Genomic DNA, 57671 nt, shown 5'->3' on the forward strand with positions numbered 1-57671 from the left:
CCGGCGGGCCCGCCCCTCGCGCCGGCCGGCGCGCCCGCCGCCGCACCGCCCCGAAACCGGATGCGGGAGACGCCCGCGGTTGAAAGGGTGACGGGATGGACGACCTGCCACAGCGCACCTCCCCCGACGGCACCCCCGGACCGATCACCACGCCGATCGGGCCGGAACTCCTGCGCGGTGCGCTGGAAGTGGAGCGCACCGACCACGGCCTCCTGCCCTACCGGCTGCCCGCCCGGGCCCGCCGCCAGGCCCCCGCCGACGTCACCGAGGTCGCCGCCCAGCCCGCCGGCGTCCGGCTGGCCTTCCGCACCCGGGCCACCACCGTCGCCCTGGACGTCCTCGCCACGACGACGGTCTACCGCGGAGCCCCCCGGCCCCCGGACGCCGTGTACGAGCTGCTGGTCGACGGCCGCCCGGCCGGCCGGGCCGTGGCCGACGGCGGCAACGTCCGCACCGTCGACGTCACCACCTGGGCCGAGGTCCTCACTCCAGGGCCGCCCGGCACCGTCCGGTTCACCGGACTGGCCGCCAGGGCGAAGGACGTCGAGATCTGGCTGCCGTACCGCGGCGTCCACGAACTCATCGCCCTGCGCACCGACGCCCCCGTGGAACCGGCCCCGGACACGGGCCGGCGCGTCTGGCTGCACCACGGCAGCTCGATCAGCCACGGCTCGAACGCCGACGGCCCGACCGGCACCTGGCCCGCGCTGGCCGCCGCCCGGGCCGGCGTGGAACTGGTCAACCTCGGCTTCAGCGGCAACGCCCTGCTCGACCCGTTCACCGCACGGGCCATGCGGGACACCCCCGCCGACCTGATCAGCCTCAAGATCGGCATCAACCTCGTCAACCACGACGTGATGCGGCTGCGCGCCTTCACCGCGGCGGTCCACGGCTTCCTCGACACCCTCCGCGAAGGACACCCCACCACCCCGGTCCTGGTCGTCTCCCCGCTCCACTGCCCGATCCACGAGGACACCCCGGGCCCGGCCGCCGCCGACCTCCGCGACGGCCGGCTGCGCTTCCGCGCCCTCGGTGACCCGGCGGAGGCCGCCCGCGGCCGGCTGACGCTGCGCGTCGTGCGCGACGAGCTCGCCCGCATCACCGCCGCACGCGCCGCCGACGACGCGAACCTGCACCACCTCGACGGGCGCGCCCTGTACGGGGAGGCCGACTTCGCGGAGTTCCCGCTGCCCGACGGCCTCCACCCGGACGCGGACGGCCACCGCCGCATCGGCGAGCGCTTCGCCGCACGCGCGTTCGGCTCCGCCTGGGCCCGGTGAGCCCGAACCGGGCGTTCCCTACCGCCTCTTGCGTGCTCGGCGCTATCGTGCCGGGGCGGAGGGGCGACTGCACGAGGGGGGCGGGGCGGCGATGCGTTTTCTCTTTGTCCACGGCACGGGGGTGCGGCGCGCACGGCACGACCGGCTCTTCGCCCTGGTCGGCGAGCGGCTGACGGCCAGATTCCCCGACGCAGCCGTCGACTCCTGCTACTGGGGCGACCGGTTCGGGGCGACCCTCGGCTCCGGCGGCCGGTCCGTGCCCGGCCTGAAGCCCGCGGCGGGAGCCGCCCCGCACCCGTCCGACGGGATCGACGCCGAGACGGCCGAGTGGGCCCTGCTGCTGGCCGACCCGCTGTGCGAGCTCCGGGTCCTCGCCGAGGCCGGCTGGCCCGCCGGGGCCGGGGGAGGGGGAGGGGCCGGGGCCGGGGCTTGGGACGACGCCGTGGAGGACGACCCCTTCGCGATGCCCGGTGTACAGGCCGCCGGGACCCGGGTGCTCGCAACCCTGGCCGGCTTACCCCCGGCGCCACCCCACACCGGGGACGAACTCGGCGCCCTGCTGCACGGCACCGGCCTCGCCGCGGACTTCCCCGCCGCCCTGGAGGCCGCCGCCCGCTCCGCCGAAGCGGCCCGCGCCGCCGAACGCGCCACCGGCGACCCCCAGGCGCGCGAGCTGGCCACCGCTCTCGCCCGGGCCGTGGCCGCCGGCGCCCTCGCCGCCGCCGGAGCCGAGGCCGAATGCACCGGAGCCGAACGCGACCGCCTCGTGGAACTGCTCACCACCCGCCTCGGCGGCGACGCCCGGGTGCCCGGCGCCCGCGCGGCCGCCTTCCTCGGCCGGCTCGCCCTGCGGGTCACCACCCAGCCCCTGCTCAACGCCCGGCGCGGCTCCCTCACGGCCGGCGCCACCCCCGCGCTCGGCGACATCCTGCGCTACCAGGCCCGCGGCCACGAACTGCGGGAGTTCCTGCACGCCCGGATCGCCGCCGACCCGGGGCCGACCGTGCTCATCGGCCACAGCCTCGGCGGGATCGCCCTCGTGGACCTCCTCGCCCTCGCCGCCGCCCGCGGCGAAGCCGTCCCCGGCGCGGAACTCCTCGTCACCGTCGGCTCCCAGGCCCCCTTCCTCTACGAGCTCGGCGCCCTGACCGCGCTCGAAGCGGGCGCGAAGCTCCCGTACGGCTTCCCCCGCTGGCTCAACGTCTACGACCGCCAGGACGTGCTGTCCTACCTCGCCGCCCCCGTCTTCCCCGGCGATCCGCGCGTCACCGACCACGAGATCGCCAGCCGCCAGCCCTTCCCCGCCTGCCACAGCGCCTACTGGAAACAGGACGCCCTCTACGAACGGATCGAACAGGCGGTGGCCGAAGCGGAGATCGGGTGATCCCCGCCGACTTCCTGCCACCGGCCCTCGGCCCGCAGCGCACCTTCGCGTTCGTCGCCGGCGTCGAACGCTACGACATCAGCCACCGCTGGAACCTGCGCGGCCCGGCCCGCGACGCCCTGCGCTTCGCCCAGTGGCTGACCGGGCCCGCCCAGGTGCCGGCCGGCAACCTCAGGCTCCTGCTGTCCCCGCTCGACGACCCCGACGCCCTCGACTGGCCGGACTCCCCGGCCATGGCGGCCCTGCGCACCGCGTACCGGCCGGCGACCGAGGAGAACGTCAAGGCGGCGCTGCTCGACGAACTCCCGCAGTGCGACGGCGACCTGCTGTGGATCTTCTGGGCCGGGCACGGCTACCTCGGGCCGCGCCAGGAGCTGATGCTGCCCTGCGCCGACGCCCGCCCCAGCCAGATCCGGCACCTCAACCTCGATTCGGCGCTGCGCTGGTGGCGCACCGACCTCGTCAAACACCGCAGCTTCCCGCTCCAGGCCGCACTGGTCGACTCCTGCCGGGTCGACGCGCCCCGCGACGCCCGGTGGAACTTCGGCAGCACCGACTACGGCGGCGGGAGCTCGGTGCCGGGACGCCGGCAGTTCCGGCTCTACGCCTCCCGCGAGGGCGAGGCTGCGCAGAACGACGCCGAGCGCGGCGCAGGCCGCTTCACCGAGGCCCTCCTTGCGGAACTGGGCACCCGCTCCGTAAGGGAGAGCGTCAGCGGGCTGCCGACCGCCGCCCGCAGCATCCACCGCACCTTCCAGGAGCTGCGCGAACGCGGCGGGGGCTGGCAGCTCCCGCAGTTCCTCGTCGACCGGGACTGGGACGCCTGCTCCTTCCTCGACGACGACCCCGCCACCCTCGCACCGCACCGGGCGGCGGCCCGGCTCGACCAGCCGGCCTGGGACGGGCTCGGCGAGCTCTTCGAAGGCCGCGAACTGCCGCGCTGCGCCTACGAGGCCTACGCCTGGGCGTTCAAGGCGGCCGGCTGCACCACCCCGGTCGGCGGCGGCCTGCCGGGCGACGGCCTCCTGGAGGTGGTCCAGGACCTGGACGAACGCCAGGGCGGGCCCGGCGGGATGCCGCTGGCCGTGCCCTTCGTACGCTTCCTCGCGGACCGGGCCGCCGCGGGCGACGCGGCCGGCGACGCGGCGTGGGCGGGCCGCCTGAAGGAGTGGGTGCACACCACCCGTGAGCGGCTCGCCCTGCCGGTGCTGCCCCCGCCCCCGCCCCCGGCGCGGACGACGGTCGTACACGTCGGGCTGGAGCCGCCGCCGGACGGCGGGCCCGGCCTCCGCGCCAGGATGTGGCTGAGCGGCGAACGCACCGAGCAGATCTGGGAGTCGGCGGGCGCCCCCCTGCGGCTCGACGCCGTGCGGGAGGAACTGCTGCGGCAGCTCGCCCTCGTCGGCGCGACGCCGGCCGGCGGCGGGGCCGCACCGCGGACCCGCGGCGGCGTCGACCGCATCGAGTTCCACGTGCCGTACGAGCTCCTCGACACCGACTTCGACCAGTGGCCGGTGCCCCGCGGCCCGGCCGGCCGGCACCGCGCCCTCGGCCTGCTCCACCAGGTCGTGGTGCGCTGCCCGCAGGAACGCGCGGACACGCGCGCCGAATGGCAGACCAGCTGGCGCTGGCTGTGCACCCGCGGCGGCCGGCACCCCGAGGCCGTCCGGGTGGTGCAGGAGGCCGAGGTGACGGACGCGCTGGGGATGGAGCTGGCCGAACGCCCGGCGCCCGCGTGCGTCCTGGCCCACACCACCGCCGCCCCGCACGCCGGACTGCTGGAAGCCGTACTCGAAGGCGGTGTCCCCGTCGCGGTGTGGCGGCGCGGGGGCGGAGCGCCCGCGGCCCCGCTCCTCGACCTGCTCGCACCGGCCGGGCCCGACGGACGCCCGGACCCCGGCGCACTGGACGTACTGGCCCTGCCCGCTCGCGTGCGGGAAGTGCGCCGGGCGGCCGCCGGCGCCGCCGCGGGCGCCGCACGCGCCGTCCAACAACCCTCAGGGGAAGACCAGTTGGTGCTCCTGTGGGACGATCCCGACGACATACCGGGCTTCCGGTCCCTGGCCTGACCCCGACCACTGACAGACGGCGACACGACGATGGAGGCAGAGGCAGTGGTGAAGGACTGGTGGCTGTACCACGGGACCGGCGGAGGCGCCGACCGGCGCGCCCGCCTGGAATCCGGATCCCCGCCGCCCTGGCGGGACTTCACCGGCACCCCCGACCCCGGCTACGAGCCCCCCGGGTGCGAGGGCCCGGCCTGGGAACGCACCCGGCGGCGCGGCGAGGGCTACGTCCCCGACGAGCAGGAGAAGGACGTCGTCAACACGGCCCTGCACCTGCGCAGGCCCCTGCTGATCACCGGGAAGCCCGGGGTGGGGAAGTCCACCCTCGCCTACAGCATCGCCTCGGACCTGGACCTGGGACCCGTACTGCACTGGCCCATCACCAGCCGGACGGTGCTCCGCGACGGGCTCTACCTGTACGACGCCATCGGCCGCCTCCAGGAGGCCGGCCTGGAGCAACTGCGCAGGCCGGCCGATCCGGCCGGCACCGCCTCCACACCCGCGCCCCCGCCCGCGCCCGGATCCGAGCCCGGGCCCCACGCACCGTCGATCTCCCGCTACCTGCGCCTCGGGCCGCTCGGCACCGCCCTCCTGCCGCAGGACCGGCCCCGCGTCCTGCTCGTCGACGAGATCGACAAGAGCGACATCGACCTCCCCGGCGACCTCCTGACAGTCTTCGAGGACGGCGGCTTCGTCATCCCCGAACTGGCCCGCCTCGCCCAGGAGGACCCCACCGTCGCCATCGGCACCGACGACGACCCGGACGCCGCCGTACGCATCACGCAGGGCCGCGTGCAGTGCCGGTACTTCCCCGTCGTCGTCCTCACCAGCAACGGCGAACGCGACTTCCCGCCCGCCTTCCTGCGCCGCTGCGTCCGCCTCCACCTGGAGCCGCCCGGCGAGGAGAAACTCGCCCTCATCGTGCGCCGCCGGCTCGGCGTCGACGTCGAGGCCGGCGGGGAGTACCAGGAACTCGTCCGGGACTTCATCGACCGCGCCGGGGACGGCGACCTCGCCACCGACCAGCTCCTCAACGCCATCCAGCTGCGCCTCGCCGGAGCCTGGTCCGCCCCCGGCGACCGCGACCGCTTCCTCAAGACCGTCATGCAGCACCTGACCGGGCCGACGGCGTGATCGAGGAACTCCTCGCCGCCCTCGCCGACGGCGCCGAGGACGCGGGCCCGCGGCCCGGCATCGGGGCGGAGGAGATCGCCGACATCCTGTGGCTGGCCGCCCGCGTGGACCCCGCCGGGCCCCGCGCGCCCGCCGTGCCGCCCCGCGACTTCGCGGGCGCGCCGCCCCCGGCCGCCGACCCGCCGGACACCGGCGCCGCGACGGTGTCCGGCGGCCCGCCCGACGGGCAGCCGGCCGTCAGGATCTTCCCCGCTTCCGTACCCGACCCGGCCGGGAAACCCGCCGACGGCGGCCCCGGCCGCCGGGGCTCCCCCGTGCGGCTGCCCCGCGCCGCCTCCCTCGACGACCCGCTCGCCCTGATGCGCGCCCTGCGCCCCGTCGGCCGGCGTTCCATCGGCGGCCCCGGCGAGGAACTGGACGAGCAGCTCACCGTCGAGCGCAGCATCGAGCGGATGGTGCCGACACCCGTCCTGCGGCCGGCCGAGAGCCGCTGGCTGGACCTGGCGCTGGTCGTCGACACACACCACTCGATGCTGCTCTGGGCGGACCTCGTGGACGAGCTGCGCCGCGTGCTGACCCGCAGCGGGGTCTTCCGCGACGTACGCACCTGGCGCCTGACGGGCACCGGCTCCGGTGCCACGCCGATGCTCACCCGCGGCCGCTCCGGCGCCCCGCGCAACCCGCTGGAACTGGCCGACCCCGCCGGCCGCAGGCTGATCCTCGTCCTGTCCGACACCGTGGCGGGCGGCTGGCGCGAGCCCGCCGTGCAGGGCGTGCTGCGGCACTGGTGCGCGCACAACGCGGTGGCCGTGCTGAACGTCCTGCCCGAACGGCTCTGGACGCGCGGCGCCGTCCTGCCCGTCCCCTTCGCCGTCCGCGCGGACCGGCCCGCGGCCGCCACCCGCTCCTGGCAGCGGGCGGCGACGGCCCGCCGCTCCCGCGCCGGCCGCCGGCGCGCACCCGATGTCGTCCCCGTGGTCGGCGTATCCCCGGGCAGCCTGGCCCGGCTGGTGCGGGTCGTCTCCGGGGACGGCCGCTGGCGGCGCCTGGCCTGCCTGCGGCTGGACGCGGAGCCGGGCAGGGCGCGCGTGCGCGAAGCCTCCCCGGGCGGCCCGCACAGCGCGCTCGACGTCGTGGAGCGCTTCCGTGCGAGCGCCTCCCCGACCGCCCAGCAGCTCGCCGCGCACCTGGCCGCCGTACCGCTGACCCTGCCGGTCATGAACCTGGTCCGGCGCTCCCTGCTGCGGGACTCCGAGCACGGCCACCTCGCGGAGGTCGCCCTCGGCGGGCTGTTCGCCCCCTGGGACCGCGAACGGGACGCGGAGGAGGCGGAGTTCGACTTCCTGCCCGGTGTCCGGGAGGTGCTGCTCGGCTCGCAGCTGCGCGGGGACGTGGCCGCCGTACGGGAGCTGGTCCGCCGCCGGGTGTGGGAGTACATGGCCCGCAGCCGCGGCACCGGGCCGGACTTCTCCGCGACCCGCGTCACCGACGGGCTGCAGGGCCGCCGAGGCGTCGCCGAGGGGGCCCTGCCCTTCGCGGCGCGGCCACCCCGGGATCCGGGCCTCGCGGACCGGGTCGTACGGGTCCGCTACCACGGACTGCCGGAGCCGCTGGAGGTCGGCACACTGCTGACGCCCCGACTCGTCCTCACGGTCGGTGACGTGGCACCGGGGGCGATCGGCTGGGTGCGGGCCGGTGAACGGGAGGTCTCCTGCCGTGCGGTGTGGTGGGACGACGCCCTGCCCCGGGTGTTCCTGCTCCTGGCCGACGAGGACCTGACCGGCCCGGAACCCCCGCTCGACCCCCTGCCATGGCTGACGGCGGACGTGCCACGGGGCCGCGTCACGATCGACGGCCGCACCGACCAGGGCGAGCCCATCGCCCTGACGGGCGAAGTGGTCCCGTACGAGGGCGCCCGCAACGGGGAGCTGGTCCGGCTCTCCGGAGAACCGGAGGCCTGGACCCACTACCGCGGCGGCCCCGTCTCCCACGGGGGCGCCCTGCTCGGCGTCGTCCACGGGGTCTGGCCCGACCGCCTGGTGTTCCTCTCGGGCCCCGCCCTGCTGGAACAGCCCGGCTTCCGCGAGGCGCTGGCGGACCACGGGCAGGTCCGCCGGGCGAGCACCTTCGTGTGCCTGGCGGTGCGGCCCCGTGACGACGGCGGCGGGCACCCGGCCGGGAGCCCGCCCCACGCGGAGGCGGTGGAACTCCTGACGGGGCTCCTCGCGGACATGGACCTCGGCCAACGACTGGCCGGCAGCGGACAGGGCGAGCCGCTCCTGCTGTTGCTGGAGGGACCGGGAGCCCTCGGCCAGGCCGGTCGGCTGCTGACCGGACTCCCCCGTGCCATGGCCCGGTTCGCCGGCCGGACGGGGGACGGCGGCCCCTTCCCGCTCGACGTCGCCGTGGCCGCGGGACCCATGGAACCGGTCCCCGCCGACGGCGACCTCAGCGGGCTGCCCACCTCGGAGGCCGCACGGATCGTCCGCCACCCCACGATGGCGGACCGCCGCCGGCCCCTCCCGGGCCCCCTCGCCGTCGCACTGTCGCACCGCGTGTACGAGGCGCTCACCGAGAACGTCGGCCCCACCGCGACGCGTGCGCTCGTACCGCTCGGCGGCGGGACCGAGGGCTGGTTGTGCACCGGTGATCCGGACGAACTGGGCGTGGCCCTGACGGAGGCCGACCGGTCGCAGGACGCCGGCGCCGCCTGGCCGGAGTGCGGCCGCCCGGCCGCGGGGGACGTCCGCGCCCCGTGCCCGGGAATCCGGCTGCCCGGCCACGACGTGTGCCTCGCCCATCTCGACCCCGACGAGGAGCATGCCTACCTGGAGACCCTCGGGCCGGGATCCCCCGTGGACTTCAGGGGCACCACCTTCGAGGACGGGCTGCTCCAACGGCTTCTGGCCGCGCTGCGGGAAGCGCGCGCGCAGCCCGTCACGCTGGGCCCCGCAGCCTTCGACCACGCCACCTTCGTGGACGACTGGAACGAGGGCGGGATCGAGTTCCTGGCCCGTGCCTCCTTCACCCGGGCCGTCTTCGCCGGGCGGGCCAGGCTCGGGAGGTCGACCTTCACCGGGCCGGTGTCCTTCGACGGGGCGGTCTTCCTCGGCGTCGGCGACTTCGACCACAGCAGGTTCCACCGCGCGAGCAGCTTCCGCCGTGCGCAGTTCCGCGGACTGGCGGGCTTCTCGGACAGCACCTTCCTCGACGAGGTCTCCTTCGCCCGGGCTGTGCTGGAGGCCTCGGCGGACCTGAACGGGATGCGTGCGGCCGCGGCGGCGGACTTCTCGCGCACGGTGTTCTGCGGCCTGACCGGGCTGAGCGGGGCCACCTTCGCCGGATCGGTCTCCTTCGCCTCCACCACGTGGGAACTGGGACTGGTGTCCACCGGCGCCGTGTTCGACGGTCCGGTGGACTTCGGCGGAGCCACGTTCCGGGGCCGGGTCCGTCTGGAGCAGCTGCGGCTGCGGGAGGGGACCGCGGCCGCCTTCGAGGACCGGCCCGGGCGCTGGGCCGTCCACCAGCGTCCGGACGCCACCTGGGACATCCATCTGCTGGGCAGCGGCGAGCGGTGAACCGGCGGCGTCCGGCCGGTCAGGAGCCGCTGTGGGAGGCCTCCAGGCGGCGTGGGGGGCGGGCGTCCAGGGAAGGGAGGCTCGCCTCGAGCTCGTCCAGGGCGCGCCGGGCCGTCGCGATGCGGTCCCGGACGTCGGTGTCGGGGCCCGCGGCCGGCGGCGGTCCCGGCTGCTTGCGTGCGCGGGCGGCCGCGTCCTCGATCTCGCGGGCCTCGTCGAGGGAGTTGAGGACCACCCCGATGAGCACGTTGACCAGGACGAAGGAGGCCAGCAGCGCGTAGGAGGCGTAGTAGAGGATGCTGAGCCGGGAGATCTGCAGCCCCGCGCGGACGGCGTCGGTCAGGCCGTCCAGGGTGGTCAGCAGGAACAGCGTGAGCATCGCGCGGCCCACCGAACCGTAGTGCCCCGGGTCCGCCTCGGCGAAGCAGACCCAGCCGACCATGGCGTACACGTACAGGACCAGTCCGCCGACGAACAGGAAGCTGGCGGTGCCGGGCAGGCTGCGGCCGACCGCGATCAGCAGGATGCGCAGGTGCGGGAGGAAACGTGCCGTGCGCAGCACCCGGGCCAGCCGCAGCAGCCGCAGCAAGGTGGTGTTCTCGCGGACGAACGGGACGAAGGCGGAGGCGACGACCGCGAGGTCGAAGAGGTTCCACGGGTCGCGGAAGAATGCTTTCGGCCGGTCCGCGAAGGCACCGATGCGCAGCAGCATCTCCAGGGTGAACAGCGCCAGGCAGCACTGCTCGCCGGCCCGCAGCAGCCGCTGGTACTCCGCGGCCGGCCCGCTGTACGTCTCGACGCCCATCAGCGCGGCGTTGAGCAGGATCGCGCAGAAGACGACCACCCCGAAGGCGCGGGCCTCGGTGGCCACCCGGCACCGGGCTGCCAGCTTCATCCGGCGGCGTCCGACCGGCCTGGGGTCTGTCATCGTGCTCCTCGTGCTCTCGCGTGCGTCACGGGCGAACGGCGGCCCACCTTCCCTAACGCCCGACAGCCGATCGGGTTTCACCACCGTGTGCGCCGCAACGCGCCGAGGCGTGCGCCCCCACCGTCCGAACGGCGGTGGGGACGGACGGCCTCACGACAGGTGCCCCCGTACCAGGTCGTTCACCGCGGCGGCGTGCCGACTCAGGTAGAAGTGGCCGCCGGCGAAGCGGTGCAGGGCGAAGGGGCCCTCGGTGTGGTCCGCCCAGCCCGCGGCCTCCTCGGCGGTAACCGCCGGGTCCGCGTCCCCCGTGAGGACCGTGACGGGGCAGGTCAGGGCGGGGCCCGGACGGTAGCGGTAGGTCTCGGCGGCCTTGTAGTCGCCGCGGATCGCCGGGAGCACCGACCGCAGCAGCTCGTCGTCGGCCAGGACCGCCGGGTCCGTGCCGCTGAGCGCCTTGATCTCGGCCAGCAGCTCCTCGTCGGGAGCGAGGTGGACCCACTGGTCCTCCCGGTGGTGCGAGGGGGCCCGGCGGCCCGAGGCGAACAGGGCCACGGGATCCGGCTGCCCCGCCTCCCGCAGCCGCAGCGCCACCTCGAAGGCCAGGGACGCGCCCAGGCTGTGCCCGAACAGCGCCACCGGCCGGTCGCACCAGGGCAGCAGTTCCCGGGTGACCAGGTCCGCGAGCTCCATCAGGTCCTCGACGCACCTCTCGCCGCGCCGGTCCTGGCGGCCCGGGTACTGCACGGGCACCACGTCGGCGTGCGGGGACAGGGCCCGGGACATCGGGAAGTACCAGCTGGCCGCGCCCCCCGCGTGCGGGAAGCAGAACAGCCTCACGGGAGCGTCGTCGGCGGGGTGGAAGCGCCGCAGCCAGTCGCCGGTCGCCGGCAGGGCCGGGGCGGCCGTGGTCGTAGGGGTCATCGTGGGTCGGTTTCCTTTCGGTGGGGGCCCGCCCGTTCAGGGAGCGGTCCAGGAGCCCGGCGGCCGCCAGCTGCGCCCCGGACGCCACAGGGCCCGGGGCGGGGGGCCGGCGGCCCGGCCGGCGTCGCCGTCCGGGGGCCGGGCGAGGGAGAGCAGGGCGAGGAGGACGGCCGCCAGCTCCGTGCTGTCGGGGGCGCCGCGCACGATCCTCACCTGTGGTTCGGTCCGCTCGCCCATCAGAACGGCGGGTTGCCGTGCTTGCGCTCGGGCAGCGCCACGTGCTTGGCCCGCAGCACATCCAGCGCGTCCACCAGCACCTGCCGGGTCGCGGCCGGGTCGATGACGTCGTCCACCAGGCCGCGCTCGGCGGCGTAGTAGGGGTGCATGAGCTCCTGGCGGTACTGCTTGACGCGCTGCGCCCGAGCCGCCTCGGGGTCGTCCGAGGCGGCGATCTCCCGGCGGAAGACGACGTTCGCCGCGCCCTCCGCGCCCATGACGGCGATCTCGTTGGTGGGCCACGCGAAGGACAGGTCCGCGCCGATCGAGCGGGAGTCCATCACGATGTAGGCGCCGCCGTACGCCTTGCGCAGGATCACCTGCACCCGGGGCACGGTGGCCGCGCAGTACGCGTACAGGAGTTTCGCGCCGTGCCGGATGACACCGCTGTGCTCCTGGCCGCTGCCCGGCAGGAAGCCCGGCACGTCCACCAGGGTCACCAGCGGGATGCTGAAGGCGTCGCAGGTCTGCACGAACCGGGCCGCCTTCTCCGAGGCGCTGATGTCCAGCACCCCCGCCAGCGAGGCGGGCTGGTTCGCGACGACGCCCACCACGTGGCCGTCCAGCCGGGCCAGACCGCAGATGATGTTCGTCGCCCAGTGGGCGTGGACCTCGAACAGGTCGCCGTCGTCGACGATCTCCTCGACCACGGCGCGCATGTCGTACGAGCGGACCGGGTCGGCGGGCACCAGCTCGGACAGCGCCGAGGTGCGCCGGTGGGCCGGGTCGGACGGGACCACCGCCGGCGGCAGCTCCCGGTTGTTGGCCGGCAGGAGCGACAGCAGGTGCCGCACCTCTTCGAGGCACTCCTCCTCCGTGTCGTACAGGAAGGCGCTCGCGCCGGACACCGAGGAGTGGACCTGTGCGCCGCCCAGGTCGTCGTGGCTGATCCGCTCGCCGGTCACCGCCTGCACCACGTCGGGGCCGGTGATGTACATCTGCGCGATGTCGCGCACCATGAAGACGTAGTCCGTCAGGGCGGGGGAGTACGCCGCCCCGCCGGCGCACGGCCCGAGCATCACGCTGATCTGCGGGATCACCCCGGAAGCCGCCACGTTTCGGCGGAAGATGCCGCCGTAGCCGGCGAGCGCGGTGACCCCCTCCTGGATCCGGGCGCCCGCGCCGTCGCTGAGCGAGACCAGCGGGGCGCCCGCCGCCAGCGCGAGGTCCATCACCTTGTGGATCTTCTGCGCGTGCGCCTCGCCGAGCGAACCGCCGAAGATCCGGAAGTCGTGCGCGTACACGAACACCCGGCGGCCCTCGACCTTCCCCCAGCCGGTCACCACACCGTCGGTGTGCGGCCTGCGGTCCTCCAGCCCGAAGCCCGTGGCACGGTGCCGGCGCAACTGCTCGATCTCGCGGAACGTCCCCGGATCGAAGAGCAGGTCCAACCGCTCGCGCACCGTCAGCTTGCCGCGGGCGTGCTGCGCCTCGGAGGCGCCGGGCGACGGACCCAGCTCGACGGACTCCTTGATCGCTCCTAGTTCGGCCACTCGGACACCGACATCGCCAACTGTCATGCTCCACCCGCTTCCTCGGCCGTCGGGGCGCGCCCGCGGCGGCCCTGGACAGTGCCTGCCATTGAAGGCAGCGGCGGCGCGCACGGAGAACAGCGACCACCCCCCTGACCGGGATAGGGGTCGCGCCCCGCCCGCCGCACGGGCCGGGCGGGCGCAAGCGGCCCTTAAGGGAGCACACGCATGATCCGGGGAATCGAGGTCCGCCACTCCACGGGCCCGCAGACCCGAGGGGACGCCGCGGATGTCAGAGCCACGCTTCGCCACCTTCACCGAACTCCTCCGGGCCAGGGCGGCCGAACTCGCCGACGAGGACGTCCACGTCTTCCTCCGGGAGACGGCCGGCGGGACGGAGGCCGAGCACCTCACCTACGGGAGGCTGGACCGCGAGGCGAGACGGATCGCCGCCGTCCTCCAGGAGTACGACGTCGCAGGCCGGCCCGTGCTGCTCGTCTACTCCTCCACCGTCGAGTTCCTCAAGGCGTTCGCCGGCTGCCTCTACGCCGGCGCCGTCGCCGTCCCCGTACCGATTCCGGGCGAAGCCGGCCGGGACCAGCGACTGGGCCGCACCACCGCCGTGCTGGGGGACACCGGCGCGACCCTCGTGCTCACCGAGACGGCCGCCGCCCCCGAGGTCGCGCTGTGGCTCGCCCGCAACTCCCGGCCCGACGCGGCATGCCTGGTCAGCGACATGCCCGGGGTGGGCGACGCCGACGCCTGGCAGCCCGTCACCGCCCGCCCGGACGACCTGGTGTTCCTCCAGTACACCTCGGGCTCCGTCTGCGAACCGCGCGGCGTGACCGTCTCGCACCGCAACCTCCTCGCCAACCAGGCCGCCCTGCAGAAGGTGCTGCACACCACCCGCGAGGACCGCTTCGGCAGCTGGCTGCCCTACTTCCACGACATGGGACTGGTCGCCCACCTGCTGCACCCCGTCTGGCTCGGCACCCACTGCGTCCAGGTCGCCCCGCTGTCCTTCGTCAAACACCCGCTGCGCTGGCTCCAGGCCGTCGACCGCTACGGCGTCACCGTGGGCGGCGGCCCCAACTTCAGCTACGACCTGTGCGCACGCCGGGTGAAGGACGAGCAGATCGCGGAACTGGACCTGTCCCGCTGGCGCCTGGCCCTCAACGGCGCCGAACCCGTACGCCCCGAAAGCCTCGACGAGTTCGCCCGGCGCTTCGCCCCCGCCGGTTTCCGTCCCGAGGCGCTCTACCCCTGCTACGGACTGGCCGAGGCCACCCTCGTGGTCTCCGGCGGCGTCCCCGGCACCCCGCACGTCCGCAAGGACTTCGACCGGACCGCCCTGGAACACGACCGGGTGCTCGGCGCGACGGCGGGCGGGCGCGCCCGGACCCTGGTCGGCTGCGGCACCCCGGTCGACGTGGAGGTCCGCGTCGTCGACCCGCTGACCCACCACGAACTCCCGCCCGGCACCGTCGGCGAGATCTGGCTGCGCGGCCACAGCGTGGCCCGCGGCTACTGGCGCCGCCCCACCGAGACCGCCCACACCTTCCGCGCCAGCCTCAACGACGAGGAGAGCAACTTCCTGCGCACGGGCGACCTGGGCATGCTGGAGGACGGCGAGCTGTTCGTCACCGGGCGGCTCAAGGAAGTCGTCATCGTCAACGGCCGCAACGTCTACCCCCAGGACGTCGAATGGGCCGCGCGCACGGTCAGCCCCGCACTGACCTTCGGCGCGGGCGCCGCGTTCTCCGTGGACGCCGGCGGCGAACAGCTCGTCCTCGTCCAGGAGGTCCGCGGCGCCGGCGGCGCCGAACTGCGCACGGTCGCCCAGCGGATCCAGGCCCTCATCGGCAAGGAGTTCGAGATCCCCGCCGGCAACGTCCTCCTCGTACGCCCCGGCACCGTACGCCGCACCAGCAGCGGCAAGGTCCAGCGCACCCTCATGCGGGGGCTGTTCCTCGACGGGGTGCTCCGCGGCGACTACGAGGTCCTGACCCCGGACGTACGGGCGCTGGCCCGGCCGCAGGACGTCCTGTTCGGCGAGGACCTGCTGCGCCCGGAAGGAGCCGACGGAGGAAGACGGTGGTGACCTCGCTCCTCGGCGCCCCGGCGGCGGCCGCGCAGCAGCGCGAGGACGCCGTCCGCGCCCGGGTGGCCGAGCTGGAGGCCCGGTTCGGCGACCCCACCGACCCGGACAACCCGGTCGGCTACACCGCCCTGCTGGAGGCCGACCGGGCCGCGGTGCCCTTCGCCGCCGGCGAGGCGCTGCTCGACGACTTCCGGATCGCCGAGGAGTACGTGCCGCGCGCCCTCGGCGGCCGGCTGGAGGGCATGGACACCCTGGTGCGGATCATGCGTCCGGTCTTCCGCCGGGACGTGGGACTGGCCATGGGCCACGGCATGACCACCTTCATGGCGGCCTCCGACGTCTGGGCCGCCGGCAGTTCCCGGCAGCGCCACTGGCTCGCCGGGCTGCTCCGCGCCGGCGGCAAGGCGGCCATCGCCCAGCACGAGACCGCCCACAGCAACGACTTCGTGCGCAGCCAGGTCACCGCCCGCCGCAGCGGCGACGGCTACCTGATCAGCGGCGGCAAGCCGATGGTCAACAACCTGGAACGGGCCGGGGCCCTGGTGCTGTTCTGCCGCACCGACCCCGCCCCGGGCAGCGGCAGCCACTCGGTGCTCCTGCTGGAGCCCGGACAGCTCACCGGCGCACGGGCGGCGGTGACGGCCCGCAGGACCCCGGTCGGCCTGCGCGGCTGCCGGTTCGCCGGCGTGGAGTTCGACGACTGCCCGGTGCCCGGATCGGCCCTGCTGGGTGACGAGGGCAGCGGGATCCGGACCGCCCTGCGGTCCTTCCAGATCAGCCGTACCGTGATCGCCGCGACCGCCGTCGCGGCCCTCGACACCAGCCTGCGCACCGCCGTCCGCTTCGACCGGGAGCGCTCCGGCGGATGGCAGGCGGGCGGAGCCGGACGCGACGGCGGCCGCACCGGAGCGGCCCTCACCAACGCCTTCGTCAACCTGCTGCTCTACGACGCCCTCGCCGTCGTCGCCACCCGCGCCCTGCACCTGCTGCCCGCCGAGACCAGCGTCTACTCGGCGGCGCTCAAGTACCTGCTGCCGCGCGTGCTGACCGAGACCATGTACGACCTGTCCATCGTGCTGGGCTCGGGCTTCTACACCCGCGAGGGCACGCTCGGCATCTTCCAGAAACACGTCAGGGACGTGCCCGTGCTCAGCCTCGGCCACGCCGGGACCGTCGCCTGCCAGGCCACCGTCATCCCGCAGATGCCGCGCCTGGCACGGTCCTCCTGGTTCGTCGAGGACGAGGCGCCCGCCGGCCTGTTCCGGCTGCACGGCGACCTGCCGCCGCTGCGGACCGAACAGCTCAGCCTCGCGTGCGGGCGGGACTCCCTCAGCGCGACCATGCTCGCCGTCGGCGCGGGCATCGACGGCGACGGCCCCGTCGAACGGGCCCTGCGCACACTCGCCCACCAGCTCGTCGGGGAGTTCCGCGACGTGCGCCGCAGGGTCCTGGCACTGGACGAGGCCGGGGCGGAGGCCACCGCCCGGCCCGCGCGGTTCGCCCTCATGGACCGCTACGCGCTGCTGCTCGCCGCGGCCGCCGTGCTCGGCCTGTGGGACCAGGCACGCTACGGCCCCGACCCGTTCCTCGCCGACCCGTCCTGGGCGGCCGCCGCACTGCACCGCATCGCCCGCCGGCTGGGGACGCGCGTCACCGACCTGCCGGCGGAGTGCGAGACCCGGATCCGGCACGAGGTCCAGCTCCGCTTCAGCACCCAGATCAGCTACGACCTCTACTCCACTCCCATCCCCGGCTGACCGGCAGCCCGGCCGGCCGGCGGATGCGCCGTACGCACTGAAGGAGCCCCACGATGACCGTTCACACCGGCCGGCCCGCCGCCGACGGCGTCCTGCCGCACGAGTGGCTGTACGCCCGGCTCTCGCTGTACCTGCGGCGCGCCCCCGAGACGATCGACCCCACCGTGCCCTTCGCCGAGTACGGGATGGACTCGGTGGCGGCGCTGAGCCTGTGCGGCGACCTCGAGGACGAATTCGGCCTGGAGGTGGAGCCGACGCTGCTCTGGGACCACCCGACCGTCGAGAGCCTCGTCCGCCACCTGTCGTCGGTGCTCCCCGCCGCCCCGGCCCACGCGCGGGACCGGCACTGATGGGGGACATCGCCATCGTCGGGATCGACTGCACGTTCCCCGGGGCGGCGGGCGTGCAGGCGTACTGGGACCTGCTCATGCGCGGCGGAGCCGGTATCACCCCGGTCCCCGCGCAGCGCTGGGACGCCCGGGACTTCCCCGCCGCCGGCGGCAGCGGCGGCTTCATCGACGACGCCGATGTCTTCGACAGCGACTTCTTCTCGGTCACCCCCCGCGAGGCCGCCGCCATGGACCCGCACCACCGGCTGCTGCTGCCGTGCGCCTGGCGGGCCCTGGAGGACGCGGGCCGCGCCCCCGGCGACCTCGCGGGCACCGAGACCGGGGTGTTCGTCGGCGTGATGGGCGGCGAGTGGGGCCGCCTCACGATGAGCGACCTCGCACGCGTCACCCCGCTGCTCGGGTCCGGCAGCAGCGCCGGCATGGCGGCCAACCGGATCTCCTACCACTTCAACTTCACCGGACCGAGCCTCGCCGTCGACACGGCCTGCTCGTCCTCACTGGTCGCCGTCCACCTCGCGGCCAGCGCCCTGCTGACCGGCGAGTGCGACACCGCCCTCGCCGGCGGGGTCAACATCGTGCTCTCGCCCTCGCTGGGCATGGTGTACGGACAGCTCGGCCTGGCCGCCGCCGACGGGCGCTGCAAACCCTTCAGCGCGGACGCCGACGGGATCGGCCGCAGCGACGGAGTGGGACTGGTCGTGCTGCGCCGGCTGGAGGACGCCCTCGCCGACGGCCGGCGGATCTACGCCGTGCTGCGCGGCAGCGCCGTCAACCAGGACGGCCGCAGCAACGGGGTGATCGCCCCCAACCGCTGGTCGCAGCAGCGGGTTTTGGACTCCGCCTACCGGCGGGCCGGGATCGCCCCGGACCGCGTCGCGTTCGTGGAGGCGCACGGCACCGGGACCGTCCTGGGCGACGCCATCGAGTGCGCGGCGCTCGGCGCGGTGCACGGCGTCCCACGCGAGACCCCGTGCGCGATCGGCTCGGTCAAGGGAAACCTCGGCCACACCGAAGGCGCCGCGGGCATCGCCGGCCTCATCAAGACGGCCCTCGCCCTGCACCACCGCATCGTCCCCGCCAGCCTCTTCGCCGACCGGGAGAACCCGCAGCTGCGGCTCGGCGAGCGCGGCCTGCGGCTGCTGAAGTCGCCGATGCGGCTGCCGCGCGGGGAGAGCCTCGCCGGCGTCAGCAGCTTCGGCATGGGCGGCACCAACGCCCACGCGGTCCTCGGCTCGGCGCCGCGGACCCCCCGCACCGCCGGCGCCGGCGGGACCCGTACGCGCGGCGCGCGCGACGCCGTCGGCGTCTTCACCGTCAGCGCCGACACCGCCGAGGCCCTGCGCCGCAACCTCACCGCACAGGCCGACGCGGTGGCCGGGCGGCCGCGCGGCGCAGCGGCCGCCCTGTGCCGCAGCAGCAACCTCGTCAAGACCGGCCTGCCGCACCGCTTCGCGGTCCCCGTCCGCGACACCGGCGAACTCGTCACCGCCCTGCGCCGCGCGGCGGCGCTCCAGGACACGGCGTCCGGCGCCGGCCGTCCGTGGGGCAGGCCCGTCACGGCCTTCCTCTTCACCGGACAGGGCAGCGAGTACCCCGGCATGACGGCCGGGCTGCACCGCGACTGCCCCCTCTACCGCCGGCACCTCGCCGAGGCCGACCAGGCGCTCGCCCCGCACCTCGGCGCGTCGGTGCGCGACCTCATCGTCGGCGGCGACGAGCGCGTGCACCGGCCGCGGTTCGCGCAGCCCGCCCTGTTCGCCGTCGGCTACGCCCTGGCCCGTACGCTCACCTCGCTCGGGGTCACCCCGGCCGGCGTCCTCGGCCACAGCCTCGGCGAGTACGCCGCCGCCGTCACCGCGGGCGCCCTCGGCCTGGAGGAGGCCGCCCGGCTCGTCGTCCGGCGCGGCGCCCTGACGGACGAACTCCCCTCCGGCGGCGGCATGATCGCCACAAGCGCCGGACCGGAGCAGCTCGCCGGCCTGCTGGCGGCCGAGCCCGGCACGGTGGCCGCGGCCCTCAACGGCCCCGGCGACACCGTGCTCTCCGGCCCCCTGGACGCACTGGAGCGGATCACCGAGCAGCTCGCCGGCCGCGGGATCCGGGTCCGGCCGCTGCCCGTCCCGTACGCCTTCCACTCGCCCCGGATGGCCCCGGCCGCCGCGGGCCTGCGCACCGAGACGGTGCGGTGCGCGCCGCCCGCCGTGCCCCTGGCCTCGACCCGGTACGGCCGGATGCTGCGCCACGAGCCCCTGGACGCCGGCTACTGGGCCGGCCAGATCGAGGAGCCGGTCCTCATGGACAGCGCGCTGGGGGCGCTCGTCGCGGAGGTGGCCCCCACCCATCTGATCGAGATCGGCCCGCGCGGGGTGCTCCTGCAGATCGCCGCCCGCGGCGGGCGCGCACCCGCCGCCGAGCACCTGCACCCCTGCCCGGGCCCCGGGGCCACCGGCATGGAGCTCGCCGAGACCGTCGCGGCCCTGTACCGGGCCGGGCTCGACCCGCTGTGGGAGGAGCTGTACGCCCCCGAGCACCGCAGCGCGGAGGCCCTGGCCCCGTACGTCTTCTCCTCGGCGCGGCGCTCCTGGGACCGGGAGACCTTCGTCCAGACCGCCCGGCCGCCCGCCACGGCCGCCACGCCCGCGACGCCCGCAGCGCCCGCCGACGCCCTCACCGCTCTCCCCGCCGAGCGGCCGGAGCCGTCCCGCGGGGCCGCCGCCGGTCCGGCCGGCCCCGACACCGACGACCCCGTGCTGCACGCGGTGGTACGGGCCGTCGCCGAGGTCGGCGGGCACCCGCCGGAGCGCGTGGTGGCCGAGGCCCGCTTCTACGAGGACCTCGGCTTCGACTCCGTGATGATCATGCAGCTCAAGAACCAGGTGGAGGCCCGGCTGCCACGGGTCGGCGAGGTGTCCGTCCAGGAGATGCTGCCCGCGCTGCGGTCCGTCGGCGCGCTGGCCGAGTTCCTGCGGGACGCGGCTGTGGCGAGGTCGTCGTGACGCGGGGACCGGACGCGGGGGACCGCGCCACGGTGTACCTCGCCTCGACCGGTACGGCGCTGCCCGGCGAGCCGGTCGACAACACGGCGCTCGGCAGGCTGCTCGGCGTCAGCGAGGAGTGGATCGACATCTTCGTCGGCACGCGGACCCGGCACTTCGGCTGGGACCCGGTCACCGGCGAGGTCCGCGGCTCGCTGGCCGACCTGTGCGCCGAGGCCGGGGCGCGGGCCATGGACGCCGCCGGACTCGGCCCCGCCGACATCGAGTTCGTGGTGCTGGCCACCGCGACCCCCGACACGCTCCTGCCGACCACCGCTTGCGAGGTGGCGGACCGGCTCGGCCTCGACCACCTGCCCGTCTACCAGATCCAGGCCGGCTGCTCCGGCGCCGTCCAGGCCCTCGACCTCGGCCGCACCCTGGTCCTCGGGGGCCGGCGGGCCGGACTGGTCCTCGGCGGGGACGTCACCCACCGCTTCCTCGCGCCCCGGCGGGACACCGCCCGGATGCCCACCGAGGAACTGGTCAACCACGTCCTGTTCGGCGACGGGGCCGGAGCCGCCGTCCTCACCGACGAACCCGAGGGCGAGCGGATCGCCGTGCGTTCCGTGCTCAACTCGTGGACGGGGCGCGGCCGTCCGCCCGGCCAGCTCCTCGACTGGTACGGCACCACCGACCGGGACTCGCAGCGGCCGATGCTGGCCGAGGACTACAAGGCGATCGAGGAGCACGTGCCCGCCCTCTCCGTGGAGATCCTCTGGGACCTCCTCGGCGGGCTCGGGTGGGGCCTCGACGACATCGACTTCCTGCTGCCGCCGCAACTGTCCGAGCGGATGACCGCCCGCATCGTCGAGCGGCTGCCGGCCGGTCCCGCCCGGGAGGTCTCCTGCGTCGCCGAGACGGGGAACACCGGCAACGCCCTCCCCTTCCTGCAAGTCGAGCGACTGCTGCCGCAGTTCGCCGCCGGGAACCGGGCACTGGCCCTGTGCGTGGAGTCCAGCAGGTGGATCAGAGCCGGGTTCGCCCTGGAGAAGGTGTGAGGCACCCCATGACGAAGGGACCGGACCGGCTGCGCGAACTGCGCGAACTGCGCGAGCGAGGACTGCTGGAGAAGTCCTACGACCGGGTGCCCGCGCTGCTCGCCGAGGAGGGCGGGCCCGGCGACACCGCCGCGGCGGGCCGACTGCTCGCAGGCCTCGACCACGGCGCCGTACTCGCCCACCACCCGCACACCCCGGTGGTGACGGTGGCGGTCACCGGCCAGTCCACCGTGGGCCACGTCGTCGACCCCCTCAGGGGCGAACTGGCCCGCCACGGCATGCTGCTGCGCCCGCTGCTCGGCGAGCACGGCACCTACCTGCGCGACCTCACCGATCCGGCCGGCGAGCTCCGGGCGGCCGCACCCGACCTCACCCTGTGCCTGCTGGACCCCGAGACCCTCTTCTCCCAGGTCCCCGCCGTGTGGGGACCTCAGGACGTCGAGCGGGCGGGGGAGGAGGCGCTGGACCGGTGCGCCGCCCTCGCCTCCCAGGCCGGCGGGACCCTGGTGCTCAACACCGTGCCGCTGCCGCGCTCCTACAGCCACCAGCTCGTCGACCACCGCTCCAGGGCCCGACTGGGCGCCGTGTGGAGGGAGTTCAACGCCCGCCTGCTGAGGCTGACCGAGTCCGCCGCCCGGCTCGTGGTGATCGACCTGGAGCCGCTGATCGGCGAGGGCGGGCCGGTCACCGACCCGCGCCTGGCCCGCCACGCCGGGGTGCAGCTCGGCGCGGGACTTATGGCGGCGTACGCCCGCGAGATCGGGCACCTGGCCCGCGCGCTGGGCGGCCGGGTCCGCAAGTGCCTCGTGCTCGACCTCGACAACACCCTGTGGGACGGGGTGCTCGGCGAGGACGGCCCCGACGGCGTCGCGGCGGCCGGCACCCTGCGCGCCGAGGCGTTCGGCGCCTTCCAGAAGTGCGTCAGGCAGCTCGCCTCCCAGGGCGTGCTCCTCGCCGTCAGCAGCAAGAACGACGAGGACCTCGTCCTGGAGACGCTCGCCGCCCATCCCGACCTCGTCCTGCGCGAGCCGGACTTCGCCGCGATCAACGCCAACTGGGAGCCCAAGGACGGCAACCTCGCCGACATCGCGCGGACCCTGGACCTCGCCCCCGACGCCCTCGTCTTCGCCGACGACTCGCCGGCCGAACGCGCCCAGGTCCGCCTCGGCGCACCCGGCGTCGCCGTCGTGGCCCTCGACGGGGAACCCGCGCTGCACGTCACCCGGCTGCTCGCCGACGGCTGGTTCGACACCCTGCGGCTGACCGACGAGGACCGCGCCAGGGGCGGCGAGTACCGCAGGCGGCGCGAGCGCGGGGCACTGCGGACCGGTTCCGGCTCCTACGAGGAGTTCCTGCGGGCCCTGGAGGTGAGCGTCGGGCTCGGCCCGCCCCGCAGCCACGAACTCGCCCGCGTGTCCCAATTGACCCTGCGCACCAATCAGTTCAACCTGACCGGTGTGGGGTACACGGAATCCGGGCTGGCCCTGCGGGCCGCCGCTCCCGGGCAGCTGCTGCTCGTCGCGCGCAGCGCGGACCGGTTCGGTGACAACGGCCTGGTGGGTGCGGTGCTCGCCGGCGTCGCCGGGGAGGTGCTCCGGCTGGACGGCATGTGGCTCAGCTGCCGGGTGCTCGGCCGCGGCGTGGAACAGGCCTGCCTCGCGCTGCTGCTGGCCCGCGCGCGGGAGCTCGGGCTGTCCTCGGTCACCGCCCGGTACGTGCCCACCGCCCGCAACCACCGGGCCCGGGACTTCTACCCGTCCTGCGGCTTCACCCCGGCGGGCCCGGACGCGGGCGAAGCCCGCGGCGACGGTCCGGTGGTGTTCCACCACGACCTGGCGCGGCTGCCGGAGGTCCCCGCGCACGTGCGCATCACCGAAACCCCGGGAGGACGGTCCGATGGGCCTCGATAGCCTCGATGTGTTCCTGCGGACGGTCCGCGACGACCTCGGCCTGGACATCGCCGTGCCCGAAGGCGCGGACACGGCCCTGGGCGACCTGCCGGGCTGGGACTCGCTGAACCTGCTCCGACTGGTGGCGCTCCTGGAGGAGTCCGGCCACCGGGTACCGGTACACCGCCTGCTGGAGGCGTGCAGCCTCCGGGAGGTCCACACCCTCGTGAAGGAGTACGGATGACTGCCCCGGGCAGCCCCTCGCTCGGCCCGCCGCTCGGTCAGCCCGTCGCCGTGGTACCGGGCGGCGACTCGTGGGACCGGGTCCGGGACGACCTGGCCACCCACGGGACCGCCCTGGTCTACGCGCGGCTGAGCGACCTGGAGCCGGTCGTGCCCTCCGGCGACGGGCTGCGCGAGCTGCTCGGCCGCGACTGGACGCGCTACCTCGACCTCACGCACGCCGACGTGCGGGGCCGCTACATCGCCTCCCGGATGCTCCTCAAACACGCGGCGAGCGCGGTGCTCGACAGCGATCCCGCCGACCTGGAGCTGGCGTACGGGCCGACCGGCCGCCCGTACCTGCGCGGCTGCGACCAGATCGACATCAGCCTCAGCCACACCGACGACCTGCTGCTCGTCGGTCTGACGACCTGCGGGCTGATCGGGGTCGACGCGGAACGCGCCGACCGCGAGATGCACGGCAGCGGTCTCGGCCGGCACATCTGCACCCCGTACGAGTCGGTGCTGCTGTCGGGGATGCCGGAGCCGCAGCGCAACGACGCCCTGGTGCGGCTGTGGACGCTCAAGGAGGCCTACAGCAAGGCGATCGGGCAGGGCATGCAGTTCCGGTTCACCGAGTTCGGCTTCGGCCCCGACGGCAGGGCCGTACGGGTCCAGCGGCCCGACGGCACCGCGGGGACCGGGGACGAGTGGATCTTCCGTACGTTCCCGGTCGCCGACGGCTACGTGGTCAGCGCGGCGGTGTACGACGCGGGCTTCGGCCGGCTCCACGACGCCCACGTGACGACGATGCTCGACCAGGACTGCGTGGACGCCATCACGGAGGCGCTCGCGGAGGTCCCGGACGGGGCTTGACCGGAGGGAGCCCGGCCGGAGGGAGCCCGGCCGGGTGTCGGCCGGGCCCCACCGGGGACCGGCCGACACGCACACCGCCTCAGGAGGGCACCGACCCCCCGGCGAGCATCTCCTGGCGGGCGGCGTTGTAGCCGGCCTGGAAGCGGCTGGTGGCCTCCAGCTCCTCGGTGATCTCGGCGATGTGGCGGCGGCAGGTGCGCACGGACATGCCGAGCCGCCGGGCGACCATCTCGTCCTTGTAGCCCTTGGTCATCAACCGGATGATCGACCACTTGAGCTCGTCGGAGGAGGCGGGGGACCGTTGGGACTCCACCACGTAGGGGCTCGCCCCGTCCCACAGGTACTCGAAGACCGAGCACAGGAACGCCACCAGGGTGGGCTCGCGCACGATCGCCGCGCCGGGTGTGCGGTCCCCGGCGGACCGTTCCGGCAGGAACGCCACCTCCCGGTCGTAGATGATCAGCCGGTCGATGACCTCGTCGGCGGTACGGATCTCCGCGCCCTGTTCGCTGACCTCGCGCACATAGCTGCGGGTCGGCAGGTCGTTGCGGGCGGTGTGCTGGTAGATGGTGCGGATCCGCACCCCGCGCTCGAGGGTCGTCAGCGCCGACTCCCGGGCCTGGGCCAGCGCGTACGCGGGACGGGCCCCGCCGGGCTGCACGGTGAGCATCTCGCTCTGGCAGCTCTGGGTGAGGTGGTTGAGCATCGACTGGATGCGGGAGACGTCGGTGATGACGTCGAAGGCCTCCAGCCGGTTGCGCACCCGGCGGCCCTCGAAGTACAGGGGCGTCAGGGACAGCAGCTTGGCCCGGACGTCCGTGACCGCCTGCTGGAGGTCGCGTATGTGGCGTTCGGCGGGTGCGACCAGGGACGCGGCCGCGACGTCGGGCGTGACGGGGGTCAGCTCCGAGGGGTTTCCGGGCATCGCCTGTAAGAGGCGGACCCCGCTCAGCACCTGCTCGACCCGGGTGATCTCCTCGGGCGTCAGCGACAGCTGTTCGGCGATCCGTTCCCGCTCGAAGCGGCCGCACTCGACGGCCAGGCCGTATGCCGCCGCACTGACGTCGTCCAGCTCGGCGAACCCCGAATCCGAGCCCTCCCCTGCAAACATGTCAGCCCCCGCTGATTGATGTATTTGCTGCCACGTAACTTTACGCCAACGTACCGCCCTTGGCGGGATTGATCGAGAGCGAGCACTCTGTTCCCATCAGCCGAGCCGCAGTGCCGGAAGTGGCGAGCGGTACGGATGAGTAGATCTCGATCTTCGACTGGGGGAAGTCGTGAGAACAGTTTCCGTTAAGGTCTTCTCGATTTGCTTGACTGCGGTGGCCAGTGTGGTAGTGGCGATGGGGGTTCAGGTCATGGCGGGACCGGTCGTGTCCGGAGCGTCCGCCGAGTCGGCCGTCACCGCGCCGCTGACCGACTCCGACACCGGAACCGACGTCGGGGCCAAGCCCGAGGACGACCAGTGGACGTGATCTGACACCACGTCCGGCGGTTCACGAAGCGCTCCCCGCACGGCAGATGCGGGGAGCGCTTCTGCGTACCGGAGCACCGACGGCGGCGAGCCGGCCGGCCGGCACCGCTATCGCGCTCAGCAGTACGCCCCGCTCCGCCGACCAGCGGCCGTCGAAGACGGTCGGCCCGGCCGGGGAGAGGGTCTCGGGGTCCGGCAGCAGCCGGGCATGGAAGGTCTCGCGCACCGGGTCCACGCTCACCAGTGCGTCGGTGAAGTCCAGTTCCTGGCCCGTCAGCGGGAACCACGTCTTGTAGACGGCCTCCTTGATGCTGAAGAGCAGCCGGTCCCACGCCACACCGGGCGCGGTCCGCTCCAGTTCGGCGATCAGGTCGAGCTCCCGGGGCAGCGCGATCGAGTCGAGCACCCCCTCCGGCATGGGCGCGTTGGGCTCGGCGTCCACCCCGACCGAGGCGAACTCGGCGGAGCGGGCGAGCGCCGCGCCCCGGAAGCCGGCGCAATGGGTCATGGACCCGACGACCGAGGGCGCCCACTGCGGGACACCGCGCCGGCCCGGCACCACGGGGGCCGGGGGCAGCCCCAGCTCTCCCATGGCACGGCGGGCGCACCACCGGACGGTGCCGAACTCCAGACGCCGCTTGGGTACGGCGTTTCGGACGAGGTGCTCCTCCTCGGGGTAGAGGAAGACGTCGGCGGGGTCGGTGGTGGCTTCGGCAGTCGCGACGTTCGCGGGCAGGAGCTTTGTGAGCACGGCGTTCCCTCGGGTCGCTGTTCCGGTCGGACAGCTCCCACGTTCACGCCGCCGCACCACCCCGCCCAGGGCCGAAGGCGCAGGTCAACCCGATGGACCGGGGTGCGGACCGGTTCTCTGCCAGGCCGCTGCCATCCCGGCGGCGGCCGCCCCGGCGCCTGCCGTACCGCTGCCGGTGGGCCGCACCGGCATTGCCATACCCCTGCCATGGGCCCGAAGCGCGGGCCGCCGACGTCAATTGAGGGGCCGTTAAGGGGTGTTCACGCGAGTGCAGAGCGTCCACACTCACGGAATGCCGCACGGAAACCTCATGGGTATCAGCGACCTCCATGTCGGATTCCCGGAGAACCGCCGGATCGTCGAGGACCTCTATCCCGACAGTCCCGCCGACTGGCTCATCGTGGCCGGCGACGTGAGCGAGTCACTCGACGATCTCCGGTGGGTGCTCGACCTCTTCACCCGGCGCTACGCCACCGTGGTGTGGGCGCCCGGCAACCACGAACTGTGGACCGTACGGGACGATCCCGAGCCCCTGCGCGGCGAGGCGCGCTACCGGCGGCTCGTCGAGATCTGCCGGTCCTTCGGCGTGCACACACCGGAGGACCCCTACCCCGTCTGGTCCGGGCCGGGCGGCCCGCTCGTCGTGGCCCCCCTCTTCCTGCTGTACGACTACAGCTTCCGCACCCCCACCGCCGCCACCAGGCAACAGGCCCTGGAGCAGGCCTACGAGGCCGGGGTGGTCTGCTCCGACGAGTTCATGCTGCACCCCGACCCCTACGCCTCCCGCGAGGCCTGGTGCCGGGCCCGGGTCGCCGCGACCGAACAGCGGCTGGCCGCCTGCGGCCCCGACCTGCGCACCGTCCTCGTCAACCACTTCCCGCTGGTCCGCGCCCCCACGGACGTCCTGCGCCACCCCGAGTTCGCCCAGTGGTGCGGCACCGAGCTCACCGCCGACTGGCACCTGCGCTTCCGGGCCGCCGCCGTCGTCTACGGCCACCTGCACATCCCGCGCACCACCTGGTACGACGGCGTCCGCTTCGAGGAGGTCTCCGTCGGCTATCCCCGCGAGTGGCAGCGCCCCGGCCACCCCCGGAATATCCCCCGCCGGATCTTCCCCGCCGCCGGCCGCGGGGATTGATGCCAGGCAACTTCCGGACACCACCGGGTGCGGATCCGGCCCCTAGACTGATCGGGAATTCTCGCTCGCTCCATGCTCGAACATCCCCGTTCGGTATTCGCGTTCCCTTTTCGGATACCGGAACGGGGGCCCTGGGGGATATTTCATGCTGCCGTTCCGCCGTGCCGAGGAACTGTCCTTATTGGAAGCGCTGCTCGACGGCTGCGCCGAGGGAAATGCCGGATTGCTTCTCGTCGAGGGGGCGGTCGGCTGCGGAAAGAGCGAATTCCTCGAAACGGCGGCCGCCTACGCCGAGAACCGCGGCGCCCTCGTGCTGCGGGCCGGCGGCAGCGCGGCCGAACGCGGTCGCGCCCTCGGCGTCCTGCGCCGACTGGCCGCGGACGCGCCGCCCGGCGCACTGCCCGTGCCGTCGTCGCCGGACCGGGCCGAAGACCCCCTGGCCCTGCGGGACCTGGCCGTCGCCGTCCGCGCGCTGAGCGCCACCGCACCAGTGGTGATCTGCGTGGACGACCTGCACCACGTCGACGAGCCCTCCGGCCGCCACCTGCTCCACCTCGCGCACGCGACGCGCCGCGCCCCCGTCCTGCTGGTACTGGCGGCGTCCCCGCACGAACACGACGACCCGCTGCTGCGCACCGAACTGCTGCGACTGCCCCACTTCGTCCGCCTGCGCCTGCAGCGGCTCACGCCCGACGCCGTCCACGCCCTGCTTCCCGGCCGCACCGAGGCGGAGGCCGCCCTGCTCCACGAGGCCAGCGGCGGCAACCCGCTGCTGCTGCGCGCCCTGCTCCAGGACCCGCCGGGCCGACCCGGCGACGCCTACGCCCAAGCCGTCCTCGCCTGCCTGCACCGCTGCGGCCCCGCCACCCCCGAACTGGCCGACGCCATCGCCGTACTGGACGGCCTGGCCACGCCCGCGCACCTCGCACGGCTGAGCGGCACCGCCGAGACCGCCGCCGCCCGCGCCCTCACCGCCCTGGACGACGCCGGACTGCTCGCCCCCGCGGGGCGCCACGGGCTGCGCCACCCGGCCGCCCGGGCCGCCGTGCTGGACGGGATGGACCCCGCCGCCCGGTCGGCCCTGCACGCGCAGGCCGCCCGGCTGGCGCGGGCCGCGGGCGCACCCGACACCGAGGTCGCCGGACAGCTCCTCGCCGCACGCGACACCCGCCCGGAGTGGACCCTGCCCGTCCTGCGCTCCGCCGCGGACAGCCACGCGGCCGAGGGGGACACCGACCGGGCAGCGGCACTCCTGCGGCTCGCCCACGAGGCCTGCCCGGACGCCACCACCCGCGCCGAGGTGGACATCCGGCTCGGCGTCGTCCTCGGCCGCACCGACCCGGCCGCCGCCGAACACCGCCTGGCGGCCCCCCTGGCCGCCGCGGCCGCCGGACAGCTCGGACCGCGCGCCCTCGCCCCCCTCGCCAGGGCACTGGCCGCGCAGGGCCGCGTCGACGAGTCCGCCGACGTACTGGAACGCCTCGCGGCCGACGCCGCACGACGCGGCGCCGGCCCGGGCGGGGACCCGGGAGGCGACCCGCTGGACGGCCTGTCGGCGTTCCCCCGGTGGGCCGCAGGCCGCCGGCGCACCCCCGCGGAGCCCGGCACGCACCCGGCCCTCCGGCCCGCCGGGACCACCGTCCACCCGGCCGCCCTGTGGGCGCTCCCGGTCGAGGCGGAGGAGGGCTCCGCAGCCCGCTCCGCCGAACTGTTCCTGCGGGGCGCCACCCTCGCCGAGGGCACCGTGGAACCGGTGGCCCAGGCCCTGCGCACCCTGCTCCACCTCGACGGAGCGGCCCGGGCCCTGCCCTGGTGCGAGGAGTTCGCCCACCAGGCCGCCCGGCGCGGCGCCACCGGCTGGCTCGCCGTGTTCGCCGGACTCGCCGCCGAGGCCCGGCTGCGCCTGGGCGACCTGACGGGCGCCGCGGAAACAGCCGAAACGGCCCTCCGGGCGGCGCCCGCCCGGGGCACCAGCGTGCTGCTGAGCGCACTGGCGGGCACCCTGGCACGCGCGTACACCGCGCGGGGCCGGCCGGAGGAGGCGGCGGCCGCCCTGGCCCGGTCCGCGCCCGCGGAGCACGCGGGCGGCGTGCACGGCCTGGCGTACCTGCGCGCCAGGGGCCACCACGCCCTGGCGACGAGCCGCTTCCACGCGGCCCTGGGCGACTTCCTGGACATCGGCCGGTACGCGAAGCTGTGGGGCCTGGACCGGCCCCGCGTCCTGCCCTGGCGCACGGACGCGGCCGAGGCGCTGCTCCGGCTCGGCGAGGCGCAGCGGGCCGACCGCTTCCTCGCGGACCAGCTGACCACCCCGGACGCAGCCGACCCCTGGGTGCGCGGCACCTCCCTGCGGCTGCGGGCGTCCCTGCGCGGGCCCGGGGAGCGCCAGGCGATGCTGGCCAGGGCCGTCGACGACCTCCAGCACTCGGGGGACAAGTACGAACTGGCCCGCGCGATGGCCGACTTCGGGCAGGCGCTGCGCGAGGCCGGCGAACCGGCGCGGGCGGCCATGGTCCACCGCAAGGCCTGGCACCTCGCGAAGGCCTGCGGGGCCGACGCCCTGCGCGAGAGGATCCTCCCCGGCCACACCGAGGACCCCGCCGACGAGGCGGGCGGGACCGGGACCCCGGACGCCGGACTGGTGGCGAGCCTCAGCGAGTCGGAGCGGCGGGTGGCGCTGCTCGCGGTGCACGGCCACACCAACCGGGAGATCGCCAAGAAGCTGTACATCACCGTCAGCACGGTGGAACAGCACCTCACCCGGGTCTACCGCAAGCTGAACATCCCGGGCCGGCAGGGGCTGCCGGTCGACCTCGACCCCGCGGGCGTCACGCGGCCCGTCTGAGACCGGGCGGGGCAGGGCGGCGCGGCGCGGCGGCCGGGAGGGGCAGGCGGGGCGGGAGGGGTCGGTGGGGCGCAGGCGGGGTGGGAGGGGGGCCGGTGGGCCGCCATGGCAAGGTCATGGCAAGCCCGGCCCGCCCCGCCCGACCGTGACAGGCATCTGGCACGGACGCGACCGCCGCACCGCCCGTTCCCGCCTCGGAACGCCGAACGGGTGGCTTCCGCGCCCCGCGTCCGGGAAAGTCGGTCATGAGCCGTAGCCCGCAGGGAGGGCACCATGACCACAACACACGACCGGCCGTGGCGCACCGCGCCGCCCGGGGAGGTCCGCGACGCCATGCTCGACCGGGTCGAGGAGGAGCTCGCGAAGCTCCTCGCGCGGGAGCACCGCGTCCGGCGCACCTCCGATCCGCGCAGCGCCGTCCTGGTGATGGGGGTGGCCGAGCTGATCCAGGCCGGCGGCGAACGGGCCCGCCCCGCCATCTGCCTCACCGGATACCTCGCCGCCGGCGGCGACCCCGGCGCCGAGGACGCCCTCGCGGCGGCCGCCGCCCTCGAACTCCTCGACACCTGCTGGGTGATCCGCGCGGACGTACGCGACAACGCACCGCTGCGCCGCGGCATCCCGACCCTGCACATCAGCCACGCCGCCGAGCACGAGCGCAACGGCTGGCGCGGCGAGCCGCGCCGGTTCGGCGAGGGCACCGCCGTGCTCGCGGGGGACCTCACCCTCGCCTACGGGGACCGGCTCGCCGCCGGACTGCCGCCCGAGGCCCGCCTGTTGTGGGACGACCTGCGCGTCGAGCGCGCGATCGGCTCGCACATGGAGTCCGCCGCGGCCACCGAGTACCTCGACGACGCCTGGCCCGGGCAGTGCCTCGACGGCTGCGCCACCGGCTGCGGCGCGGGCTGGTACGGGCTGCGCCACGCACTGCTGATCGGCGCCGCGCTCGCGGGCCGCGACGACGTCCGCGAGGCCTACGAGGAGTACGCGCGAGCCCTGCACGCGGCCTGGCGGATCCGCGGCTTCCTCGGCGGGGGCCCGGGCTTCGACGGCGACGCGCAGTTCCTGCGCGACGTGTTCTTCGACGCCCAGGCGCGGGAACGGGCCGAGGAGACGATAGCGGCGCTCGTGGTCCGCGCCGACCGGGCCGTGGCCGGGGCGCGGATCGCCCCGGGGTGGCGCGACGAACTCGGCGCCCTCGCCCGCGAGATCGCCGGCTGACCCTGTCCCGTCGTCCGGGACGCCCCCGGCCCGCCGGCCGGCCCGGTCAGGTCGGGGTGGGTCGGGGGGCGCCCGGGCGCAGGCGGGTCAGCCAGCTGCGCAGGGCCTCCCGGCGGAGCCGGCCCCGGTCGTCGCGCGGCAGTGCCCCGACGATCTCCAGCCGGGTGGGGAGGAAGGCCTCCGCCACGCCCAGGGAGACCAGGTGCGCGCGGAGTTCGGCCGGTCCCGGCGGCCCGTCCTCGACGGCCGGGACCACGACGGCGCACGGCAGCTCACCGTGCTCCGGGTCGGTGTAGGCCACCACCGCCGCCTCCCGTACCCGGGGGTGGGCCAGCAGCCGTTCCTCCACCTCGGAGACCGGCACCATGAAGATCGCACCGGTCCGCGTGCCGGCCCGGGCCAGGACCCGGATCCCGCCGTCCCCGTCGGCCGCCGCCAGGTCGCCCGTGTCCAGCCAGCCGTCCCCGTGCTCCCAGGTCGCCACCGGCGCCGCGGCACCGTGCCGCCACGTGGCCAGGCAGACCGACGGGCCGCGCACCTCCAGCGCCGAACCCGCGTGGGCGGCCGACACCTCCAGCCCGCCCAGCGGCCGAACCCCGTCCCCGTCGCCGTCCCCGCTCCCGGAGAGCGCGCCCATGCCCAGCTCGGGAGCCCCCCACACGGAGAGCACCGGCACCCCGAACACCTCCCGCAGCTCCTCGGCGAGCGGCGCCGGCGTACTGGTGCGGCCCCCCGACAGCACCAGACGCAGCCCCCGCGCCGTCCGCGGCCGGCGGCGCTGCGCCGTCACCAGCTCCGCGAGATAGGCCGGTTCGGCGTACACCTGGTCCACCCCGGCCGCCGCCATCAGGTCCAGGCAACGGCCCGGATCCCACACGTCCTGGAACACCCCGGTCCCGCCGACGGCCAGCGGCCAGCACACGCTGTAGATCAAGGAGGCCAGCGAGGTGAGCGGCAGGGTGCTGAGGAAGACCTCGCCCGGCCGCCGCCCCGGCCCCTCGGGTGCGTGCTGCGCGGACACGTTGGCGTACAGGGTGTTGGGGGAGTGCAGCACCGAGGTGTACGCGTCCCGCAACCCCATCACGCTGATCAGCAGGGCGGGCCGGTCGGCCCGTCCGCCGCGCGGCCTGTCGCGCAGGCCCGCCGCGGTGCGCTCGTGCGCGGTCCGCCGGAAGTACGCCGTGAAGTCCACCGCTCCGGTCGCCGCCGCGTCCCCCACGACGACCCGGTGGCGCAGCCACGGCAGCCGCCCCGCCAGGTCCGCCAGGGCCTCGGCATGGGCGAAGCCCTCCCAGACGTCGGGCACCACACAGATCCGGGCCCGGGTGCCGTCCAGGATCCGGTGCAGGCCGCGGGCCCGTACGGTCGGCAGCACCGGCACCGCCACCGCGCCGACCCGCAGGCAGGCCAGGGTGAGGGCCGTGGTCTCCCACCAGTTCGGCAGCTGGTAGGCGACCGGATCGCCCGGCACGACCCCGAGGGACGACAGGGCGGCGGCGAACCGGTCCACGTACGCGGCGAGCTGGGCGTAGGTGACCGTGACCAGGCGCCGCCCGGCGGGCCGGTGGGCGCGCTCCGAGACGATCGCGGGACGCTGCGGCGCCCGGGCGGCCGTACGGTACAGGTCGTCCAGGAAGGTCTCCGCGCGCCACCAGCCGGCGGACCGGAACCGGTCCGCGACCTCGGCGGGCGGAGCCAGGTCCCGCAGCCGCCCGGAGGCGCGTCCCGGGCGGCCCGCGGTACGGGCGGCGCCCGCCGGGCCCGTCAGCTCCATCTCCCCACCGCCCCGGCCACCTGCACCCGCGACGAACAGCCCAGGCGGCGCATGACCTGCCGGACGTGGTTGACCACCGTCCACTCGGAGATGTCCAACCTGGCCGCTATCTGGCGATTCGTCATGCCTTCGGAGACCAGCAGTGCCACCTGGACCTGCCGCGGTGTGAGCGACTGGTCCTCCGGTGCCGGTCCGGTCGCCGCGCGGCGTGCGGGCGCCGGCGCCGACAGGGCCTCCGCCACCGCCTGCGGCGCGGTCATCCGCACCCCCTCCGCCCAGGCCACCGCGAAGTCCGTCCAGTCCAGGCGGGCGCTCAGATCGGTACGGGCCCGCTCGGCCGCCGAGCGCCACTCGTCGGCGACCGCGGCGCCCGTCTCGCCGCGCAGGGCGTCGGCCGCCGCCAGCAGCCGTACCGTGCGCGGCCGCTGGGCGGGCGCGGTGCGCATCAGCAGCAGCGCGAACTCCTCCAGCAGGCCCGGCAGTTCGGTCCGCTCGCCGACGGCGCCGTAGAGCCGCAGGCTCTCACGCAGCGCCCGGTCCGCCAGGGCCGGCTCGTCGCCGTCGAGGGCGAGCGCGGCCTCCGTGCGCAGCGCCCCCGCCAGAGCGCGGCCGTCCCGGATCCGCCGCAGCGCCTCCACCGCCCGCTCCAGCAGTTCCCGGGCCCGGCGCCGGTCTCCCTCGGCGCGCAGGACGCCCGCCAGGGAGGCGGCCGCCCCGGCCGCGCCCCCGGTGACGCCCATCGACTCCAGCGCGCTGAGCGCGGTCACGAGCACGGCCCGCGCTCCCGGCGGATCGCCGGCCTCCAGCAGGGCCGCGCCGAGGTGGGCGGAGACGAGGGCGTTCTGCCGCCGGTCGCCCACGCCCTTGCCCAGCGCGAGGGCGCGGCGGTGGCGGCGGACGGCCTCCTGCGGATCGCCCAGGGCGAGCGCGAAGACTCCGGACATGTCGGCGAGGCGGGCCCGCACGGCCTCCGGCAGCGCCGCACCGTCCGCGCCGTCGCACTCGTCGCACCACTCCAGGCCCTCCCGCAGCCGCCCCTGCGCCAGCCAGGGCAGGCGGCAGCCGAGCACCAGGGCGGCGGCCGCCTCGACCTCGCCCCGCTCGCGCAGCCGCCGCAGGGCCGCCGCCACGTTGGCGCCCTCGGCCGCCAGCTCCCGCAGGAGGTGGTCCTGACCCGTCCCCCCGAGCCCGGCCTGCGCGGAGCCCACCAGTGTCCGGTAGCGCTCGGCGTGCGCGTCCCGTGCGGCGTCCTCGCCGCCCGCCCGCGCCAGCGCGTCGCGTGCGTGGGAGCGTACGGGCTCGGAGACGGCCAGCCGCAGTTCCCCCTGCTCCTCACCCACCACGACGAGCAGGCCGCGGTCCATCAGGGTGTCCACGGCCGGTTCGGCCGACAGCCCCGCCGCCGCCAGACCGAAGCCCGGCTCGTACACGGCGAGCCGGTCCAGCAGGGCACGGGCCGGGGCGTCCAGGCCGCGGCAGCTCCATTCGGCGAGCGCGGCGAGCGAGCGGTGCCGTTCGGGGGCGCCGGCCGGCCCGCCGGACAGGACGGTCGTACGGTCCCGCAGCCGCACCGGCAGCAGGTGCGGGGGCAGCAGCCGCAGTCGGAGCGCGGCGAGTTCGACGGCGAGCGGCAGGCCGTCCAGCAGGGTGCAGACCTCGGCGACCGCCGCGGCGTTCTCCAGGGTGAGCGCGAAGGACGGGTCGGCGGCCCGGGCCCTGCGTACGAACAGCGCCACCGAGGCCACCTCCAGGAGTTCCTGGGGATCGGCCGCGGCCGCAGCCCCGGCCGGACCGCGCACGGGTCCCGGGACCGGCAGCGGGGCCAGCGGCAGCAGCAACTCCCCGTACACCCCCAGCGGTTCCACGGCCGTGGCCAGCACGACCACCCGCGGATCACCGGAGAGGGCCTCCAGGGCCGCGGCGGCGCCCGCCCGCGCCTCGTGGTCGCAGCCGTCGAGCAGCAGCAGGAACCGGCCGGGCTCCCCGGCCCACGCGGCCGGCGAACACGGCCCGGCCGGTGCGGCATGCCCGGCCTGCGAGGCCTGTCCGGCCGGTGCGGCCCGTTCCGCCTGTGCGGCCGGCGCGGCCGGATCATCCGGTTCGGTCAGGGCGGCCAGCGCCCGGTACGTGTCCGGCGCCGCGGCGTCGAGGACCTGCACGCGGCCGAACTCCCCGCCGATCTCCCGCATCACCTCCAGCGCCAGACGGCTCTTGCCCACCCCGGCCCGCCCGGTGACCGTCACCAGCCGGACCAGGGGGTCCCGCAGCCGCTCGCGCAGCATGGCCGCCTCGAGCTCCCGGCCGACGAGCTCCGTCACCGGGCCGAGCGATGCCGGCAGGGTGCCCATCGCGCTCATGGTGCTCCTTTCACAGGGGGTTGGCGGGGACGGCGGCCGGGTCGATGCGCCAGAGGCCGGGGCGGATCTCCACCGCCCGCGACGCCGGCCCGGAGCCGCCCCGCGGCGGCAGGCTCAGCGCGCGCAGCGAGCGCAGCGCGTACACCTCCAGCCGCTGGTCGCGCAGCGCCCCCGCAAGTTCCAGGCACTCGCCGAACCAGGCCCGGGCGCTCTCCCGGCCCTCCTGCGCCAGCGCCAGCAGCGCCCGCGCGCGGCTCGCCTCGTACCGGCCCCGGGTGCGGCCCGGCGCCGACAGGGCGGCGAGCGCGGGTTCCAGCAGCGCCGCGGCCTGCGCCGACTCCCCGGCGTCCAGCCGCAGTTCGGCCAGGCCCACCAGGGCGCGGGCGGCCTCCTCCTCGTCGCCGGCCTCCCGGGCCAGTTCGAGGGCGTCCGAGAACAGTTCGTCCGCCTGCTCCACGCGCCGGTACTGCCAGGCGAGTTCACCGAGCGAGCGCCGCATCCGCGCCTGCGCCGGACGGTCCGCGCAGCGCCGCGCCGCGTCCAGGGCCAGCGCGTACACGGCCTCCGCGTCGTCCGGCACCCACCCGGCCAAGGCGTCCGTCAGCCGTACGGTCAGCGCCCACAGCCCCGCCCCGTACGCGGTCCGGGCCAGGCGTACGAGCCCCCGCGCGCCCGTGTCGCAGACGCGTCCCGGCTCCGCCGCGCCGTCCGCGTACGCCCGGCACACGCGCTCCGCCGCCGCCCGCACCACCTCGGGCGGGTCCTCCAGCGCCAGCCGTTCCACCGCCAGCAGCCGCAGCAGCTCGGGGATGCGGCAGCCGTCCCGGTCCACGGCCACCAGCCGCTCGTCGGCCAGTGCCTCCAGGGCCGCGGACGCCTGCGGCTCGGTCAGGTCCAGGGCGGCCGCGGCCTGCCGGGCACCGAACCTGCCGGGCGGCAGCAGCGACAGCAGCCGAAACGCCCGCCGCTGCGGTTCGGGACAGGCCGCGTAGGCGTCGAGGAGGCGCGAGCGGACATCGACATCTCCCGTCCGCAGCACGTCCAGGCGTCCGCCCTCCTCGCGCAGCCGATCCGCCAGGACGGCGGCGGTCCAGTGCGGACGGGCGGCGAGCTGGGCGGCGGCGGTCCGCACGGCGAGCGGCAGCCGCCCGCACAGCTCGGCGATCTCGGCGACCGTGTCGGGACCGAGGCCCGGCCCGGCGTCCAGCGCGGCGGCGGACCCGAACGTCCCCGCGCGGCTCCCCGCACCACCGGTGAACAGCCCGACGAGCCGCTGCGCCTCGTCGCGGCGCCACGGTCCGAGCAGCACCGACCGCAGCCCGGGGAGCCCGGCGGGCACCCGGCGCGCCACCAGCAGCACCACCGCGCCGCGCAGGGCGGGCAGCAGGGGCCGCACCTCGGTCTCCGAGCCGACCCCGTCCAGGACCAGCAGCAGCCGGGGGGCCGCCGCGGCGCCGTCCGCGGGGGCGGCGGCGGTACCGCCGGCCGCGCGCACCAGCCGGTCCAGGACCGGCCCCGCGGCCGACGGCAGGCCGGGGCCGGCGCCGCCGCGCAGGTCCAGGAAGAGCCGGCCGTCGGGGAAGGCGTCGCCGACCCGGTGCGCGGCCTCCACGGCCAGCGCCGTCTTGCCCGCCCCCGGCATGCCCGTCACCGCCACGCAGCCGCCGGCCGGGGCGCCGCGCAGCAGCCGCTCCAGCTCGGCCAGTTCCTCGGTGCGGCCGGTGAAGCAGGGGTCGGCGGCGGGCAGCGCGCCGAGCGCCGCGGACCAGCCGGCGGCGGCCTCGACGGCGCCGGCTGCGCCCTCTGCGGTGTCCGCGACGGCCGCGGGCGGCCCGTCGTGACCGGGGTCCCGCCCGGCCGAGCCCGCCGAGCCCGCCGTCCCGGCGGACGGACCGGCGGACGGACCAGCGGCCCGGCCCCCGGCGCGCGCCAATGCCGGGTCGCCCTCCAGAATGCGCCGCTGGAGCCGGCTCGACGACGGCCCCGGCTCGATCCCGAGCTCCTCGACGAGGGTCTGCCGCAGCGTCGTGAACACCCGCAGGGCCTCGGCCTGCCGCCCGCACCGGTACAGCGCCACCATCAGGTGGGTGTGGAACTCCTCGTGCATCCGGTGCTCGGCAACCAACTCCTGGAGTTCGGCGACCAGTTCGCGGTGCAGCCCGAGGTGCAGCTCGGCCCGGATCCGCTCGTCGAGGGCGCTGGTGCGCGCCTCGGCCAGCCGGACGGCGGCGCCCTCCAGCACCGGCCCGTGCGGGGTGTCCGACAGCAGCGGCCCGCGCCACAGCGCCAGCGCCCGCCGGTGCAGATCGGCCGCGCCGGCGAAGTCCGAGGTCTGCAGGGCCTGGTGGCCGCGCCGGTACAGGTCCTCGAAGACCAGGGCGTCCAGGGCGTCCGCACCGACCCGCAGCAGGTACCCCGGGCGGCGGGTGGCCAGGGCCTCGCGGCCGTTGTCCGGGTCGGCGCTCTGCAAGGTCTTGCGCAGGTGGGACACGTACACCTGGAGCGTGGTCGTCGCGGTGCGCGGCGGCGCGTCCGGCCAGAGCTCGTCGATGAGGCTCTCCACCGACACGACCTCGTTCGCGCGGATCAGCAGCGTGCCGAGGACCACCCGCAGCTTGGCGGCCTGCGGAGCGTACGAGTGCTCCCGGCGGCCGTCCGAGGGGGCCGCGGCGCCGGTGACCTCCAGCGGGCCCAGGATCCCGAAGCGCATGGTGCTCAGTGGTCCTGCACCACGGTCGTACGGGCCTCGGCCACCGCACGCCGCCGCTGGGTCAGGGTGAGCGTGACCGCGACGGCCGGGCGTCCCTCGTCGTCGTGCCCCAGCGGGCCGGCCACCGCCGTGCAGCGCAGCGGCAGTTCACGCTCCGCGGGGCCGCGGAAGTGGATCTGGCAGGCGCCGAGCGTGCTGTGCGCGGAGCTCAGCCCGTGCGCGCGGCCCGCGGCGACCAGCGAGGTCTGGCGCAGCGCCTCCAGCAGGTGCAGGCCGGAGTACTGGCCGTCCTCGCCGGTGAACACCGCGCTGACGGGGGTGGGGAGCAGCCAGGTGCTCAGCCGGCCCCGCGAGACGTCGGTCGGCTCGCTGATCACGATGTTCTCGGGCGCGTAGCGGCCCGCCTCGGCGGAGCCGGCCGGGCGCAGCGGACCGTCCGGCGCGTCGTCGATCTCCGGCGCGGCCTGCAGGGCGCGCCGGGAGTGCTCCACGTGCTTGCGGTACAGCTTCGGCATGAGGAAGACCAGCCCGGCCGCGCCCGTCGCGCACGGACGTCCGTCGATGGTCACCTGGAGGTGGAAGTCGAGCCCGCGCGGCACCTCGGCCACCACGTTCGCCGGGCGGGCCCGGATGTGGGTGGCCAGCGGCACGGGGCGGGGGCCGCCCGGGTCGGTGCGCCAGGCGGAGAGGTCGGTGAAGTCGAGGGTGAAGCGGTAGAACAGGCCCGGCCGGTCGTCGGGGACGCCGAAGTAGCGGTGGCCGACGAACTCGCCGATCTCGCGGACCGTCTCGGTCGCGATCTGCAGGTCGTGGAAGCGGCCCGGGCCGTCGTTGAAGAGCGGGTGGGTGACGGGAGTCGCGCCGACGAGGGTGAAGTTCTCCTCGCCCAGGCTGGGTGCGTCGAGGGCGTAGTACGCCCGCGAGGGCGGGCGGTGGATCAGGTGCTGGGTGCCCGCGGTCGCATGTCCATGGATGGTGGGGGGCGAGGTCGTGCCGTTGTCGACTGTCATGTCCCTCTCCTTCTCTGCAGACATGGTGGGGCGGCCGCGGAGCGGGCGGCCAGCCGGAGCCGGTGTCAGCAAAGTGCATGGCAGGAACTCGTCCGGCCCGCCGGCCCCGCCGGAAGGCGGGCTTTAGCGGCCTCCATGCCGCGCCGGGGAACGTAGGTCCGGCCGGGGCCCCGCCCCCTCAAGGGGCGTCCCCCACCCTCCGGGCGGGGCCCTCGTACCCGTGTTCCACAGCCCCCGGAAGGGAGCCCCCGATGGCCACCCCAGCGACCGCGCGCACCAGGGGCGCGGCACCGTCCGCCCCCGGGCCGCCGGTCGGCCCCTCGACCCGGCTGCGGTTCGGCTACGCCTCGGGATCCCTCGTCACCGCGACCTTCACCACCCTCCCGGGCCTGCTGCTGCTCCCGTACCTCACCGACACCCTCGGCGTGGGCGCCGCGCTCGCGGGCGCGGTCGTGTTCCTGCCCAAGGTCTGGGACGCCCTGCTCAACCCGCTCGTCGGGCGGGCCAGCGACCGGACCCGCACCCGCTGGGGCGCCCGCCGCCCGTACGTGCTGTGGGGCGGGCTCGCGATGGCCGCTGCCTTCGCGCTGACCTTCGCGGGCCCGCTGCCCGGCACCGCGGGCGCCTGGTTCACGGCGGCCGGATACCTGCTCACGGCCACGGCGTTCGCCTACTTCCAGGTGCCGTACGTGGCGATGCCCGCAGAACTCGCCGACCGCGAAGAGGACCGCGTACGCCTGGTCGGCGGCCGGGTCGCGGTCATCGGGGTGGCCGCCCTGGTCACCGGGGCCGCCGCCCCCGCCCTGATCGAGGCCGGTGGCGGCGGTCTCGCCGGGCATCGCTGGGCCGGTGTGTTCGGCGCCGTGGTCATCGCCGTCGGCGCGCTGTGGGTCTTCGCCGGCACCGCCGGCACCTCCGGCACCTCCCGGACGTCCGGCACCACCGGGGCGGCCGCCGCCGCCCCGCCCGGCGGCCTGCGAGCCTGCGACAGCGAGCCCGGGCTGCGCCGCCAGTTCGCCGCCGCCCGCGCCAACCCGTCCTTCGCGGCGCTGCTGCGGTGCGCCGTCGTCCAGTCCGCCGCGACCGGCGTCCTGCTCGCGGGCGCCCCGTACTTCGCCGACCACGTGCTGCGCGACTCCGCCGGGCTGGGCGCCCTCGTGGTCGCGTTCGTCGCCCCCAACCTGCTGACGGTCCCGCTCTGGTCACGGCTGCGCGGCCGACGCGGCTACACCTGGGCGTCCGCGCTGTTCGCCGCCGGCTGCCTGCTCCTCCTGGCGGCTCCCGTGCTGCCCGACGCCGCGGTCCTCGCCGTGATGGCCCTCGCCGGAACCGGCCACGCCGGCCAACTGCTCTTCCTGTACGCCATGCTGCCGCAGTGCATCGCCCGCGACGGCGCCCGCGACGGCGCCCGCGACGGGAGCCGCCGGGCGGGCGTCCTGGCCGGCCTGTTCACCACCGGCGAGGGCCTCGGCGTCGCCGCGGGCCCCTTCCTGTTCGGGCTCGTACTCCAGCTCTCCGGCTACGTCTCCTCCGGCACCGGCCGCGCCGCGCAGCAGAGCGCGACCGCCGAGCTGGGCGTCCTGGCCGGCTTCGCGGCCCTGCCGGCCCTCGCCACGGCGGCCGCCGTCGTCCTGCTGCGCGGGTACGACCGCCCGCCGCCCGCCCCTACCGACCCCTGATCGGACTCCGCAGGCGTGACACGGGTATGCGCGGCCCCGTAGGCGCAGGATGATGGGTTGATCATGAATCGGGCGCATCGGGGGATGGCGTGACATACGCACGGGGATGGGACGCCGCCCAGGTCGGTTTCGGCCCGGGCGTGCGCGCCCTGATCGAGGAGGAGCTCCCCCCGGACCGCAGCCTCGTCGTCCGCACCGGGACGTACGTCGTCGACCCGCCCTTCTTCGGCAACGGCGACATCGGCCGGGTGGCCGTCTGCGGCGCCGTCAACGAACTGGCCGTCACCGGCGCCGAACCCCGCCACATCGCCCTCGGGATCGTCCTGGAGGCCGGGCTCCCGCTGGAGCTGGTCCACCGGCTCACGGCATCGGTGCGCACCGCCGCCGCCGAGGCCGCCGTCTCCATCGCCGCGGTGGACACCCAGGTCGTCCGGGCGGGCGAGGCGGACCGGGTCTACGTCACCACGACCGCGTTCGGGGTGCGGGGCGACGGCCCCTCCCCGGAGCTCCACTCGGTCCGGCCGGGCGACCGCATCGTCGTGACCGGGCCGCTGGGCAGCCACGCCGCCCACCTCGTCTCGTTGCGCGACGGCCTCGGGTACGAGCACCACGTGCCCAGCGACTGCGCCCCGCTGGCCGGCCTGCTGCGCACCGTGCGCGCCGACGTCCGCCACGCCCGGACCGTGGTCGCGGGCGGCCTGGCGGAGGTGCTGCGCCAGGCCGCGGCGGGCCGCGGCCTGACGCTGCGCGTCGACGAGTCCGCCCTGCCCGTACGCCATGAGGCCCGGGTGGCCCTCGGCGCCCGCGGCCTCGCCCCGCTGGACGCCGCGTGCGCCGGCTGCCTGTGCCTGTTCGTCCCGCCCGAGCACACCGGCCGGGTCCTGGCGGCGCTGCACGCCCACCCCCGGGGCCGGCTGGCCGCGGTCGTCGGCGAGGTCACGGCCGATCCCATGGGCGAGGTCGAGTTCCGTTCCCCCGACGGGCGCCTGCGCACGCGTACCGTCCCCGCGGGATCGGTTCCCGAACGCCTCCTGTGACGGGCGCGGGCCGCGGGACGGGCGCCCCGGGGTCCCGCGCCCCCCTGAACCGGCTCCCGTGCATCGGCACTCCCAAGTTCGTTGCATGAACAGTGGGTTGATCCCCGTATGGAGCGGCCCGCGGGCGCATATGCTCGGCGCGTACTTCCGTACGCCTGAACACCGGCACGTCCGTGCACCCGCACACTCGTGCATCCGCACGCCCGTGCCTTCGCACACCCGTGCACCGTACGTCTCGCGAACCGTTAGGGGACCGCGCCGTGAGTGTCCGCATCCAACCCTCCTCCCAGGTCGACGAGAGCGCCGAGCTCGGCGAGGGCACCACGATCTGGGATCTGGCGCAGATACGCGAGGAGGCCCGGCTCGGGCGCGGGTGCATCGTGGGGCGCGGCGCGTACGTGGGGCCGGGCGTACGGATCGGCGACCACGTGAAGCTCCAGAACTACGCACTCGTCTACGAGCCGGCGGAGCTCGGCGACGGGGTCTTCATCGGCCCGGCCGCCGTCCTCACCAACGACTTCTACCCGCGCGCGGTCGACCCCGACGGCCGTCTCAAGCGCGACGGCGACTGGGAGGCCGCCGGCGTCGTGGTGGCCGAGGGCGCCTCGCTGGGGGCCCGCTCGGTCTGCGTGGCGGGGGTGCGCGTCGGGCGCTGGGCCCTCGTCGCGGCCGGGGCGGTGGTCTCCAAGGACGTACCGGACTTCGCGCTCGTGGCCGGTGTGCCGGCCCGCCGCATCGGCTGGGTGGGCCGGGCGGGGGTGCGGCTGGTGGAGCGCGGGGGCGAGCCGGGCGTGTGGGAGTGTCCGCGCACCGGGGCGCTGCACGACGAGAAGAGCGGCACGCTCGTCGAGCGCAACTGACGCAATGTCGGCAATCTGACCCGCAAGCATTTCCGCAAAACCACAATCAATGAACATCCGTGGGCATAGCGTGTCCCTGCACACGGGATCTGAGCAGGCAACAGGCCTTGTTCAGTGGGGGGTTGTGTACGACGAGGGCACCGCGGGCAGCGCCCGGCGGGGCACGGTCCACCGTGCCCGCCACCACTGCCGTGCGCGCGTGTCCCGGTCCGAGGCATCGCTGGGGGGATCCAGACGGCAGCCTTCGGACCGCTCGTGCCCCGGCGTTCGACGCCGCGGGCACGGGCGCCGTCACGCGCAGTCCCCCTCCGCGGAATGACGACCGCCAGGTCCGTCCGAGGAGCGATCAGAGGGGGTAGGTGTGTTGGAGCCGAAGAGCTCGGACATGCGGGGTGCGAGCGGCATCCGGGAAGTCGGGGTGGGGACCCGATGACCACCACACGATTAGGAGCACTGGCCCGACAGGACCCGGAGCTGCACGCGCTGGCGCAGCGGCTGCTCGGGCTGGCCGAGGCGGGACTGCCCGCCATGTACCTGCCGGAGGTCGAGACCTTCGCCTTCACCCGGGCCGCAGCGGTCTCGCCCGAGGGGACCCGCCGCCTGGAACTACGCGGCACCAGCACCCGGTACGCGGCCATCACCGCACTGGGCGCCCGGCTCCTGCCGGAGGACCGCCAGCGCGCCCTGTTCGGCGGACGCTCCGCCGAGGAGTTCACCGGGCTGCTCGTGGAACGGCTGCCCGGGGTGGTCAACCTCGGCGACGCGGCACTCATCGCCTGGGCCGCCGCCGAGACCGGCCACCCGAAACTGTCCGACGCCCTCGACCGCGTCGCCGCCCTGGACCTGCCCGGGCGGCCGCAGTACACGGTCGAGGCGGCCTGGGTGCTCTCCGCCCTCACGGCCGCACGCGCCGTGGTGGACGTGGAGGACCGCCTCGCAGCCGCCCGCGACCGCCTGCTGGCGGCGCGGATCGGGAACGGTCCGCTGTTCCCGCACGCCACCGGCCCGGGACTGGTGCCCGGCTACCGCTCGCACGTGGCCTGCTTCGCCGACCAGACCTATCCGCTTCAGGCACTGGCCCGGCTGCACGCGAGCGGCGACGACCCGCAGGCCCTCGGGGCCGCCGACGCCTGCGCCGCCCGCATCGCCGACCTCCAGGGCGACGGCGGACAGTGGTGGTGGCACTACGACGCCCGCGAGGGCGGCGTGATCGAGGGCTACCCCGTCTACAGCGTGCACCAGCACGCGATGGCCCCCACCGCCCTGTTCGACCTCGCGGAGGCGGGTGGCACCGACTTCGGCGCGGCGATCCGCCGGGGACTGCGCTGGATGGCGGAGGTCCCCGAACTCGCCGGCCCCACCGGGACCCCGCGCGAGCCGATGATCCGCGAGGACCTCGGGCTCACCTGGCGCAAGGTCTACCGCGGCGACCCGAAGAAGGCCGTCCGCGCCGCCCGCGGGCTCACCACCCGGGTCGTCCCGAACGCCCGGCTCGCACCCCTGGACGTGCTCTTCCGCCCCCGCGCGGTGGACCGGGAGTGCCGCCCGTACGAGTTCGGCTGGATGCTGTTCGCCTGGCTCGGGGGGCCGCAGAGATGACCCGTCACACCCTCTTCGGGGTCGCACTCGACCCCCTGACCATGGACGAGACCGTCCAGCGCTGCCTCGACGCCGTACGGCGCGGCGAGCAGATCGAGATCGGCATGGTCAACGCCGCGAAACTCGTCAACATGCGGCGCGACCCGGCCCTCGCCGAAGCGGTCGCCGGCTGCGACCTCGTCCTCGCCGACGGCCAGGCCGTGGTCTGGGCCGGCCGTGTCCTGGGCGTCCGGCTGCCCGAACGCGTCGCCGGAATCGACCTGTTCATGCGCCTGCTCGCCGCGGCCGAGGTCGCCGACATCCCCGTCTACCTGCTCGGCGCCCAGCAGGAGGTGCTCGAGATGATGCTCGGGCAGATCTCCGAACGCTTCCCGAAACTGCGGGTCGCCGGCAGCCGCAACGGCTATTTCGGCGACGCCGACCAGGAGGAGATCGCCGACGCCGTCTCCGACAGCGGCGCCCGCCTGCTGTTCCTCGGCATGACCTCGCCCAAGAAGGAGATCTTCACCGCCGGCTACGGCAAGCGCACCGGCGCCCACGTCGTGCACGGTGTCGGCGGCTCCTTCGACATCCTCGCCGGCATCACCAAGCGGGCCCCGCTCGCCTGGCAGCGGATGGGCCTCGAATGGTTCTACCGCACCCTCCAGGAACCCCGCCGCCTCGGCAAGCGCTACCTCACCACCAATGCCGCCTTCCTCGCCATGACGGTCCGGGAACTCGTCCACCGCACACCGTCTGCCGGTCCCGCGAACAGGAGTCACTGCTGATGCGCGTCGTCGTCGTGGGACAGGGATACGTCGGCCTCCCCCTCGCCATCCGGGCCGCCGAGGTCGGCCACCAGGTGATCGGCTACGACGTGGACCAGCGGCGGGTCAAGAGCCTCGCCGCCGGAGAGTCGTACGTGGAGGACGTCTCCTCCCCGCGCCTCGCCCGCGCCCTGGAGCGCGGCACCTACCGCCCGAGCGAACTCGCCCGGGACTGCGGCGGCTTCGACGTGGCCGTCGTCACCGTCCCCACCCCCTTGCAGGACGGGGCACCCGACCTGCGCTACATCGAGGAGTCGGCCCACACCCTGGCCCGGTTCCTGCGCCCGGGCGCGACCGTGGTCCTGGAGTCCACGACCTACCCGGGCACCACCGAGGAGCTGTTCGCCCCGATCCTGGAGGACGGCTCCGGACTCACCGCCGGCGCCGACTTCCACCTGGGATACAGCCCCGAGCGCATCGACCCGGGCAACACCGTCTGGGGCTTCCAGCAGACACCCAAGGTCGTCTCCGGTGTCGACGCCGCCTCCCTGAAGGCCGTCGAGGCCTTCTACGGGCAGCTCGTCGACACCACCGTGCCCGTGCGCTCGCCCAAGGAGGCCGAGCTGGCGAAACTGCTGGAGAACACCTTCCGGCACGTGAACATCGCCCTCGTCAACGAGATCGCCATGTTCGCCCGCCACCTCGACATCGACGTCTGGCAGTCCATCGAGGCCGCCTCCAGCAAGCCGTTCGGCTTCATGAAGTTCACCCCGGGCCCCGGCGTCGGCGGGCACTGCCTGCCCATCGACCCCTCCTACCTGAACTGGCGGGTCCAGCGGGAACTAGGCCAGAACTTCCGCTTCGTCGAACTCGCCAACGACATCAACAACCACATGCCCGAATACGTGACGCGCCGCGTGATCGACGCCCTCAACGCCAAACGCCGCTCCGTCAACGGCTCCCGCATCCTGCTGCTCGGCCTCGCGTACAAGAAGAACACCGGCGACGCCCGCGAGTCGCCCGCCGTACGCATCGCCCAGCTGCTCCTCGACATGGGGGCCAAGGTCCGCGCCGTCGACCCGCACGTCGTGGAGAGCGTGAAGGTCGACGCGCGCCTCGCCCGGGTCGAGGCCACCCGCAAGGAGCTGGCCGCAGCCGACGTCGTGGTCCTGCTCACCGACCACGACTCCTTCGACTACCAGATGATCACCGAGCACGCCTCCTTCGTGCTCGACACCCGCAACCGCATGACCGGACCGAAGGTGGAGGTGCTCTGACCCATGACCAGGATCGTCTGCGTCGCCGGGGCGCGCCCCAACTACATGAAGACCAAACCGGTGATGGACGCACTGGAGCGCCGCGGCGCCGAGGTGGTCCTCGTCCACACCGGACAGCACTACGACGAGTCCATGAACGACGTGTTCTTCCGCGACCTCGGCATCCGGCCGCCCGACCGCCACCTCGGTGCCGGATCGGGCAGCCACGCCCAGCAGACCGGGCGGGTGATGGCCGCCTTCGAGCCGCTGCTCGACGAACTGGCCCCGGACGCCGTGGTGGTGGTCGGGGACATCAACTCCACCCTCGCCTGCGCCCTGGTGACCGCGAAGGCCGGCCCGCTGCTGGCCCACGTGGAAGCCGGGCTGCGCAGCCGCGACTGGAGCATGCCCGAGGAGGTCAACCGGGTCGCCACCGACCGGGTCAGCGACTACCTGCTGGCCCCCTCGCCCGACGCCGCCGCGAACCTCCGCGCGGAGGGCTACCGCGAGGACCAGATCCACCTCGTCGGCAACGTCATGATCGACACCCTCCTCGCCAACCTGGACCGGGCCCGGCAGTCCGACGTCCTGGCCCGCCACGGACTGACCCGCGGCGGATACGGCCTGGTCACCCTGCACCGGCCGGCCAACGTGGACGACCCCGCGGCGCTGCGCGGCCTGCTCAAGGCCCTCGGCGAGATCGCCGGCCGCTGCCCGCTGCTGCTGCCCGTGCACCCGCGGGCCGCCGAGCGGCTGGCCGACCTGGGCGTCCCCGACGGCATCCGGCTCGTACCGGCCGCCGGGTACCTCGACTTCATCGCGCTGCAGGACTCCGCCCGCGTGGTCCTCACCGACTCCGGCGGCGTCCAGGAGGAGACCACCGCCCTGGGCGTGCCCTGCGTGACCCTGCGGGAGAACACCGAGCGCCCCATCACCGTGGACGAGGGCACCAACGTCCTGGCCGGCACGGACCCGGACCGGATCGTCGCCACCGTCGACAAGGTGCTCCACGAGCCGCCCGCGCCGCGCTGCCCCGCACTGTGGGACGGCCGCGCCGGCGAGCGCATCGCCGCCGTCCTCCTCGACGGCGGCACCGCCCGCACCCGGCCCAGACCCACCGACCTCGTGCCGGCCGCCGGGCACGGACCGCAGTAACCGGAAACATCCGCAACAAGGGGGAAGACCATGGATCTCGCCGAGATAGGGCGGGTCATGCGCAGGCGCTGGTACGTGCTGCTGCCCGGGCTGCTGCTGACGGCGGCACTCACCACCGCCGTGCACCTGCTGATCCCGGTGGAGTACCAGTCGCAGAGCACCGTCACACTGCTCAACTCGTCGAAGGCCACCGAGGCCTTCGACGGGAACCCCTTCCTCAGCACGCAGGCCTCGCTCACCGGCATGGCCGACGGCCTCGCCCGCAACCTCAACTCGGACGGGGCCAAGGCCGACCTCAAGGCCCTCGGCGTCACCGGCACGCACGAAGTGAAGATCGCCGACAACGCCCAGGGCCCCTTCATGTGGCTGACCGTCACGGGCACCGACCCGGCGGCCGTCCTGAAGTCCGACGAACTCCTCGCCGGCTACGCCGAAAAGCGGCTCAAGGAGTTCCAGAGCCAGCAGTCCGTGGCTCCCGAGGCCATGATCCGGATGGCGACGATCGTGCCCCCGCAGAAGCCGGAGGCACAGACCAAGACCCGCATCCAGTACATCGTCATGGTGGGCGCGCTGGGCCTCGTCCTCAGCCTGGTCGCCGTCTTCTTCGTGGAGGCCCGCAGGCGCACCCCGCGAGCGAAGAACCTCCCGGACCCCGCCGGGACGCCCGCGACCGCGGCCACCGCCGCGACGCTGGCCGCGACCGACGAGACCATGGCCCTGCGCACGGTCGGCCCGGGCGGGGCGGGGCCGACGTGACCGACACCGGCACAGGCACGCAGACCGCCCCCGCCGCGCCGCCCTCCCTGGGGCGCAAGGTCGGATCCGCGGCCAGGTGGAGCCTGATCAACACGGTGGTGATGCGCCTCGGCAACTTCGCCACCGGCATCATCCTCGCCCGCTACTTCCTCGGGCCCGAAGCCTGGGGCGTGTACGGCATCGCCCAGACCGTCCTGCTCGTCCTGCTCTCCGCGAACGAGCTCGGAGTCTCCCTCGCCATCGTCCGCTGGGAGGGCGACCCGCGCCGCTTCGCCCCCACCGTCCTCACCCTGAGCGCGGTCTCCAGCTGCCTGCTGTACGCCGTGCTCTTCGCGACCGCCCCGGCCGTCGCCGATGTGCTCGGCTCACCCGAAGCCTCCGGGGTCCTGCGGGTCATGTGCCTGTGCGTGGTCCTCGACGGACTGTCGCAGGTGCCGGCCGGCTTCCTCACCCGGGAGTTCGCGCAGGGCCGGCGGATGGCCGTCGACGCGCTCAACTTCGTCCTCAGCACCGCCGTGACCCTGTTCCTGGCCGTCCAGGGCTGGGGCGCGATGAGCTTCGCCTGGGGATCCGTCGTCGGCAACGTGGCCGCCCTCATCGGCTGCTGCCTCGCCGCCCCCGGCACCCTCAGGTTCGGCTGGGACCGCGAACAGGCCCGCGCCCTGCTGAAGTTCGGCCTCCCGCTCGCCGGCGCCAGCATGCTCGCCCTCGGCGTGGTCAACGTGGACACCATGGTCGTGGGCTCCACCCTCGACCCCCTCGCCCTCGGCTTCTACGTGCTCGCCTTCAACATCTCCGGGTGGCCCGTCCGCATCATCTCCGAAGCCGCCCGCCGCGTCTCCTTCGCCGGCTTCTCCCGGCTGGCCGACTCGCCACAGGCGCTGGCCGCCGGATTCTCCCGCGCCCTCGGCGTGGTGACCGCGGCCACCGTCCCGCTCTGCGTCCTCCTCGCCGCCCTCGCCGCACCCGTCATCGAACTCGTCTACGGCGCACGCTGGCTGCCCGCCGCCGGCGCCCTGCCGTGGCTGATGGCCCTGGGCCTGGTCCGCATCGGCTGCGAACTCGCCTACGACTGCCTGGTCGCGATCGGCCGACGCCGCTCGCTCATCGCGGTCCAGGGGCTGTGGCTCGTCCTCCTGATCCCGGCCCTCGTCATCGGCGCCCGCGGCGGCGGCATCGTCGGCGTGGCCCAGGGCCATGTCGTGATCGCCGGCGCCGTCGTGGTCCCGGTGTTCCTCCTCGCCCTGCACCGCGGCGGCATCCCCCTGGCCACGGTGGCCCGGGCCTGCGCCTGGCCGCTGCTCGGCGGAACCGTGATGGCCGCAATACTGCTCGTACTGGAGCGGTACCTCGGCGACTCCCTGCCCGCGCTCCTCGCGACCGCGGCCGCCGGCACCCTGGCCTACGCCGTGTGCCTCCTGCCCGCCCGAAAGACGCTCCGAGGATAGGCGACCCGCCATGTTACGGAACCGAAGGCGCCTGGGGGCGTGGCTGCTCGCCGCGGTGGTGCTGGTCGTCGTCCTCGTCCTGTACGACGCCGATCGCACCGGGGTCGGCGATCCGAAGGCCGCGCCCTCCGCGACGCCTTCGGCCACCCTCCCAGGGACGGCGGCACCCGCCCCCACCACCGCCGCGCCGAGCCCGTCGGCCTCCCCCTCCCCGCCGGCCCCGCCGGGCACCGGCGGACCATCGCCCTCCGCCTCAGCCTGCACCTCGCCCGGGGCCTGCGGATATCCCGACGCGAACAGCACCGGACCGCGGATCGCCCTCGAACGGCACGACACCGGCAACATGTCCGTCAAGAAGGACGGCACGGTCATCAAGGGCTGGGACATCCGCGGCTCGCTCGACATCTACGCCAACGACGTCACGATCATCGACAGCAGGATCACCTCCACCAACTGGTGGGGGGTCAACCTGCGTCCCGGCTTCAGCGGGCTCAAGGTCCTGCACACCACCATCACCGCCGTACCGGGCAAGGGCCCCGACAACGGAGGGGTCAACTACGCCGTCTCGAACATGGGCGGCAGCTCCATCGAGGTCGGCTGGTGCGACATCTCGGTGTTCGGCAACGCACTCTCCATGGGGCAGGGCAACCTGCACGACAACTACGTCCACGACCTCGTCGCCTTCCGCAACCAGGGCGGCGAATGGCAGCACATCGACGCCGTCATCAGCGGCGGCGGAAACAAGGGCCGGCTGACGATCCGGCACAACACCCTGCTCAACTCCACGCCCGTGGACAAGGGCGCCACCGCCGCCGTCGGACTGTTCGCCGACACCGGGGTCGTCTCCTCCGTCGTCGTCGAGGACAACTGGCTGGCCGGCGGCGCCTACGCGCTCTACGGCGGCGGCCCGGGCGCCACCGGGATCCAGGTCACCGGCAACGTCTTCTCCACCCAGTACCATCCGGCCTCCGGCGCCTACGGCCCGGTCACCGCCTGGAACGCGGGCGGCGCCGGCAACGTGTGGAAGGACAACCGCATGTCCGACGGCCGCCCCGTGGAACCAGCCTCCTGACACCCACACCCCACGACGGAGAGTGCGCCATGCGCCGTATCGCCCGGGCCCCCTGGGAACTGCTCAAGCGGGCCTTCGGCTGGCTCGTGCTCTTCGAGGCCCGCAACAAACTCCTGCTCCTGCCCACCGCCGTACGGCTGCGGCGCTTCGAGGACGCCGAGACCAGCCGCCTCGCCACCCTCCTAGGCCGGCCGCCGTACGCCCGGGTCGCCACCGTGATCGCCACCCACCGCCGCCCCGACGCACTGCGCGCGGCGGTCCGCTCCGCCCTCGCGCAGACCGTCGCCGACCAGGTGGTCATCGTCGTCGACGACGGGGCCGGCCTGCCCGAACTGCCCTGTGACCCGCGCCTGTTCGCCGTCTCCCTCGCCCGCAACACGGCCACCGCCGGAGTCGTCCGCAACGTCGGCATCCGGCTCACCCGCTCCCGGTACGTGGCGTTCCTCGACGATGACAACCTGTGGGAGCCCGACCACCTGGAGCAGGCCCTCGCCGCACTGGACACGCCCGGCGGACCCGACGCCGTCTACACCGCACTGCGCAGGGTGCTGCCCGACGGCACCGAACGCGACGTCCTGTCGGTGCCCTTCGACCGCCGCCGCGCCGCCCACGAGGCCTTCCTCGACACCAACGCCTTCGTGGCGCGCCGCAGCCGGGCCCTGCACTTCAGCCGGCTGCGCCGCACCCCCGAGGTACTGCCCCGCGAGGACTGGGAGCTCATCCGCCGCTACGCCCGCCGCCACCGGGTACGCCACCTGCCCCGCCCCACCGTCCGCTACCTGGTCAACCCCGGCAGCTTCTACACCGCGTGGGACGGCGAGTGAGGAAGGGCCGGGGCAGCGCTCACCGCAGCGCCAGCGGGATCTCCGACGCGATGCGGGCCAGCTTCTCCGGGTTGCGGACGTAGTAGAGGCCGGCGATACGGGAGTCCTCGACCCGGACCGTCATGATCCCGTCGAGCTCCCCGCCCAGATGCACGGCCATGGCCGGGCTGCCGTTGACCACCGTCGGCACGAGGGACATCGGAAGGTTCCGCCTGGTGTTCCCGCCGATCCTGCCCACCATGAAGCGGACCACCTTCTCGGCACCGGCGATCGGCCGCAGCGCCGCCTGCTTGATGCCGCCGCCGTCCGCCACCAGGACCACGTCCGGGGCGAGCACGGCGAGGAGGGCCTGCGGGTCGCCGGACTCCAACGCACCCCGGAAGGACTCCAGTGCCGCCCGCGTCTGGGCGGCCGAGACCGCCTGCCGGGGCCGCCGCGCGTCGACGTGCTTGCGGGCGCGATGGGCGATCTGCCGGACGGCCGCCGAGCTCTTGCCGACCGCGGCCGCTATCTCCTCGTAGCCGACGTCGAAGACCTCCCGCAGCACGAAGACGGCGCGCTCGGTCGGCGACAGCGTCTCCAGGACGAGCATCAGAGCCATCGACACGCTCTCGGCGAGCTCCGCGTCCTCGGCCACGTCCGGCGCGGTGAGCAGCGGCTCGGGCAGCCAGGAACCGACGTACGCCTCCTTGCGGCGGCTCATCGCCCGCAGCCGGTTCAGCGCCTGCCGGGTCGTGATCCGGACCAGGTACGCACGCCGGTCGCGCACCTGCCCCAGATCGACCTCCACCCAGCGCAGCCAGGTCTCCTGCAGGACGTCCTCCGCGTCGGCCGCCGATCCGAGCATCTCGTAGGCCACGGTGAACAGCAGATTGCGGTGGGCGACGAAGGTCTCGGTCGCCGCGTCGGTGCCGTCCTCGCTCATGATGTCTCCTCCCATTCCACGGGTACGGTCACAGGACACCGGCCGAGCCGTATCCGTGACACCACGCTACGGGGCACCCTGCGGCGCCGAACCCCCGGCCAGGGCCCGCGCCGCCGCCAGGCTCGCAGGGCGGCCCAGGGCGGCCCGCGAGGACTCCCGCAGCAGCACGGCCGCCCGGAAGGCGGTGGTGGCCGCCAGGCCGTGACGGCGCCGGAACAGGCGGACCCGGTTGACCGTCAGCAGGGTCCACAGCCGCGGCGACACCTGCGAGTCCCCGCCGAGGTGGGTGGCGGACGCCGAGGGCTCCAGCCGGGTCACGAAGCCGAGGTCCCGGGCCCGCAGACAGTACTCGGTCTCCTCCGAGTACAGGAAGAACGACTCGTCCCACGGCCCGCACGCCGCCAGGCACTCCCCGGACAGCGCCATCAGCGCCCCCGTCGCCCAGTCCGCCACCGTCTCCCGCTCGTACGCGGCCGGGTCGGTGACCAGCTCGCTCCAGCGCGGGAAGCGGCCCGCCCGGCGGTTGCCGATCACCGCCTCGCCCAGCGCACGGGTCACGCTGGACTCCCGGCGCAGCGAGTGCAGCAGCGTCCGGCCGTCCTCCTCGTACAGCAGCGGAACGCTGATCCCGACCCGCCCCCCACCGGGCTGCGCCTCGCCCAGCGCGTCCACGAGCAGCGCGGCGCAGCCGCGCCGCATCCGCACGTCCGGATTGCACACCAGGGCCGCCCGGAAGCCGCCCTCCCACCCCGCGGCGGCCGCCAGCGCGGCGTTCACCCCCGCCGCGTACCCGGCGTTGCGGCCGGTCCGGACAACCGTCGCGCCCGGCGCCAGGGTGCGGACCACCTCCACCGTGTCGTCGGCGGAGTCGTTGTCCGCGACGACGAGGCGCCAGTCGAGCCCGGCCATGCCCTCCGGCAGCGAGGCAAGGAACTCCGGCAGGACCTCCGCGCTGTTCCAGGTGACGACGAGGACCGCTACCGGACCGGAGCCGGCGCCCGAGAGGGAGTGGGGGGATGCTGATCGGCGGGAAGACATGGGAACTCCACGGATCGGGGCTTCGGCGCCGCGCGCCGGATGAAGCCGAGGTAACTGCCTCCGGCGGCGATCGTCAGGAAGAACATCCCGGCGAACATCGGGAAGCTGAGTGCGTCGAAGGTGGCGCTGACGACCAGGGCGACGAGCGCGGACGCGAAGAACGCCTGCCCCAGCTCCCGGTCGGACTCGCCCACCGCCAGCCGGCGGATCGCCCCGCCCTGGTGGATGCCGGTGAGGAAGAGGAACAGGAGCGCGAACAGCCCCAGCAACCCCGTCTCGGCGAGGGTCAGCATGTACTGGTTGTCGGTGAAGAAGTAGAGCTCGGGGATGAACGTGCCCAGGCCCCGCCCGAACAGCGGCCGCTCGTCCAGGTAGGGCACGATCGCGCTGTACTTGACCGTACGCGCCTGGGTACTGCTGTCGGAGTTCGACAGGAAGGACGCGAACAGGGCCGTGATGGTGCCGATCAGCCCGGGGATGATCACCTTGAAGCAGGCCACCGCCCCCACCAGCACACCGATCGCGGTCCACCGCCGCTGCGGCTTCCAGCGGGGCACCATCACCAGGATCACGATCAGCGCCCCGATGATCGAGGTGCGCGACACCGTCAGCGGCAGCGCCCCGCCCATCAGCGCCACCGGGGCCCACCGGCGCCAGGCCCTCAGATGGCGCCGTGCCGGATCGAAGGCCTGCTGCACGGCGAAGGGCAGCAGCAGCGCCAGCATCCCGCCGAACTCCAGCGGCTGCGCCGTCGTCGACCGGGGCCGGGTGAACGCCCCGCGGTCCAGGGTCGTGATCTGCGGGACGCTCGACGACAGCCCCGGGATGCTGATGCTGTCGGCGATGTTGGTCGCGGTGAAGAAGTCGTAGAACCCCAGGGCCGCCACGACCGAACCCATCACCACGGCCCGGCGCAGCAGCACGTCCAGGCGCGCCCGGTCCTGGATCCCGGCGGAGACCAGCACCACCAGCGACACCCACACCAGCAGGGCGATCAGGCCGCGGTCGGCGCCGAGGAGCTCCTTGCGCACGCTCCCGCGGCTCGCGTTCGCGATGTAGGACGCCAGCACCGAGACGGCCAGCAGCCACATCGCCACCCGGGGCAGCCGGGTGCCCGGCGCCGGCCGGATCCGGCCCGCGAGCCAGGTCGCCAGATACCAGAACAGGGCCAGCAGGGCGAACACGTTGGCCGGGGTCCCCACCCCGCCCAGGCCCGGCAGCGTCAGGTTCGACGGGATGAAGAAGGCCAGCGCCAGATACCCGGTGAGCAGCGCGGTCGCGTCCACATGGCGGCCCCGGGACCTGCGCCGGCCGGCCCGGCCCGGCCCGCCGGAGACCTCTGCCGGACTCTCCCGCCTGCTCCGCCGGGCGGCCGACAGCGCGTCCGCCACGAAGGAGAGGGTGAACCCGCTGCCGACACCGACGATGAGGACCGCCAGCACCTGCTGGTAGCGGCTCTTGAGCTGCGGCACCGGGGTCTGCGGCAGCACCACCGGCGCGGTCTGCACCATGTACGCGGGCTGCACCTTGGCGGCCGCCTGGAGCGCGTTGAGCTGCTCCCCGGCGAAGCCGGTCAGGATGTTGGTCTCCTCGAGCACCTTCTCCCGGTCGGTGCCCGTGACCGTCATGGTCAGCAGCGGGCCCGAGGTGTTCGCGGCGAACCCGACGGTATAGGGATCGCTCACGCCCAGGCTGTGCAGCTCACGGGCGGCGTCGGCCCCCGACAGCGTCCTGATCAGCACGTCCGCGGTCACCACCAGGGCGCCGCCCGCGTTGGAGATCGGGTTGCCGAAGGCGGGCGGCAGCTTGGCGGCGGCCGAGGAGTCCAGCAGCGCCACCGAACTCTGCGACTGGTACGCCACCGGCACCGACCGGTACAGGTGGAGCGCCGCCAGCAGGCTGAGCACGATCGCCGGCACGATCACGTACCAGCGCCGGCGCAGCACCGCGACCAATTCACGAATGCTCACGAACACCCCTGCCGGGTAACGGATTTGATGGCGGACCTACCCGGGTCCTGCAAAGATCGGACATGAAGGAAAGGATCCCCGTGTCGCCTGGTGAGTTGGTCCGCGCGCTGCGTCGGCGCTGGTACGTCCTGGTCGTGGCGGCGCTGCTCGCGGCCGCCGGAGCCGCGGCGGTGCTGCGGCCCGAACCGGCCCATCTCAGCTCCGCGATCGTCGTGCTCAAGCCGCCGGTGACCAGCAGGCAGCCGAACCAGCTCGCCAACCTCCAGCCGCCGCTCGCCGCCGTCTCCTACGCCGTCGTGCAGCAGCTGGACTCGCCCGCGGGAGCGGCCGAGCTCAAGGCGGCGGGGGTCGGCGGCGCCTACCGCATGACGCCCCGCAACAGCGGCACCAGCGTCACCCCGCGCCACCTGATCCCCTCGCTCCAGATCCAGGTGGAGCACTCCGACCCCGACGTGGCCGACGCGTCCGTACGGAAGATCATCGAGGTCTACACCCGGCACCTGACCGAACTCCAGACGCAGCAGGGCATCCCGGACGCGGCACGGATGAGCGTGCACCTGCTGGTGCAGCCCCACGCGGTCGCGCGGACCGGCGACCGGACGCGGTCCCTGGCCGGAGCGGCCCTGCTGGCGGTGGTCTGCGGCGTCGCCGCGACACTGTGGACCGACCGGCTCCTGACACGCCGGGACCGGCGCCGGCGCGAGAGCGCCGCCGCCGGTCCCGAGGACCCGCCGGTGGAACCGGGGGAGACGGGGCATCAGATCCCTCGGCGCTTCCAGGACCGCCACCACAGCCACTCGCGGCCCCGGTCGGCGACCGCCGACAGCACCAGCGGCTGAAGGTAGGGCATCACGCGCGGACCGATCCGCCGGCGCAGCCGCAGCGCCCGGTACTCGGCCAGCGACGTGTAGCCGTCGGGCAGGCACTCGGCCGCGAACGCCACGAGCTCGTCGACCGGCACCACCGCGGTGCGGCCCCGGTCGTACGCCCGGTAGGCGCGCCGCAGCGCGTACCGGGCGAGCCGGGTGCGCGCCGCCACCGCCAGCCCGTCGGAGTCCGGGAGGAGGCCGCCGCACTTGGCGAGCACCGAGTCGAAGGCGATCAGGCGCTGGCGCAGGTCGTCGAGCTGCCCGCCGAAGTCCGTCGTGGACATGTTGGCCCCGTGGACGCGGTAGAAGGCCTGGTCGGCCCCCTGGACGTAGCCCACGTCGGCGTGCGCCGCGAGCCGCATCCACATCTCGATGTCACCGGCGTGCGGCAGCTCCGGATCGTAGCCGCCGACCTTGCGCTGGAGGCCGGTACGGACGACCACCTCGGGCGAGGTGATGCAGCCGGTGCCCTCCCGGAACCGCCGGTCCAGCCACCACCGCCCCGGGTAGACCACCGAACCGGTTGACCGGGTACGGGCCGGCGGCAGCGGACCGCCGTGCTGGAAGCGCAGCGGCCTGCCGTAGGCGAAGCCGGCCTCCGGGTGGGCGTCGAGCAGGGCGGCGGCGCGGACCAGGGCCCCCGGCACCAGCCGGTCGTCGGCCGAGAGCAGGGCGACGTAGTCCCCGTCGGCCCACTCCAGCAGCCCTTCGTTGTAGGTCGCGATGTGGCCCTGGTTGCGCTCGTGGACCCGCACCTCGATCCGGGGGTCGGCCGCCGCCAGCGCGCGCGCCACCTCCGCGGAGTCGTCGGGCGAGGCGTCGTCGATGATCAGCACCCGGACGTCCACGCCCTCCTGCTCGTCCAGGGCGCTTCTGACGCAGTCGGC

Annotated in this window: 42 protein-coding genes (1 of these 42 running past the window's edge); 28 read left to right on the forward strand and 14 right to left on the reverse strand. The window is 74.9% G+C overall.

Annotated elements, in window-relative coordinates; translation table 11 throughout:
- Positions 1 to 95 precede the first annotated feature (95 nt).
- The 5 genes from AVW11_RS18115 (at position 96) to AVW11_RS18135 (ending at position 9442) form a co-directional block, all read left to right on the forward strand.
- The gene (locus AVW11_RS18115; protein ID WP_076044732.1) at positions 96 to 1280 is read left to right on the forward strand and encodes a GDSL-type esterase/lipase family protein; all 1185 of its coding nucleotides are present in this window, start codon (positions 96 to 98) and stop codon (positions 1278 to 1280) included.
- 91 nt (positions 1281 to 1371) lie between these two features.
- A complete protein-coding gene (locus AVW11_RS18120; RefSeq protein WP_076044734.1) occupies positions 1372 to 2664 on the forward strand; it encodes a hypothetical protein in 1293 nt (430 codons plus the stop codon).
- Complete coding sequence (locus AVW11_RS18125; RefSeq protein WP_076044736.1) at positions 2661 to 4733, forward strand: VMAP-C domain-containing protein; 2073 nt, start codon at positions 2661 to 2663, stop codon at positions 4731 to 4733. The genes AVW11_RS18120 and AVW11_RS18125 overlap by 4 nt, the downstream gene beginning before the upstream one ends.
- A gap of 30 nt (positions 4734 to 4763) precedes the next feature.
- Positions 4764 to 5864, forward strand: a complete 1101-nt coding sequence (locus tag AVW11_RS18130; RefSeq protein ID WP_076044737.1) for an AAA family ATPase — start codon at positions 4764 to 4766, stop codon at positions 5862 to 5864.
- A complete protein-coding gene (locus tag AVW11_RS18135) occupies positions 5861 to 9442 on the forward strand; it encodes a pentapeptide repeat-containing protein (protein ID WP_076044739.1) in 3582 nt (1193 codons plus the stop codon). Before AVW11_RS18130 ends, AVW11_RS18135 begins: the two co-directional genes overlap by 4 nt.
- A gap of 19 nt (positions 9443 to 9461) precedes the next feature.
- On the opposite strand, the gene AVW11_RS18140 is transcribed toward AVW11_RS18135, so the two are convergent.
- From AVW11_RS18140 to AVW11_RS18155, 4 genes are all read right to left on the reverse strand, one after another.
- Positions 9462 to 10370, reverse strand: a complete 909-nt coding sequence (locus AVW11_RS18140; protein ID WP_060177615.1) for an ion transporter — start codon at positions 10368 to 10370, stop codon at positions 9462 to 9464.
- A gap of 150 nt (positions 10371 to 10520) precedes the next feature.
- Entirely contained in the window at positions 10521 to 11291 is a 771-nt protein-coding gene (locus AVW11_RS18145) for a thioesterase II family protein (protein WP_076044741.1), read from the reverse strand.
- A gap of 36 nt (positions 11292 to 11327) precedes the next feature.
- Positions 11328 to 11495, reverse strand: a complete 168-nt coding sequence (locus tag AVW11_RS18150; RefSeq protein ID WP_158076144.1) for a hypothetical protein — start codon at positions 11493 to 11495, stop codon at positions 11328 to 11330.
- A gap of 32 nt (positions 11496 to 11527) precedes the next feature.
- On the reverse strand, positions 11528 to 13087 hold the full coding sequence (locus tag AVW11_RS18155) for an acyl-CoA carboxylase subunit beta (RefSeq protein WP_051700701.1): 1560 nt from the start codon (positions 13085 to 13087) through the stop codon (positions 11528 to 11530).
- A 241-nt stretch (positions 13088 to 13328) separates the two neighbouring features.
- Between AVW11_RS18155 and AVW11_RS18160 the strand changes: the two genes are divergently transcribed.
- The 8 genes from AVW11_RS18160 to AVW11_RS18195 are packed head-to-tail and all read left to right on the forward strand — an operon-like array spanning position 13329 to position 24267.
- The gene (locus tag AVW11_RS18160) at positions 13329 to 15140 is read left to right on the forward strand and encodes a fatty acyl-AMP ligase (RefSeq protein WP_060177616.1); all 1812 of its coding nucleotides are present in this window, start codon (positions 13329 to 13331) and stop codon (positions 15138 to 15140) included.
- Positions 15134 to 16897 carry an acyl-CoA dehydrogenase family protein gene (locus AVW11_RS18165; protein ID WP_076044745.1) on the forward strand — a complete coding sequence of 588 codons (1764 nt, stop codon included), beginning with the start codon at positions 15134 to 15136 and terminating at the stop codon, positions 16895 to 16897. The genes AVW11_RS18160 and AVW11_RS18165 overlap by 7 nt, the downstream gene beginning before the upstream one ends.
- A gap of 53 nt (positions 16898 to 16950) precedes the next feature.
- The gene (locus AVW11_RS18170) at positions 16951 to 17247 is read left to right on the forward strand and encodes an acyl carrier protein (RefSeq protein WP_030853881.1); all 297 of its coding nucleotides are present in this window, start codon (positions 16951 to 16953) and stop codon (positions 17245 to 17247) included.
- The gene (locus tag AVW11_RS18175) at positions 17247 to 20243 is read left to right on the forward strand and encodes a type I polyketide synthase (RefSeq protein ID WP_076044747.1); all 2997 of its coding nucleotides are present in this window, start codon (positions 17247 to 17249) and stop codon (positions 20241 to 20243) included. Before AVW11_RS18170 ends, AVW11_RS18175 begins: the two co-directional genes overlap by 1 nt.
- Entirely contained in the window at positions 20240 to 21280 is a 1041-nt protein-coding gene (locus AVW11_RS18180; protein ID WP_076044749.1) for a 3-oxoacyl-ACP synthase III family protein, read from the forward strand. The genes AVW11_RS18175 and AVW11_RS18180 overlap by 4 nt, the downstream gene beginning before the upstream one ends.
- 8 nt (positions 21281 to 21288) lie before the next feature.
- Entirely contained in the window at positions 21289 to 23190 is a 1902-nt protein-coding gene (locus AVW11_RS18185) for an HAD-IIIC family phosphatase (RefSeq protein WP_076044750.1), read from the forward strand.
- Positions 23177 to 23413, forward strand: a complete 237-nt coding sequence (locus AVW11_RS18190) for a hypothetical protein (RefSeq protein WP_030853893.1) — start codon at positions 23177 to 23179, stop codon at positions 23411 to 23413. The genes AVW11_RS18185 and AVW11_RS18190 overlap by 14 nt, the downstream gene beginning before the upstream one ends.
- Positions 23410 to 24267, forward strand: coding sequence for a 4'-phosphopantetheinyl transferase family protein (locus AVW11_RS18195; RefSeq protein WP_030853896.1), 858 nt, complete (start codon positions 23410 to 23412; stop codon positions 24265 to 24267). Before AVW11_RS18190 ends, AVW11_RS18195 begins: the two co-directional genes overlap by 4 nt.
- 79 nt (positions 24268 to 24346) lie before the next feature.
- Here AVW11_RS18195 and AVW11_RS18200 read toward each other — a convergent pair whose 3' ends face one another.
- Positions 24347 to 25378 (reverse strand): LuxR C-terminal-related transcriptional regulator, encoded by a 1032-nt coding sequence (locus tag AVW11_RS18200; protein WP_030853899.1) that lies wholly within the window; start codon positions 25376 to 25378, stop codon positions 24347 to 24349.
- 388 nt (positions 25379 to 25766) lie between these two features.
- Positions 25767 to 26495 carry a 4'-phosphopantetheinyl transferase family protein gene (locus AVW11_RS18205; protein WP_030853902.1) on the reverse strand — a complete coding sequence of 243 codons (729 nt, stop codon included), beginning with the start codon at positions 26493 to 26495 and terminating at the stop codon, positions 25767 to 25769.
- Positions 26496 to 26787: 292 nt separating this feature from the next.
- Between AVW11_RS18205 and AVW11_RS18210 the strand changes: the two genes are divergently transcribed.
- The 3 genes from AVW11_RS18210 to AVW11_RS18220 all read left to right on the forward strand — a co-directional run bounded on the left by AVW11_RS18210 (position 26788) and on the right by AVW11_RS18220 (position 31699).
- The gene (locus tag AVW11_RS18210; RefSeq protein ID WP_225884964.1) at positions 26788 to 27633 is read left to right on the forward strand and encodes a metallophosphoesterase family protein; all 846 of its coding nucleotides are present in this window, start codon (positions 26788 to 26790) and stop codon (positions 27631 to 27633) included.
- Between the two features lie 145 nt (positions 27634 to 27778).
- Complete coding sequence (locus tag AVW11_RS18215) at positions 27779 to 30478, forward strand: helix-turn-helix transcriptional regulator (protein ID WP_076044752.1); 2700 nt, start codon at positions 27779 to 27781, stop codon at positions 30476 to 30478.
- A gap of 273 nt (positions 30479 to 30751) precedes the next feature.
- Complete coding sequence (locus AVW11_RS18220; RefSeq protein WP_225884965.1) at positions 30752 to 31699, forward strand: polyprenyl synthetase family protein; 948 nt, start codon at positions 30752 to 30754, stop codon at positions 31697 to 31699.
- A 46-nt stretch (positions 31700 to 31745) separates the two neighbouring features.
- Here the strand turns inward: AVW11_RS18220 and AVW11_RS18225 are convergent, their stop codons facing one another.
- Genes AVW11_RS18225 through AVW11_RS18240 form a run of 4 tightly spaced genes read right to left on the reverse strand, consistent with a single transcriptional unit; the run spans position 31746 to position 39550 of the window.
- Positions 31746 to 33473, reverse strand: coding sequence for an AMP-binding protein (locus tag AVW11_RS18225; protein ID WP_076044754.1), 1728 nt, complete (start codon positions 33471 to 33473; stop codon positions 31746 to 31748).
- Positions 33464 to 35830: an ATP-binding protein gene (locus AVW11_RS18230; protein ID WP_143568863.1), complete on the reverse strand. Its 2367-nt coding sequence runs from the start codon at positions 35828 to 35830 to the stop codon at positions 33464 to 33466. Before AVW11_RS18230 ends, AVW11_RS18225 begins: the two co-directional genes overlap by 10 nt.
- 10 nt (positions 35831 to 35840) lie before the next feature.
- Positions 35841 to 38540, reverse strand: a complete 2700-nt coding sequence (locus AVW11_RS18235) for an AfsR/SARP family transcriptional regulator (RefSeq protein WP_076044756.1) — start codon at positions 38538 to 38540, stop codon at positions 35841 to 35843.
- Positions 38541 to 38545: 5 nt separating this feature from the next.
- Positions 38546 to 39550, reverse strand: a complete 1005-nt coding sequence (locus AVW11_RS18240) for an AfsA-related hotdog domain-containing protein (RefSeq protein ID WP_060177622.1) — start codon at positions 39548 to 39550, stop codon at positions 38546 to 38548.
- 251 nt (positions 39551 to 39801) lie between these two features.
- Here AVW11_RS18240 and AVW11_RS18245 point away from each other — a divergent pair, with 251 nt between their 5' ends.
- The 11 genes from AVW11_RS18245 (at position 39802) to AVW11_RS18295 (ending at position 51982) form a co-directional block, all read left to right on the forward strand.
- The gene (locus tag AVW11_RS18245) at positions 39802 to 41229 is read left to right on the forward strand and encodes an MFS transporter (RefSeq protein WP_076044758.1); all 1428 of its coding nucleotides are present in this window, start codon (positions 39802 to 39804) and stop codon (positions 41227 to 41229) included.
- A gap of 89 nt (positions 41230 to 41318) precedes the next feature.
- Positions 41319 to 42266: an AIR synthase-related protein gene (locus AVW11_RS18250; protein ID WP_076044760.1), complete on the forward strand. Its 948-nt coding sequence runs from the start codon at positions 41319 to 41321 to the stop codon at positions 42264 to 42266.
- Positions 42267 to 42526: 260 nt separating this feature from the next.
- Positions 42527 to 43126 (forward strand): acyltransferase, encoded by a 600-nt coding sequence (locus AVW11_RS18255; protein ID WP_030854268.1) that lies wholly within the window; start codon positions 42527 to 42529, stop codon positions 43124 to 43126.
- A 429-nt stretch (positions 43127 to 43555) separates the two neighbouring features.
- Positions 43556 to 44725, forward strand: a complete 1170-nt coding sequence (locus AVW11_RS18260; protein WP_076044762.1) for a hypothetical protein — start codon at positions 43556 to 43558, stop codon at positions 44723 to 44725.
- Positions 44722 to 45492 (forward strand): WecB/TagA/CpsF family glycosyltransferase, encoded by a 771-nt coding sequence (locus AVW11_RS18265; protein WP_030854265.1) that lies wholly within the window; start codon positions 44722 to 44724, stop codon positions 45490 to 45492. Before AVW11_RS18260 ends, AVW11_RS18265 begins: the two co-directional genes overlap by 4 nt.
- Positions 45492 to 46748 (forward strand): nucleotide sugar dehydrogenase, encoded by a 1257-nt coding sequence (locus tag AVW11_RS18270; RefSeq protein WP_060177626.1) that lies wholly within the window; start codon positions 45492 to 45494, stop codon positions 46746 to 46748. The genes AVW11_RS18265 and AVW11_RS18270 overlap by 1 nt, the downstream gene beginning before the upstream one ends.
- A 3-nt stretch (positions 46749 to 46751) precedes the next feature.
- Complete coding sequence (gene wecB / locus AVW11_RS18275; protein WP_076044764.1) at positions 46752 to 47882, forward strand: non-hydrolyzing UDP-N-acetylglucosamine 2-epimerase; 1131 nt, start codon at positions 46752 to 46754, stop codon at positions 47880 to 47882.
- A gap of 30 nt (positions 47883 to 47912) precedes the next feature.
- Complete coding sequence (locus tag AVW11_RS18280; RefSeq protein ID WP_206281910.1) at positions 47913 to 48638, forward strand: YveK family protein; 726 nt, start codon at positions 47913 to 47915, stop codon at positions 48636 to 48638.
- Positions 48635 to 50086, forward strand: a complete 1452-nt coding sequence (locus AVW11_RS18285; protein ID WP_060177629.1) for an oligosaccharide flippase family protein — start codon at positions 48635 to 48637, stop codon at positions 50084 to 50086. The genes AVW11_RS18280 and AVW11_RS18285 overlap by 4 nt, the downstream gene beginning before the upstream one ends.
- A 10-nt stretch (positions 50087 to 50096) precedes the next feature.
- The gene (locus AVW11_RS18290; protein ID WP_076044768.1) at positions 50097 to 51158 is read left to right on the forward strand and encodes a hypothetical protein; all 1062 of its coding nucleotides are present in this window, start codon (positions 50097 to 50099) and stop codon (positions 51156 to 51158) included.
- A 29-nt stretch (positions 51159 to 51187) separates the two neighbouring features.
- On the forward strand, positions 51188 to 51982 hold the full coding sequence (locus AVW11_RS18295; protein ID WP_060177631.1) for a glycosyltransferase family 2 protein: 795 nt from the start codon (positions 51188 to 51190) through the stop codon (positions 51980 to 51982).
- Between the two features lie 19 nt (positions 51983 to 52001).
- On the opposite strand, the gene AVW11_RS18300 is transcribed toward AVW11_RS18295, so the two are convergent.
- The 3 genes from AVW11_RS18300 to AVW11_RS18310 all read right to left on the reverse strand — a co-directional run bounded on the left by AVW11_RS18300 (position 52002) and on the right by AVW11_RS18310 (position 55915).
- A complete protein-coding gene (locus AVW11_RS18300) occupies positions 52002 to 52907 on the reverse strand; it encodes an RNA polymerase sigma-70 factor (protein ID WP_076044770.1) in 906 nt (301 codons plus the stop codon).
- A gap of 66 nt (positions 52908 to 52973) precedes the next feature.
- The gene (locus tag AVW11_RS18305) at positions 52974 to 53945 is read right to left on the reverse strand and encodes a glycosyltransferase (protein ID WP_060177633.1); all 972 of its coding nucleotides are present in this window, start codon (positions 53943 to 53945) and stop codon (positions 52974 to 52976) included.
- On the reverse strand, positions 53885 to 55915 hold the full coding sequence (locus tag AVW11_RS18310; protein WP_079250672.1) for an O-antigen ligase family protein: 2031 nt from the start codon (positions 55913 to 55915) through the stop codon (positions 53885 to 53887). The genes AVW11_RS18305 and AVW11_RS18310 overlap by 61 nt, the downstream gene beginning before the upstream one ends.
- Before the next feature lie 62 nt (positions 55916 to 55977).
- Here AVW11_RS18310 and AVW11_RS18315 point away from each other — a divergent pair, with 62 nt between their 5' ends.
- On the forward strand, positions 55978 to 56754 hold the full coding sequence (locus AVW11_RS18315; RefSeq protein ID WP_199818601.1) for a hypothetical protein: 777 nt from the start codon (positions 55978 to 55980) through the stop codon (positions 56752 to 56754).
- Here AVW11_RS18315 and AVW11_RS18320 read toward each other — a convergent pair.
- A protein-coding gene (locus tag AVW11_RS18320; protein WP_030854238.1) for a glycosyltransferase crosses the window boundary here: on the reverse strand, positions 56673 to 57671 show its 3' portion. 51 nt of this gene lie beyond the right edge of the window; the window shows 999 of its 1050 coding nt (coding positions 52-1050); its start codon lies beyond the right edge, outside the window; it ends in the stop codon at positions 56673 to 56675. The two genes, AVW11_RS18315 and AVW11_RS18320, sit on opposite strands and share 82 nt — an antisense overlap.

Origin of the sequence: Streptomyces amritsarensis, from assembly GCF_001953875.1 — a bacterium.
GTDB lineage: Bacteria > Actinomycetota > Actinomycetes > Streptomycetales > Streptomycetaceae > Streptomyces > Streptomyces amritsarensis.

Bases quoted from the DNA above. Each gene is read 5' to 3' on its own strand.
- AVW11_RS18115 (WP_076044732.1), top strand. From the start codon at position 96: ATGGACGACCTGCCACAGCGCACCTCCCCCGACGGCACCCCCGGACCG.
- AVW11_RS18120 (WP_076044734.1), top strand. From the start codon at position 1,372: ATGCGTTTTCTCTTTGTCCACGGCACGGGGGTGCGGCGCGCACGGCAC.
- AVW11_RS18130 (WP_076044737.1), top strand. From the start codon at position 4,764: ATGGAGGCAGAGGCAGTGGTGAAGGACTGGTGGCTGTACCACGGGACC.
- AVW11_RS18140 (WP_060177615.1), bottom strand. From the start codon at position 10,370: ATGACAGACCCCAGGCCGGTCGGACGCCGCCGGATGAAGCTGGCAGCC.
- AVW11_RS18145 (WP_076044741.1), bottom strand. From the start codon at position 11,291: ATGACCCCTACGACCACGGCCGCCCCGGCCCTGCCGGCGACCGGCGAC.
- AVW11_RS18155 (WP_051700701.1), bottom strand. From the start codon at position 13,087: ATGACAGTTGGCGATGTCGGTGTCCGAGTGGCCGAACTAGGAGCGATC.
- AVW11_RS18160 (WP_060177616.1), top strand. From the start codon at position 13,329: ATGTCAGAGCCACGCTTCGCCACCTTCACCGAACTCCTCCGGGCCAGG.
- AVW11_RS18170 (WP_030853881.1), top strand. From the start codon at position 16,951: ATGACCGTTCACACCGGCCGGCCCGCCGCCGACGGCGTCCTGCCGCAC.
- AVW11_RS18175 (WP_076044747.1), top strand. From the start codon at position 17,247: ATGGGGGACATCGCCATCGTCGGGATCGACTGCACGTTCCCCGGGGCG.
- AVW11_RS18185 (WP_076044750.1), top strand. From the start codon at position 21,289: ATGACGAAGGGACCGGACCGGCTGCGCGAACTGCGCGAACTGCGCGAG.
- AVW11_RS18190 (WP_030853893.1), top strand. From the start codon at position 23,177: ATGGGCCTCGATAGCCTCGATGTGTTCCTGCGGACGGTCCGCGACGAC.
- AVW11_RS18195 (WP_030853896.1), top strand. From the start codon at position 23,410: ATGACTGCCCCGGGCAGCCCCTCGCTCGGCCCGCCGCTCGGTCAGCCC.
- AVW11_RS18200 (WP_030853899.1), bottom strand. From the start codon at position 25,378: ATGTTTGCAGGGGAGGGCTCGGATTCGGGGTTCGCCGAGCTGGACGAC.
- AVW11_RS18210 (WP_225884964.1), top strand. From the start codon at position 26,788: ATGCCGCACGGAAACCTCATGGGTATCAGCGACCTCCATGTCGGATTC.
- AVW11_RS18215 (WP_076044752.1), top strand. From the start codon at position 27,779: ATGCTGCCGTTCCGCCGTGCCGAGGAACTGTCCTTATTGGAAGCGCTG.
- AVW11_RS18220 (WP_225884965.1), top strand. From the start codon at position 30,752: ATGACCACAACACACGACCGGCCGTGGCGCACCGCGCCGCCCGGGGAG.
- AVW11_RS18225 (WP_076044754.1), bottom strand. From the start codon at position 33,473: ATGGAGCTGACGGGCCCGGCGGGCGCCGCCCGTACCGCGGGCCGCCCG.
- AVW11_RS18230 (WP_143568863.1), bottom strand. From the start codon at position 35,830: ATGAGCGCGATGGGCACCCTGCCGGCATCGCTCGGCCCGGTGACGGAG.
- AVW11_RS18235 (WP_076044756.1), bottom strand. From the start codon at position 38,540: ATGCGCTTCGGGATCCTGGGCCCGCTGGAGGTCACCGGCGCCGCGGCC.
- AVW11_RS18240 (WP_060177622.1), bottom strand. From the start codon at position 39,550: ATGACAGTCGACAACGGCACGACCTCGCCCCCCACCATCCATGGACAT.
- AVW11_RS18245 (WP_076044758.1), top strand. From the start codon at position 39,802: ATGGCCACCCCAGCGACCGCGCGCACCAGGGGCGCGGCACCGTCCGCC.
- AVW11_RS18260 (WP_076044762.1), top strand. From the start codon at position 43,556: ATGACCACCACACGATTAGGAGCACTGGCCCGACAGGACCCGGAGCTG.
- AVW11_RS18265 (WP_030854265.1), top strand. From the start codon at position 44,722: ATGACCCGTCACACCCTCTTCGGGGTCGCACTCGACCCCCTGACCATG.
- AVW11_RS18270 (WP_060177626.1), top strand. From the start codon at position 45,492: ATGCGCGTCGTCGTCGTGGGACAGGGATACGTCGGCCTCCCCCTCGCC.
- wecB (WP_076044764.1), top strand. From the start codon at position 46,752: ATGACCAGGATCGTCTGCGTCGCCGGGGCGCGCCCCAACTACATGAAG.
- AVW11_RS18280 (WP_206281910.1), top strand. From the start codon at position 47,913: ATGGATCTCGCCGAGATAGGGCGGGTCATGCGCAGGCGCTGGTACGTG.
- AVW11_RS18290 (WP_076044768.1), top strand. From the start codon at position 50,097: ATGTTACGGAACCGAAGGCGCCTGGGGGCGTGGCTGCTCGCCGCGGTG.
- AVW11_RS18295 (WP_060177631.1), top strand. From the start codon at position 51,188: ATGCGCCGTATCGCCCGGGCCCCCTGGGAACTGCTCAAGCGGGCCTTC.
- AVW11_RS18300 (WP_076044770.1), bottom strand. From the start codon at position 52,907: ATGAGCGAGGACGGCACCGACGCGGCGACCGAGACCTTCGTCGCCCAC.
- AVW11_RS18305 (WP_060177633.1), bottom strand. From the start codon at position 53,945: ATGTCTTCCCGCCGATCAGCATCCCCCCACTCCCTCTCGGGCGCCGGC.
- AVW11_RS18315 (WP_199818601.1), top strand. From the start codon at position 55,978: ATGAAGGAAAGGATCCCCGTGTCGCCTGGTGAGTTGGTCCGCGCGCTG.